The 57,671-nt window shown below is 67.9% G+C and carries 45 protein-coding genes and 1 riboswitch (1 of these 46 running past the window's edge); of the genes, 28 read left to right on the top strand and 17 right to left on the bottom strand.

The genetic code is table 11. The features are described from left to right. Positions 1–7: 7 nt before the first annotated feature. Both AC1RVY_RS22565 and norR read right to left on the bottom strand, forming a co-directional pair. The gene (locus AC1RVY_RS22565) at positions 8–1,231 is read right to left on the bottom strand and encodes a threonine ammonia-lyase (RefSeq protein ID WP_218296527.1); all 1,224 of its coding nucleotides are present in this window, start codon (positions 1,229–1,231) and stop codon (positions 8–10) included. 112 nt (positions 1,232–1,343) lie between these two features. Next, positions 1,344–2,909, bottom strand: coding sequence for a nitric oxide reductase transcriptional regulator NorR (gene norR / locus AC1RVY_RS22560; RefSeq protein WP_492808259.1), 1,566 nt, complete (start codon positions 2,907–2,909; stop codon positions 1,344–1,346). Between the two features lie 238 nt (positions 2,910–3,147). On the opposite strand from norR, the gene AC1RVY_RS22555 reads away from it, so the two are divergent. From AC1RVY_RS22555 to ipdC, 6 genes are all read left to right on the top strand, one after another. Next, the gene (locus tag AC1RVY_RS22555) at positions 3,148–5,433 is read left to right on the top strand and encodes a nitric-oxide reductase large subunit (RefSeq protein WP_492808257.1); all 2,286 of its coding nucleotides are present in this window, start codon (positions 3,148–3,150) and stop codon (positions 5,431–5,433) included. A gap of 71 nt (positions 5,434–5,504) precedes the next feature. Then, entirely contained in the window at positions 5,505–5,933 is a 429-nt protein-coding gene (locus tag AC1RVY_RS22550; protein ID WP_218296530.1) for a hemerythrin domain-containing protein, read from the top strand. A gap of 295 nt (positions 5,934–6,228) precedes the next feature. Beyond that, on the top strand, positions 6,229–8,247 hold the full coding sequence (locus AC1RVY_RS22545) for a ribonucleoside triphosphate reductase (RefSeq protein WP_492808255.1): 2,019 nt from the start codon (positions 6,229–6,231) through the stop codon (positions 8,245–8,247). Between the two features lie 95 nt (positions 8,248–8,342). Beyond that, positions 8,343–8,543, top strand: coding sequence for an anaerobic ribonucleoside-triphosphate reductase (gene nrdD, locus AC1RVY_RS22540; protein ID WP_369641049.1), 201 nt, complete (start codon positions 8,343–8,345; stop codon positions 8,541–8,543). A 34-nt stretch (positions 8,544–8,577) separates the two neighbouring features. Continuing rightward, positions 8,578–9,225: an anaerobic ribonucleoside-triphosphate reductase activating protein gene (locus AC1RVY_RS22535; RefSeq protein ID WP_492808272.1), complete on the top strand. Its 648-nt coding sequence runs from the start codon at positions 8,578–8,580 to the stop codon at positions 9,223–9,225. Positions 9,226–9,391: 166 nt separating this feature from the next. Beyond that, positions 9,392–11,038, top strand: a complete 1,647-nt coding sequence (ipdC, locus tag AC1RVY_RS22530; RefSeq protein WP_492808253.1) for an indolepyruvate/phenylpyruvate decarboxylase — start codon at positions 9,392–9,394, stop codon at positions 11,036–11,038. A 68-nt stretch (positions 11,039–11,106) separates the two neighbouring features. Here the strand turns inward: ipdC and recQ are convergent, their stop codons facing one another. The 3 genes from recQ to AC1RVY_RS22515 all read right to left on the bottom strand — a co-directional run bounded on the left by recQ (position 11,107) and on the right by AC1RVY_RS22515 (position 13,776). Then, positions 11,107–12,963 (bottom strand): DNA helicase RecQ, encoded by a 1,857-nt coding sequence (gene recQ, locus AC1RVY_RS22525; RefSeq protein ID WP_492808271.1) that lies wholly within the window; start codon positions 12,961–12,963, stop codon positions 11,107–11,109. Between the two features lie 126 nt (positions 12,964–13,089). Continuing rightward, positions 13,090–13,524, bottom strand: coding sequence for a type II toxin-antitoxin system VapC family toxin (locus tag AC1RVY_RS22520; RefSeq protein ID WP_492244791.1), 435 nt, complete (start codon positions 13,522–13,524; stop codon positions 13,090–13,092). A 6-nt stretch (positions 13,525–13,530) separates the two neighbouring features. Continuing rightward, positions 13,531–13,776 (bottom strand): type II toxin-antitoxin system Phd/YefM family antitoxin, encoded by a 246-nt coding sequence (locus AC1RVY_RS22515; RefSeq protein WP_008904540.1) that lies wholly within the window; start codon positions 13,774–13,776, stop codon positions 13,531–13,533. A gap of 251 nt (positions 13,777–14,027) precedes the next feature. Here AC1RVY_RS22515 and AC1RVY_RS22510 point away from each other — a divergent pair, with 251 nt between their 5' ends. The 5 genes from AC1RVY_RS22510 to AC1RVY_RS22490 all read left to right on the top strand — a co-directional run bounded on the left by AC1RVY_RS22510 (position 14,028) and on the right by AC1RVY_RS22490 (position 19,663). Next, positions 14,028–14,561: a hypothetical protein gene (locus tag AC1RVY_RS22510; RefSeq protein ID WP_492808251.1), complete on the top strand. Its 534-nt coding sequence runs from the start codon at positions 14,028–14,030 to the stop codon at positions 14,559–14,561. Positions 14,562–14,607: 46 nt separating this feature from the next. Further along, positions 14,608–15,672, top strand: coding sequence for a homocysteine S-methyltransferase family protein (locus tag AC1RVY_RS22505; protein ID WP_218296535.1), 1,065 nt, complete (start codon positions 14,608–14,610; stop codon positions 15,670–15,672). Between the two features lie 181 nt (positions 15,673–15,853). Further along, positions 15,854–16,783: a tRNA 2-thiocytidine(32) synthetase TtcA gene (gene ttcA / locus AC1RVY_RS22500; protein WP_492808249.1), complete on the top strand. Its 930-nt coding sequence runs from the start codon at positions 15,854–15,856 to the stop codon at positions 16,781–16,783. A gap of 36 nt (positions 16,784–16,819) precedes the next feature. Continuing rightward, positions 16,820–18,262 (top strand): prephenate-dependent tRNA uridine(34) hydroxylase TrhP, encoded by a 1,443-nt coding sequence (gene trhP, locus AC1RVY_RS22495; RefSeq protein ID WP_492808248.1) that lies wholly within the window; start codon positions 16,820–16,822, stop codon positions 18,260–18,262. 15 nt (positions 18,263–18,277) lie between these two features. After that, positions 18,278–19,663 carry an SH3 domain-containing protein gene (locus AC1RVY_RS22490; RefSeq protein ID WP_492808247.1) on the top strand — a complete coding sequence of 462 codons (1,386 nt, stop codon included), beginning with the start codon at positions 18,278–18,280 and terminating at the stop codon, positions 19,661–19,663. A 197-nt stretch (positions 19,664–19,860) separates the two neighbouring features. On the opposite strand, the gene AC1RVY_RS22485 is transcribed toward AC1RVY_RS22490, so the two are convergent. After that, a complete protein-coding gene (locus AC1RVY_RS22485; protein WP_492808245.1) occupies positions 19,861–20,343 on the bottom strand; it encodes a hypothetical protein in 483 nt (160 codons plus the stop codon). Between the two features lie 170 nt (positions 20,344–20,513). Further along, the gene (locus AC1RVY_RS22480) at positions 20,514–21,161 is read right to left on the bottom strand and encodes a DUF8692 domain-containing protein (RefSeq protein WP_492808244.1); all 648 of its coding nucleotides are present in this window, start codon (positions 21,159–21,161) and stop codon (positions 20,514–20,516) included. Between the two features lie 208 nt (positions 21,162–21,369). Here AC1RVY_RS22480 and AC1RVY_RS22475 point away from each other — a divergent pair, with 208 nt between their 5' ends. Then, the gene (locus AC1RVY_RS22475; RefSeq protein ID WP_369641058.1) at positions 21,370–22,491 is read left to right on the top strand and encodes a hypothetical protein; all 1,122 of its coding nucleotides are present in this window, start codon (positions 21,370–21,372) and stop codon (positions 22,489–22,491) included. A 56-nt stretch (positions 22,492–22,547) separates the two neighbouring features. On the opposite strand, the gene AC1RVY_RS22470 is transcribed toward AC1RVY_RS22475, so the two are convergent. The 6 genes from AC1RVY_RS22470 to AC1RVY_RS22445 form a co-directional block, all read right to left on the bottom strand. Continuing rightward, positions 22,548–23,930: an MFS transporter gene (locus AC1RVY_RS22470; protein ID WP_369641059.1), complete on the bottom strand. Its 1,383-nt coding sequence runs from the start codon at positions 23,928–23,930 to the stop codon at positions 22,548–22,550. Further along, on the bottom strand, positions 23,930–25,591 hold the full coding sequence (locus AC1RVY_RS22465) for a class I adenylate-forming enzyme family protein (protein ID WP_218339201.1): 1,662 nt from the start codon (positions 25,589–25,591) through the stop codon (positions 23,930–23,932). The genes AC1RVY_RS22470 and AC1RVY_RS22465 overlap by 1 nt, the downstream gene beginning before the upstream one ends. Before the next feature lie 377 nt (positions 25,592–25,968). Further along, positions 25,969–27,288, bottom strand: coding sequence for a Glu/Leu/Phe/Val family dehydrogenase (locus AC1RVY_RS22460; RefSeq protein WP_492808241.1), 1,320 nt, complete (start codon positions 27,286–27,288; stop codon positions 25,969–25,971). 182 nt (positions 27,289–27,470) lie between these two features. Next, positions 27,471–28,364 (bottom strand): PPK2 family polyphosphate kinase, encoded by an 894-nt coding sequence (locus tag AC1RVY_RS22455; protein ID WP_492808239.1) that lies wholly within the window; start codon positions 28,362–28,364, stop codon positions 27,471–27,473. 40 nt (positions 28,365–28,404) lie between these two features. Continuing rightward, the gene (locus AC1RVY_RS22450; protein WP_218296545.1) at positions 28,405–28,806 is read right to left on the bottom strand and encodes a GFA family protein; all 402 of its coding nucleotides are present in this window, start codon (positions 28,804–28,806) and stop codon (positions 28,405–28,407) included. A gap of 108 nt (positions 28,807–28,914) precedes the next feature. Next, positions 28,915–29,931 (bottom strand): helix-turn-helix domain-containing protein, encoded by a 1,017-nt coding sequence (locus AC1RVY_RS22445; protein WP_492808238.1) that lies wholly within the window; start codon positions 29,929–29,931, stop codon positions 28,915–28,917. A gap of 119 nt (positions 29,932–30,050) precedes the next feature. On the opposite strand from AC1RVY_RS22445, the gene AC1RVY_RS22440 reads away from it, so the two are divergent. Beyond that, positions 30,051–30,887: an MBL fold metallo-hydrolase gene (locus AC1RVY_RS22440; protein WP_218339197.1), complete on the top strand. Its 837-nt coding sequence runs from the start codon at positions 30,051–30,053 to the stop codon at positions 30,885–30,887. Between the two features lie 3 nt (positions 30,888–30,890). Here the strand turns inward: AC1RVY_RS22440 and AC1RVY_RS22435 are convergent, their stop codons facing one another. Next, the gene (locus AC1RVY_RS22435; RefSeq protein WP_218296548.1) at positions 30,891–31,862 is read right to left on the bottom strand and encodes a LysR family transcriptional regulator; all 972 of its coding nucleotides are present in this window, start codon (positions 31,860–31,862) and stop codon (positions 30,891–30,893) included. Positions 31,863–31,938: 76 nt separating this feature from the next. On the opposite strand from AC1RVY_RS22435, the gene AC1RVY_RS22430 reads away from it, so the two are divergent. After that, positions 31,939–32,400, top strand: a complete 462-nt coding sequence (locus tag AC1RVY_RS22430) for a PACE efflux transporter (protein WP_218296549.1) — start codon at positions 31,939–31,941, stop codon at positions 32,398–32,400. A 216-nt stretch (positions 32,401–32,616) separates the two neighbouring features. Here the strand turns inward: AC1RVY_RS22430 and AC1RVY_RS22425 are convergent, their stop codons facing one another. Together AC1RVY_RS22425 and AC1RVY_RS22420 are read right to left on the bottom strand one after the other, a co-directional pair. Next, on the bottom strand, positions 32,617–33,528 hold the full coding sequence (locus AC1RVY_RS22425) for a response regulator transcription factor (RefSeq protein WP_218339195.1): 912 nt from the start codon (positions 33,526–33,528) through the stop codon (positions 32,617–32,619). Beyond that, positions 33,525–36,965, bottom strand: coding sequence for a hybrid sensor histidine kinase/response regulator (locus AC1RVY_RS22420; protein ID WP_218296551.1), 3,441 nt, complete (start codon positions 36,963–36,965; stop codon positions 33,525–33,527). The genes AC1RVY_RS22425 and AC1RVY_RS22420 overlap by 4 nt, the downstream gene beginning before the upstream one ends. Positions 36,966–37,199: 234 nt before the next feature. On the opposite strand from AC1RVY_RS22420, the gene urtA reads away from it, so the two are divergent. From urtA to AC1RVY_RS22360, 12 genes are all read left to right on the top strand, one after another. After that, complete coding sequence (gene urtA / locus AC1RVY_RS22415) at positions 37,200–38,465, top strand: urea ABC transporter substrate-binding protein (protein WP_218296552.1); 1,266 nt, start codon at positions 37,200–37,202, stop codon at positions 38,463–38,465. A 158-nt stretch (positions 38,466–38,623) separates the two neighbouring features. Then, a complete protein-coding gene (urtB, locus tag AC1RVY_RS22410; RefSeq protein WP_218296553.1) occupies positions 38,624–39,538 on the top strand; it encodes an urea ABC transporter permease subunit UrtB in 915 nt (304 codons plus the stop codon). A 46-nt stretch (positions 39,539–39,584) separates the two neighbouring features. Further along, positions 39,585–40,796 carry an urea ABC transporter permease subunit UrtC gene (urtC, locus tag AC1RVY_RS22405; protein ID WP_218339193.1) on the top strand — a complete coding sequence of 404 codons (1,212 nt, stop codon included), beginning with the start codon at positions 39,585–39,587 and terminating at the stop codon, positions 40,794–40,796. Positions 40,797–40,815: 19 nt separating this feature from the next. Then, on the top strand, positions 40,816–41,559 hold the full coding sequence (gene urtD, locus AC1RVY_RS22400; RefSeq protein ID WP_121507918.1) for an urea ABC transporter ATP-binding protein UrtD: 744 nt from the start codon (positions 40,816–40,818) through the stop codon (positions 41,557–41,559). Positions 41,560–41,598: 39 nt separating this feature from the next. Beyond that, on the top strand, positions 41,599–42,288 hold the full coding sequence (gene urtE / locus AC1RVY_RS22395; protein WP_492808234.1) for an urea ABC transporter ATP-binding subunit UrtE: 690 nt from the start codon (positions 41,599–41,601) through the stop codon (positions 42,286–42,288). 76 nt (positions 42,289–42,364) lie between these two features. Further along, on the top strand, positions 42,365–43,591 hold the full coding sequence (gene fmdA, locus AC1RVY_RS22390; RefSeq protein ID WP_218339192.1) for a formamidase: 1,227 nt from the start codon (positions 42,365–42,367) through the stop codon (positions 43,589–43,591). A 33-nt stretch (positions 43,592–43,624) separates the two neighbouring features. Next, positions 43,625–43,969, top strand: a complete 345-nt coding sequence (locus AC1RVY_RS22385; protein WP_492808232.1) for an FmdB family zinc ribbon protein — start codon at positions 43,625–43,627, stop codon at positions 43,967–43,969. A 16-nt stretch (positions 43,970–43,985) separates the two neighbouring features. Beyond that, on the top strand, positions 43,986–45,026 hold the full coding sequence (locus tag AC1RVY_RS22380; RefSeq protein WP_492808230.1) for an aliphatic amidase: 1,041 nt from the start codon (positions 43,986–43,988) through the stop codon (positions 45,024–45,026). 146 nt (positions 45,027–45,172) lie between these two features. Then, the gene (locus AC1RVY_RS22375; RefSeq protein WP_370627742.1) at positions 45,173–45,886 is read left to right on the top strand and encodes a hypothetical protein; all 714 of its coding nucleotides are present in this window, start codon (positions 45,173–45,175) and stop codon (positions 45,884–45,886) included. A gap of 123 nt (positions 45,887–46,009) precedes the next feature. Beyond that, positions 46,010–47,713 (top strand): IPTL-CTERM sorting domain-containing protein, encoded by a 1,704-nt coding sequence (locus AC1RVY_RS22370; protein ID WP_369641066.1) that lies wholly within the window; start codon positions 46,010–46,012, stop codon positions 47,711–47,713. A gap of 29 nt (positions 47,714–47,742) precedes the next feature. Further along, positions 47,743–47,849: riboswitch (S-adenosyl-L-homocysteine riboswitch) on the top strand. A gap of 51 nt (positions 47,850–47,900) precedes the next feature. Continuing rightward, on the top strand, positions 47,901–50,615 hold the full coding sequence (metH, locus tag AC1RVY_RS22365; RefSeq protein ID WP_492244773.1) for a methionine synthase: 2,715 nt from the start codon (positions 47,901–47,903) through the stop codon (positions 50,613–50,615). A 357-nt stretch (positions 50,616–50,972) separates the two neighbouring features. Further along, positions 50,973–54,491 carry a putative Ig domain-containing protein gene (locus AC1RVY_RS22360; protein ID WP_492808228.1) on the top strand — a complete coding sequence of 1,173 codons (3,519 nt, stop codon included), beginning with the start codon at positions 50,973–50,975 and terminating at the stop codon, positions 54,489–54,491. 99 nt (positions 54,492–54,590) lie between these two features. Here the strand turns inward: AC1RVY_RS22360 and AC1RVY_RS22355 are convergent, their stop codons facing one another. Continuing rightward, on the bottom strand, positions 54,591–54,995 hold the full coding sequence (locus tag AC1RVY_RS22355) for a RidA family protein (protein ID WP_492808226.1): 405 nt from the start codon (positions 54,993–54,995) through the stop codon (positions 54,591–54,593). A gap of 214 nt (positions 54,996–55,209) precedes the next feature. Here AC1RVY_RS22355 and AC1RVY_RS22350 point away from each other — a divergent pair, with 214 nt between their 5' ends. Next, positions 55,210–56,136 carry a LysR family transcriptional regulator gene (locus tag AC1RVY_RS22350; RefSeq protein WP_492808224.1) on the top strand — a complete coding sequence of 309 codons (927 nt, stop codon included), beginning with the start codon at positions 55,210–55,212 and terminating at the stop codon, positions 56,134–56,136. 219 nt (positions 56,137–56,355) lie between these two features. After that, positions 56,356–57,671, top strand: the start of a protein-coding gene (locus AC1RVY_RS22345) for a hypothetical protein (RefSeq protein ID WP_492808222.1). 2,269 nt of this gene lie beyond the right edge of the window; 1,316 of the gene's 3,585 nt are visible here — the first part of the coding sequence; its start codon is at positions 56,356–56,358; its stop codon lies beyond the right edge, outside the window.

The raw sequence follows: 57,671 nt of genomic DNA, 5'->3' as shown, positions 1-57,671 counted from the left end.
CCGGGGGTCAGATCAGGTCGGCCTCCATGCCCGCGGAACGCAGCTTGCCCAGCACCTCGTCCACGTGCGCCTTGCTCCTTGTCTGCAGGACCAGCTCGATCTCCACGTTCTGCGCGGCCAGCATGGTGAATGCGCGCTGGTGGTGCACTTCCTCGATGTTCGCGCCCGCGTCGGCCACGGTGGCGGTGATGCGCGCGAGCACGCCCGGCACGTCGCGCGCGCTGACCTTGATGCGCGCCAGCCGGCCCGAGCGCACCATGCCGCGCTCGATGATGGCGGCCAGCAGCAGCGGATCGATGTTGCCCCCCGAGAGCACCAGCCCCACGCGCTTGCCCCTGAAGCGGGCGGGGTGGCGCACCAGCGCCGCCAGGGCTGCGGCGCCCGCGCCCTCGACCAGGGTCTTTTCGATCTCCAGCAGCATCAGCACGGCCTGCTCGATATCGCCTTCGTCCACCAGCACCAGGTCGTCTACCAGGCGCTGCACCACCTCCTGGGTGATCTTGCCCGGGGTGCCCACGGCAATGCCCTCGGCGATGGTCGAGGTGCCCATGGGGTGCTGCGTGTGCCGCACGGCGTTGACCATCGACGGAAAGCGCGCCGCCTGCACGCCCACGATCTCGATGCCGGGCTTGAGCGCCTTGGCCGCCGTGGCCATGCCGGCGATCAGCCCGCCCCCGCCGATGGCGACGACCAGCATGTCCAGATCGGGCTGGGCGGCGAGCATCTCCAGCGCGACCGTGCCCTGGCCCGCGGCAATGGCTTCGTCGTCGTAGGGGTGCACGAACGTCAGCCCCTGCGCATCGGCCAGCCCGTAGGCGTGGGCCCGGGCTTCTTCGAGCGTGTCGCCGTGCAGCACCACCTCGGCGCCGAAGCCGCGGGTGCGCTCCACCTTCACGCCGGGCGTGAAGCGCGGCATCACGATCACCGCGCGCAGGCCCAGGCGCTGCGCGTGGTAGGCCACGCCCTGGGCATGGTTGCCCGCGCTCATGGCCACCACACCCGGCGTCGTTCCGGGCGCCGCGCCGCGGGCACGTTCCGCGTCGACCAGCAAGGTGAGCCGGTTGCAGGCGCCCCGCTCCTTGAACGAGGCCGTGAACTGCAGGTTCTCGAACTTGAGGAATACCTGCGCGCCCACGATCTGCGAGAGCGTCTTGGATTCCACACAGGGGGTGTCCAGCACTTGGCCCTGCAGGCGGGTGGCGGCGTCTCGGATGTCTTGGAGGGTCAGCATGGCGCCATTGTGGCGCAGGCCCGCGTGCCGCAGGCCCCCCGGCATGGACATGGGAAGAAAATGGCCGCCAGCGCTTGAGGGATAAGCGCTGAATGCTATCAAAATGGAAGCTCTACTTGATGCTCAGCCTGCGCGCCAGCTTGTGCAGGTTGCTCGCGTCCACCTCCAGCGCACGCGCCGCCTGGGCCCAGTTGCCCTGGTGGCGCGCCAGGGCCTGCGTGATGGCGTGCCGCTGGCAGGCATCCACGGCGTCGCGCAGCGGGCCTTCGGCGGTGGTGGGGGTGGGCGGCGTGGTGGCCACAGCGGGGGCACCGGCATCCAGGGGGGCGTGGGCCACGCTGGCGGCGTTGGCGTCCAGGTCGAGCAGCGCGGGCTCCAGCGTCACGATGTCCGCGCGGCTCACGCCCCGGCTCAGGGCCTTGAGCGCCGCGCGGCTGACCACGTGCTCCAGCTCGCGGATGTTGCCGGGCCAGGGGTAGCGGCGCAGGGCGTCCTGTGCGCTGGCCGACAGCCGCAGGCTGCGCAGGCCCAGGCGCGCGCGGTTCAGTTCCAGAAAGCGGCCCGCCAGCAGCAGCACATCGTTGCCCCGTTCGCGCAGCGGCGGGATGGGCACGGGGTACACCGACAGCCGGTGGTACAGGTCGGCGCGGAACGCGCCGTCGCGCACCTGCTCGCGCAGGTTGCGGTTGGTGGCGGCGATCACGCGCACGTCCACGCGGCGCGGGCGGTCGGCGCCCAGGCGCTGGATCTCGCCGTTCTGCAGCGTGCGCAGCAGCTTGGCCTGCACGGCCAGCGGCAGCTCGCCCACCTCATCCAGGAACAGCGTGCCGCCCTCGGCGGCCTCAAAGCGTCCCGGCCGGTCGGCCACCGCGCCCGAGAACGCGCCGCGCACATGCCCAAACAGCTCGCTCTCGGCCAGCGATTCGGGCAGCGCCGCGCAGTTCACGTGCACCAGCGGACGGGTAGCGCGGGTGGACTGGCGGTGCAGCAGGCGCGCGAACAGCTCCTTGCCCACGCCGGTCTCACCCAGCAGCAACACGGGGAGGTCCGAGCCCGCCACCACCTCCAGCTCGTGCAGCAGGCGCAGCAGGGGCTCGCTCTGGCCGACGATCTCCATGTCGCCATCGCCCGCGCGGGTGGTGCGCTCGTCGTCGGCGCTGCGTGTGTGGGGGGCGCTGCGCAGCGCCTGCACCTCGCGCTCCAGCCGCGAGATGCGCACGGCCGCCTCCACCAGCACCTTGCAGTCGGCCAGCGCAGCGCGTGCGGCCTCGCCAAAGGTGCCGGTCTGCAGCGCGTCGAGCGTCAGCACCCCCCAGGGCTGGCCGTCCACCCACAGGCTCACGCCCATGCAGTCGTGCACGGGCAGGGGCTCGCCCACCAGGGTGTCGAGCAGGCCGTCGTAGGGGTCGGGCAGGGTGCTGTCGTGGTCAAAGCAGGTCACCTCGCGCCGCGCCAGGATGGCCGCGAGCCGGGGGTGCTGGCTGACCACGAAGCGCCGGCCCAGCGCCTCGCGCACCAAGCCCTCCACGGCCACGGGGCGCAGGTGGTCTTCCTCCAGCTGCAACAGCGCCACGGCCCCGCAGTGAAAGCGCGTGCGCAGGTGGTCCGCCAGCCGCTGCAGGCGCACGGCCTGGGGCAGATCGGTGGCCAGGTCGGCGAGCAGGGGGCTATGGTCCATGGTGACATTTACCTTTAATGGGTGAATTAAACCCTATCCATGGATGGTCAGAAAGACCATGACCGCTGCAAGTGGTTGATTTGATGGGCCTGCAGCCCTGGCCCGGCGCTTGCGATGTGGACAGTGACACCGATTCACTCGTTCCAAAAAGCCATGACCACAAGACCCCGACCCCATGCCGCCAGCGCACGCTGGCGCCGCCCCGTTGTTGTTGTTCTGTTGAAGCAGGAGGCCCGCCATGGGTAACTACCGCAAGCTCTGGTTCACGCTGATCGGCGTGCTCATCGTCACCTTCAGCCTGCTGGGCTACTACGGCGCCGAGGTCTACCGCACCGCGCCGCCCATCCCCGCCAGGATCGCCACGGCCGGGGGTGAAGTGCTTTTCACCCACGACAGCATCCTCGACGGCCAGACCGCCTGGCAGTCGGTGGGCGGCATGCAGCTGGGTTCCATCTGGGGCCACGGCGCCTACCAGGCACCCGACTGGACGGCCGACTGGCTGCACCGCGAGCTGCTCAACTGGCTGGAAGTGGCGTCCGAGCGCGCCCATGGCAAGCCGTTTGCAGACATCGACGCCGCCGCCCAGGCCGTGCTGCGCGACCGCATGAAGACCGAGTACCGCACCAACACCTACAGCCCCGAGACGGGCGTGGCCACGGTGTCTTCGGTGCGTGCGGATGCCATTGCGATGACCGCGCTGTACTACGACCAGCTTTTCAGCGACGTGCCCGCGCTGCACAAGACCCGCGAGCACTTCGCCATGAAGGAGAACACCCTGCCCAGCGCCGAGCGGCGCGCGCAGATGACGGGTTTCTTCTTCTGGACGGCCTGGGCCGCCGCCACCGAGCGCCCCGGCACCACGGCAACGTACACCAACAACTGGCCCCACGAGCCGCTGATCGGCAACAAGCCCACGGCCGAGAACATGGTCTGGTCGGTGATGAGCGTGGTCGTGATGATGGCGGGCGTGGGCTTCCTCGTGTGGGGCTGGTCCTTCCTGCGCAAGCACGACGAGGTGGAGCCCACGCCACCCCAGCATGACCCGCTCTCGCGCGTGCCGCTCACGCCGTCGCAGCGCGGGCTGGGCAAGTATTTGTTCCTCATCGTGGCGCTGTTCAGCTTCCAGGTGCTGCTGGGCGGCTTCACGGCCCACTACACGGTGGAAGGCCAGCAGTTCTACGGCATCAACGTGTCGCAGTGGTTCCCGTATTCGCTGGTGCGCACCTGGCACATCCAGAGCGCGCTGTTCTGGATCGCCACGGGCTTCCTGGCAGCCGGTCTGTTCCTCGCGCCGCTCATCAATGGGGGCAAGGACCCGGCTTACCAGAAGCTGGGCGTGGACATCCTGTTCTGGGCGCTGGTCGTGGTGGTGGTGGGCTCGTTCACGGGCAACTACCTGGCCATCGCGCAGATCATGCCGCCCGAGTGGAACTTCTGGCTGGGCCACCAGGGCTATGAATACGTGGACCTGGGCCGCCTGTGGCAGATCGGCAAGTTCACCGGCATCGCCTTCTGGCTGGTGCTCATGCTGCGCGGCATCGTGCCGGCGCTGCGCACCCCCGGTGGCGACAAGAACCTGCTGGCGCTGCTGACGGCGTCGGTGGTGGCCATCGGCCTGTTCTACGGCGCGGGCTTCTTCTACGGCGAACGCACCCACCTGTCGGTGATGGAGTACTGGCGCTGGTGGGTGGTGCACCTGTGGGTTGAGGGCTTCTTCGAAGTCTTCGCCACCACGGCGCTCGCCTTCATCTTCTCGACGCTGGGGCTCGTGTCGGTGCGCATGGCCACCACGGCCAGCCTGGCCTCGGCCTCGCTGTTCATGCTGGGCGGCGTGCCCGGCACCTTCCACCACCTGTACTTCGCGGGCACGACCACCCCGGTGATGGCGGTGGGCGCGGCCTTCAGCGCGCTCGAAGTGGTGCCGCTGGTCGTGCTGGGCCACGAGGCCTGGGAACACTGGCGCCTGCAGCACCGCACGCCCTGGATGGCCCGTCTGCGCTGGCCGCTGATGTGCTTCGTGGCCGTGGCCTTCTGGAACATGCTGGGCGCGGGTGTCTTCGGCTTCATGATCAACCCGCCCATCTCGCTGTACTACGTGCAGGGCCTGAACACCACGCCGGTGCATGCCCACGCCGCGCTGTTCGGGGTGTATGGCTTCCTGGCGCTGGGCTTCACGCTGCTGGTGCTGCGCTACATCCGGCCGCAGCTGGTGTTCAGCGAGCGGCTCATGAAGACGGGCTTCTGGTGGCTCAACGCCGGCCTGGTGCTGATGATCGCCACCAGCCTGTTCCCCATCGCCCTGTTCCAGTTCCACGCGAGCGTGAGCGAAGGCCTGTGGTACGCCCGGGGCGAGGCCTTCATGCAGCAGCCCTTCATCCAGACGCTGCGCTGGGTGCGCACCTTCGGCGACGTGGTCTTCATCGTCGGCGCGCTGGCCATGGCCTGGCAGGTGGTGAGCGGTGTGTTCGGTTCGCGGGCCCCGGCCGCTTCCACGGGGGCCTACCTGGCGCAGGCCCGTCGCTGAAATGCACCGTGCGCGGCGGCTGCCACAAGCGGCCACCGCGCTCACACACCGTTTGCCCACAAGGACTGACCATGAACCTCGACAAATTCAAGCACCAGCACACCGACATCCTGCGCAGCATCGCCACCTTGCGCGCCCTGGCCCACGCGGGCGTGCAGGCCAATGCCACGGCCATCGCGCAGGGCATCGTGGCGATGAGCGGCACCATCAAGCTGCATCTGGCCGTGGAAGACCAGGTGCTGTACCCCGCACTGCAGCGCGGTGGCAACGCCGAACTGGCGCGCCTGGGCCGCCAGTACCAGAGCGAGATGGCCTCGATTGCCAGCGCCTACGACGCCTTTGCGCGCCGCTGGAACACGGCCGAGGCCGTGCGCCGCGATGCGCAGGGCTTTCGGGACGAGGCCAACGTGGTGCTGCGGCGGGTGTTCGAGCGCATGCAGCGCGAAGACCATGACTTCTATCCCCGCATCGAGGAGGAAGAAACCGCCGCCTGCCATTGAGCGCCCACGCGAGCGCAGCCCGGCCGCAGCGGTGGAGCCCCAGCAGCCCCTAGCCCCCAACAAAAACACCCACCTTTTCCACGCACACCTCTTGTGCTCCAGCGTGCCATCACACGCACCCCCATCCATCGGTAGGGCCTGACGGCACCTTCCTTTCGCCGGCCTTTGTGCCGGCATTTTTTTTACCCCTGCTTACCGCCTCGATTGTGTTGGGTCAAACTACCTATAGTGTTTGGTGGGTATCGTGGACACCATAGGTAGTGTTTTTAACCCGTTCCACAGATTGGTCGAACCCATGGCGTCCACCCTTTCCACCTTGCCCCGCGAAGTCGTTTTGCGCAGCGGCCAGCGCGTTCCTTTTGACGCCGAACGCATCCGCGCCGCGCTGGCCAGCGCCGGGCAGGCCTCGGGTGAATATGGCGCCGACGAAGCGGCGTTGCTCACCGCCCAGGTCACCAAGGTGCTCATCCACCGCTTCCATGGCGAGGCACCCACCATCGAGCAGATCCAGGACGTGGCCGAGCAGACGCTGATCGCCGCCAACCACCTGGCCACCGCGCGCGCCTACATCGTCTACCGCGAGCAGCACGCCACGCTGCGCGCCGACCGGCAGACGCTGGTCGATGTGGAAAGCTCCATCAACGAATACCTCACGCGCGCCGACTGGCGCGTGAACGCCAACGCCAACCAGGGCTATTCGCTCGGCGGGCTGATCCTGAACGTGGCGGGCAAGGTCACGGCCAACTACTGGCTGTCGCACGTCTACACGCCGGAGATCGGCGAGGCGCACAGGAGCGGCGACCTCCACATCCACGACCTCGACATGCTCAGCGGCTACTGCGCGGGCTGGTCGCTGCGCACGCTGCTGCACGAGGGGCTCAACGGCGTGCCGGGCAAGGTGGAGGCGGGGCCCCCGAAGCACATGAGCTCCGCCGTGGGGCAGATCGTGAACTTCCTGGGCACGCTGCAAAACGAGTGGGCGGGCGCGCAGGCGTTCTCGTCATTCGACACCTACATGGCGCCCTTCGTCCGCATTGATGCCATGGACTACGCCGCCGTGCGCCAGTGCATCCAGGAGCTGGTCTACAACCTCAACGTGCCCTCGCGCTGGGGCACGCAGACGCCGTTCACCAACCTCACCTTCGACTGGACCTGCCCCGAGGACCTGCGCGAGCAGGTGCCCGTGATCGCTGGCGTGGAAATGCCGTTCAGCTACGGCGAGCTGCAAGCCGAGATGGACCTCATCAACCGCGCCTACATCGACGTGATGACCACGGGCGATGCCAAGGGCCGGGTGTTCACCTTCCCCATCCCCACGTACAACATCACCAAGGATTTTCCGTGGGAGAGCGAGAACGCGCAGCTGCTGTTCGAGATGACGGCCAAGTACGGTCTGCCGTACTTCCAGAACTTCATCAACTCCGAGCTGGAGCCGAACATGGTGCGCTCCATGTGCTGCCGCCTGCAACTCGATCTGCGTGAACTGCTCAAGCGCGGCAACGGCCTGTTCGGCAGCGCCGAGCAGACGGGCAGCCTGGGCGTGGTCACCATCAACTGCGCGCGGCTGGGGTACTTGCATGCGGGCGATGAGGCGGGGCTGCTCGCCGCGCTCGACCGCCTGATGGAGCTGGGAAAACAAAGCCTGGAGACCAAGCGCAAGCTCATCCAGCGCCTGATGGACCAGGGCCTGTTCCCCTACACCAAGCGCTACCTGGGCACCTTGCGCAACCACTTCAGCACGCTGGGCGTGAACGGCATCAACGAGATGGTGCGCAACTTCACGGCGGACCAGCACGACATCACCAGCGAATGGGGCCATGCGTTTGCCGTGCGCCTGCTCGACCACGTGCGCGAGCGCATGACCGCCTTCCAGGAAGAAACCGGCCACCTCTACAACCTGGAGGCCACGCCCGCCGAAGGCACGACCTATCGCTTCGCCAAGGAAGACAAAAAGCGCTGGCCCGGCATCCTGCAGGCCGGCACGGAGCAGCAGCCCTACTACACCAACTCCTCGCAGCTGCCCGTGGGCTTCACCGACGACCCGTTCGAGGCCCTGATGCGGCAGGAGGCGCTGCAGTCCAAATACACCGGCGGCACCGTGCTGCACCTGTACATGGGCGAGCGCTTGTCCAGCGGCGCGGCCTGCCGCGATCTGGTGCGGCGCGCGCTCACGCGCTTTCGCCTGCCCTACATCACCGTCACGCCCACGTTCTCCATCTGCCCCACACACGGCTACCTGGCGGGCGAGCACCCGTTCTGCCCGCGCTGCGACGAAGAGCGGCTGGACGCCAAGCGGCGGCGGCTGGCGGCCTGACCTCGAATTTCAAACCAAATTGACCTGTAGAGCTTATCAATAAAGAGCTGGCAGCTATCAATACAGAAGCATTTTTTAACCATGAAGGAGATCACATGAGCCATTTCTCTACCCCCGAACAGGCCGCCCTGGCCGCCGTGCAGCTCACCGACGGCGAGCGCCAGCCCTGCGAGGTCTGGACCCGCGTCATGGGCTACCACCGCCCCGTGGCCAGCTTCAACACGGGCAAGCAGGGCGAGCACGCCGAGCGCCGTTTCTTTTCAGAGCAGGCGCGTGGTGGAAGCAACGCCTGCTGAGGCGCCGCCAGCGTCCGCGCTGCGGCTGGGCGGCATGACGCCGCTCACCACCATCGACTTCCCCGGCCGCCTCGCGGCCGTTTTCTATTGCCAGGGTTGCCCCTGGCGCTGCGGCTACTGCCACAACCCCGGGCTGCTCGACGCCGCCGCGCCCCCGGCGTTGCCGTGGGACCAGGCGCTGCAGTTCCTGCACAGCCGCCGGGGCCTGCTCGACGGCGTGGTGTTTTCGGGCGGTGAGCCGACGCTGCAAGCCGCGCTGCCCGCTGCGGTGGATGCCGTGCGCGCACTGGGCCTGCAGGCTGCGTTGCACACCGGCGGCATGTACCCCGGGCGGCTGGCGGCGCTGCTGTCGCGCCTCCACTGGGTGGGGCTGGACATCAAGGCCCTGCCGCAGCGCTACGACGCCATCACCGCCACCCCCGGCAGCGGCGCGCGCGCCTGGACCGCGCTCGATGCCATGCTGGCCCATGGCATCGACCACGAATGCCGCACCACCTGGCACGCGGGCCTGTTTGGTGTGGGCGAATTGCTGGAACTGGCCCAGGCCCTGGCCGCGCGCGGGGTGCGGCATTGGGCGCTGCAGGAATGCCGCGTGCTCGGCGCTCCGGCCTGGGCGCTGGCGCCCGCGCACCGGCAGCAACTGGCCGCGCTGTTTTCCGGATTCACCTTGCGCCGGGTGTGAGTGCCGGGCGCAGATTTCCTGCGTTGCAAGGGCCTGCATGAAATAAGCATGCAAATACGGCCGCTGTTGCACACGCCTTGATGCGCGTCAGAAGTGCTTTGCGCGGCCCGCGCGGATCATTCGCGCCACCGCCGCACAACGGCACCACCTTGTCAGGAAATCCTCCATGAACCCCCTCGGCCTCCAGCTGCTGCACGCGCTCAAGCACCACGGCGCGCGCGAGATCTTCGGCATCCCCGGTGATTTCATCCTGCCCTTGTTCGCGCAGATCGAGGAAAGCGGCATCCTGCCGCTGGTCACGCTCAGCCACGAACCCTCGCTGGGTTTTGCCGCCGATGCCGCCGCGCGCATGCACTGCGGGCTGGGCGTGGTGGCCGTCACTTACGGCGCGGGTGCGCTCAACGTGGTCAATGCGGTGGCGGGGGCCTATGCCGAGCGCTCGCCGCTGGTGGTGCTGGCCGGCTGCCCCGGCGAGGTCGAGGCGCACTCCGGCCTGGTGCTGCACCACCAGGTGCGCCATGTCGATTCGCAGTGGCGGATCTTCCGCGAGATCACCTGCGACCAGGTGCGCCTGTCCGACCCCGCCACCGCGCCCGCCGACCTCGCCCGCGTGCTGCGCAGCTGCCGCGAATACTCGCAGCCCGTGCTCATCGAGGTGCCGCGCGACATGACGCTGCACCCCATGGCCGAGGTGCCGGTGCTGCCCCCCAGCCCGTTCAACGCAGCCGCCGTGGCCGAATGCGCCGATGAATGGATGGCCCGCATCCAGGCTGCCCGGCGCCCCGTGCTAGTGGTGGACGTGGAGGTGCGCCGCTTTGGCCTGGAAGCCCGCGTGGCCGAACTCGCGCGCCGCCTGCAGCTGCCCGTGCTCACCACCTTCATGGGCCGGGGCCTGCTGGCCGAGGACGCGGGGCATGCCGGCGTGCCCTTCCACGGCACCTACCTGGGCGTGGCGGGCGCACCGGAGACCAGCGCGCTGCTGGACGACTCCGACCTGCCCGTGATGCTGGGCGCCATCCTGTCGGACAGCAACTTCGGCGTGAGCGCCCAGCGCATGGACTTCCGCCGCGCGCTCATCGCCGCGCACCGCGAGGCGCGCGTGGGCCACCACCTGTACCCGGACATCCCCCTGGCCGCGCTGGTGGAGGCGCTGCTGGACCGTGCCCCGGCAGCGGGCGTTGCGATGGCACGCGCGCTGCCACCCCCGCCCATCTGCCCCGAAGGCCTGGTGGCCGACGATGCGCCCGTGTGCGCGGCCGACCTCTCCCGCGCGCTCAACGACCGCATCCGCGCGCACGGCCCCATGAACATCGTCTCGGACATCGGCGACTGCCTGTTCGCCGCCATGGAGCTGCTGCCCACGCCGCTGGTGGCACCGGGCTACTACGCGTCGATGGGGTTCGGGGTGCCGGCCGGCATCGGCGCCCAGGTGGCCACGGGCCAGCGCAGCCTCATCCTGGTGGGCGACGGTGCCTTCCAGATGACGGGCTGGGAGCTGGGCAACTGCCCGCGCCTGGGGCTGGACCCCATCGCCATCGTGCTCAACAACCAGACCTGGGAAATGATCCGCGCGTTCCAGACCACGTCGCGCTGCGCCGCGCTCGGCGACTGGCACCTGGCCGATGCCGCCGACGCCCTGGGCGGGCGCGGCCACCGGGTGCACGCGCGCGCCCAGTTCAAGGCGGCGCTCGATGCCGCGTTTGCCGAACGCGGGCGCTTCCAGCTCATCGAGCTGATGGTGCCGCCGGGCGACAGCACGCCCACGCTGCGGCGTTTTTCAGAGGGCATTCGCGCGCTGCGCGCGGGAAGGTAGCCCTCCCCGCCACACGCACGCGCGCGCCAGCCTGGCAGGGGGTGGGGCGATGCCGGTGGCCGGGCGGCTCAGCCGCCCACCACCCGCAGCACGTCGGCGCCGTAGGCTTCGAGCTTCTTCGCCCCCATGCCGCTGATGCCCTGCAGGTCGTCCAGCGTGCCCGGGTTGCGTTCGGCAATCGCCGCGAGCGTGGCGTCGTGGAAGATCACATACGCGGGCAGGTTGTGCTCGCGCGCCACCTCGGCGCGCCAGGCCTTGAGGTTGATGAAGCGCACCTGCGCGTCCGGGCCCAGGTTGGCGGCGGCGGCGGGCGGGGCGCTGCCCTTGCGCGTGCGCTTGGCCGGTGCGGACGACACCGATTCGCGCAGCTGCACCGGCACCTCGCCCTTGAGCACGGCGCGCGAGCCCTCGGTGAGGCACAGCGTGTCGAAGCTGTGGCCGCTGTCCAGCATCACCTTCTGAAGGCCTAAAGCGCCCGTGGCGATCAGCTGGCGCAGCACGCCGCGCAGTTGCGGTTCCGAGAGGTCCGCGCCAATGCCGAAGGTGGAGATTTTTTCGTGCCCGAACTGCGCGACCTTCTCGGTCTTCTTGCCGCGCAGGATGTCCATGATGTGCCCCGTGCCAAAGCTGATGCCGCTGGCCTGGTTCACGCGGTAGATGGTGGACAGCAGCTTGCGCGCCGCATCGGTCGCATCCCACACGGCGGGCGGGCTGATGCAGTTGTCGCAGTTGCCGCAGGGCGTGGAGGCTTCGCCAAAGTAGGCCAGCAGCCGCACGCGGCGGCAGTCGGTGGCCTCGGCCAGGGCCAGCAGCGCGTCGAGCTTGCCGCGCAGTGCCTGCTTGAACTCCTCGCCCGCCGGGCTCTCGTCGATCATGCGGCGCTGGTTGACCACGTCGTTCAGGCCATAGGCCATCCAGGCATCGGCGTTGAGGCCGTCGCGGCCCGCGCGGCCGGTCTCCTGGTAGTAGCCCTCGATGTTCTTGGGCATGTCCACGTGCGCCACGAAGCGCACGTCGGGCTTGTCGATGCCCATGCCGAAGGCGATGGTGGCCACCATCACGATGCCTTCCTCGCGCAGGAAGCGGTCCTGGTTGCGCTGGCGCACCTTGGTGTCGAGCCCCGCGTGGTAGGGCAGGGCCGTGAGGCCGGCGTCGCTCAGCGTGGCCGCCAGCTCCTCCACGCGTTTCCTGGACTGGCAGTACACCACGCCCGCCTCGCCCGCGTGCTCGCGCTCGATGAAGCGCAGCAGCTGCGTGGTGGCGTCCTTCTTCTCGACGATGGTGTAGCGGATGTTGGGCCGGTCGAAGCTGCTGATGAACAGCCGCGCGTCTTCCAGCTGCAGGCGCTCGATGATGTCGGCGCGCGTGAGGTCGTCGGCCGTGGCCGTGAGCGCGATGCGCGGCACCCCCGCATAGCGCTCGTGGAGCACCGTGAGCGCGCGGTACTCGGGGCGAAAGTCGTGGCCCCACTGGCTCACGCAATGCGCCTCGTCGATGGCGAAGAGCGACAGGTGGCCCTCGTGGTACAGGCTGTCGAGCAGGCCCAGGAAGCGCGGCGTGTTCAGCCGCTCGGGCGCCGCATACAGCAGCGTGATGTCGCCGGTCTGCAGGCGCAGCTCCACGTCCTGCGCCTCGTCAAAGCTCAGCGTGGAGTTCAAGAAGGCCGCATCCACCCCCGCCTCGTGCAGCGCGCCCACCTGGTCGTGCATCAGCGCGATCAGGGGCGAGATCACGATGGTCACGCCGCGCCCCTGCTGCTGGCGCACGATGGCCGGCACCTGGTAGCACAGCGACTTGCCGCCGCCCGTGGGCATCAACACCAGGGCATCGCTGCCCGCGATCACGTGTTCAACGATGGCCTGCTGGGGGCCGCGGAATTGCTCGTAGCCGAAGACGTCCTGCAGGACGGTATGGGCGGGGGACAAGGCGGGAGACAGGCGGGAGGACAAGCGGATACTCTGAAATTAATAGCTGGTAGCGCTTGTATGTCAAGCGCTAGAGGCCAATTTGACCAATACTTTCGCGGCGAGTGTGCCCGCTCGCGAAGGGGCTTATTGTGCGCCGGGTGCTATGTCCCAAGGATTGATCAGCACCACGGGTGCGCTGGCAAAGTCGCTCACGTTGCGCGTGACCACGGCCAGGCCATGCTCCAGCGCCGTCGCGGCAATCAGCGAGTCGAAAGCCGCCATCGGCTTGCCCGCTGCCTCGGCCTGCGCGCACAGGCGCGCCCAATACCCGGCCGTATCCCGTGTGAAGGCCAGAGTCCGCTGCCCAAACCCCGCCTGCACACTGGCGAGCCAAGTGGCCAGTTCGCTCTGGCGGCGCGAAGGAGGCAGTCGCACAATGCCTCGCTCCAGCTCGGCCAGTGTCAGAGCGGAGACAAACAGGTCGGCAGACGTGCGCGCGCCCATCCACTCCAGCACTGCGGGATTGGGCGCGGGCCGCACCAATTCAGACAGCAGGCAAGTGTCCAGCAGGTACTTCACTTCAGATCACTCCAGCGCCAACGTGCGAATGGGTTCGGCTGACCGTGCCGTATCCAGCGGCTCCCCGCGTGGCGCCTGCAACAGCAGGGACACCAGCGCATCCTCACCCGCCAGCCGCCGGTACTCGGGCGCGGCCATCAGCACCACGGCGTCGTTGCCACGCCGGGTAACCAGTTGGGGTCCTTCGTTCAGTGCGCATTCCACCAGTTCGCTAAAGCGGCTTTTGGCGTCTTGTAGTTGCCAAGCATGCATAAAGGCTCCTTTTGCTGGTTTGACTAGACTGACTAGTATGGTTGGGTGGCGTGATGCTGTCAAATCAAGAGGCCTTGCCAATCACCGGCTTACAACTTCGTACGGTGCCCACCCTGCTTGCACACGAGCAAAAAAAGGCTCTCTTCTTCCTCTTCATTGATTTCATGCGGCCTCTATTCATAGAGTGCGCTGCCGTGGCTTAAACGTGTGCACTTTCCCGGCGTTGCGCGCTCGCTGAAGAAAGGTTTCACATGAACAACATCGCTTCGTTTGCGCGTCAGGCGCAAACCCACCTTCAAACGATTGCAGGCGCCGACCGTGCCAACGTCAAGCGGTCTCACGTCTATGAACTGCTGGCCGCTGCGCTGGGGCTCGGCTCCCACGCCGCACTGAAGGCCCACGGCCTGCTATGCCCCCTGCCATCGCAGCCGCTCCTGGCGCACTACGGCAACTTGCATCCTGGGCCATGCGCGGCGCGGGCCGAGGCGCTGGGCATGCCCCGTGAGCGCTGCGGGCCATTGGCGAAGCTGATGGAATCGTGGCACGCGGACGATCCGCTCAAGGTATGGACCTGGTTTCACTACGCCAAGTTGCTGGGTAAGGATCTCACCCAAGGCGACTACCGGGCTATTCACGAGGATGGCTCCAGCTACGACGACGATGTGGGTGGCCCCATGTTCGTGGACGGGGTAGATGGCATCGAACTCCCCACGGCGGATGAATCCGTGCGCCAAGAAGCTCTGCGGGCGGCGCAATCCTTGTTCGCACGCATGAAGGCAGATTAGTCCAGGGTAGAAAGCCGTTTAGCCCGGCTTTCTACAATAGCGGCCTATGCAAGCCCTTCACTACACCCGCGCCGCGCAGCTGCCCGACATCCTCGCCCAACGCATCGTCATCCTCGACGGCGCCATGGGCACCATGATCCAGCGCTTCAAGCTGGGCGAGGCGCAGTACCGGGGCGAGGGCTACACGGGCCCCGACGGTGTGGGCGACCGGTTCAAGGACTTCCCGCGCGACGTGAAGGGCAACAACGAGTTGCTCAGCCTCACCCGGCCCGACGTGATCCGCGACATCCACGAGCGCTACCTGGCCGCGGGCGCCGACCTCATCGAGACCAACACCTTCGGCGCGACGACCATCGCGCAGGAGGACTACAAGATGGCCGACCTGGCGCGCGAGATGAATCTCAAGTCCGCCCGGCTGGCCCGCGCCGCCTGCGACAAATACTCCACGCCCGACAAGCCGCGCTTCGTCGCCGGCGCCCTGGGCCCCACGCCCAAGACGGCCAGCATCAGCCCCGACGTGAACGACCCCGGCGCGCGCAATGTCGATTTCGAGCAATTGCGCGCCGCGTACTACGAGCAGACCGAGGCGCTGGTCGAGGGGGGCTCCGACGTGCTGCTGGTCGAGACCATCTTCGACACCCTCAACGCCAAGGCCGCGCTGTTCGCCATCGATGAGTTCTTTGAAAAAAGCGGCGAGCGCCTGCCCCTCATCATCAGCGGCACCGTCACCGACGCCTCGGGCCGCATCTTGAGCGGACAGACCGTGACCGCCTTCTGGCACAGCGTGCGCCACTCGCGCCCGCTGGCCATCGGCCTCAACTGCGCGCTGGGCGCCACGCTGATGCGCCCCTACATCCAGGAGCTGAACCGGGTGGCCGAGGACACCTTCATCAGCTGCTACCCCAACGCGGGCCTGCCCAACCCCATGAGCGACACCGGGTTTGACGAAACCCCCGAGATCACCAGCCGCCTGGTGCACGAGTTCGCGGCCGAGGGGCTGGTCAACATCCTGGGCGGCTGCTGCGGCACCACGCCGGACCACATCGGCGCCATCGCCAAGGCGGTGGAAAACGTGCCCACGCGCAAGATGTTCTACCCCGCTGAAGCCTGAATTTGGAGACAAATTGGCCTCTGGCGCTGATCCAGAAAGCGCTGATAGCTATAAAAAACGCAGCACTCAGATCGTCACTGCGCTGCGGTGGCGCATTGCCGGGCGCATGACTCTGCGGCACCCTTGCGCCTTCGGTTGAACTTTCGCCCGCACCCTTTGCCAGAACCCCGGCCCGCTCCCCATGTCCGTTACCGCCACCCTGCCCGACACCCCTGTTGCTGAGGCCTCTGACAAAGCCGTTGCCCACGCCGCGCTCAAGCTCGAAAAGCGCCTGGTGCGCCAGGTGGCCCAGGCCATTGCCGACTTTGGCCTCATCGAAGACGGCGACAAGGTGATGGTCTGCGTCTCGGGCGGCAAGGACAGCTACGCCATGCTCGACGTGCTGCGTTTGCTGCAGCAGCGCAACGGCCACAAGTTCGAGCTGATCGCCGTCAACCTCGACCAGAAGCAGCCCGGCTTTCCGGCCCACGTGCTGCCGGAATATCTGACGCAGGTCGGCGTGCCCTTTCACATCGAGACGCAGGACACCTACAGCGTCGTCAAGGAGCACATCCCCGAGGGCAAGACCATGTGCAGCCTGTGCAGCCGCCTGCGCCGGGGCATCCTGTACCGCGTGGCCGACGAGCTGGGCTGCACCAAAATTGCACTCGGCCACCACCGTGACGACATGCTGCAGACCTTCTTTTTGAACATGTTCTTCGGCGGCAAGCTCAAGGGCATGCCGCCCAAGGTACAGAGCGACCGGGGCGACCACCTCATCATCCGCCCGCTGGCCTATGTGGCCGAGGATGACCTCACGCGTTGGGCCGAGATCCGCAACTTCCCCATCATCCCCTGCACCCTGTGCGGCAGCCAGGAGAACCTGCAGCGCAAGCAGATCGGCCAGATGCTGCGCGACTGGCAGCAGCTGTACCCCGGCCGCATTGAGAACATGGCCGTGGCGCTGCGCAACCTGGTGCCCTCGCACTTCATGGACCCGCGCCAGTTCGACTTCAAGGGGTTGGTACCCAACGGTGTGGCCGACGCCGATGGTGACAAGGCCTTTGACGCCGAAGAACTGCCTGCGCAGGCCGTGGGCATGCTCGCGGGCCTGCCCCTGATGCCCCGCTGAACCCGACCCCCGACGATTTCTAGATTGGGCCATCCCATGACCACCCTCCTCAAAGCCCCCGAACTCCTGCTGCCCGCCGGCTCGCTCGACAAGATGCGCGCCGCCTACGACTTTGGCGCCGACGCGGTGTACGCCGGCCAGCCGCGCTATTCCTTGCGCGCGCGTAACAACGAGTTCAAGCTCGAGCAGATCCGCCAAGGCATCACCGAGGCCCATGCACGCGGCAAGAAGTTCTTTGTGACCAGCAACCTGATTGCGCACAACGACAAGATCCGCACCTACCTGCGCGACATCGAGCCCGTGATCGACTGCCAACCCGACGCGTTGATCATGGCCGACGCGGGCTTGATCATGATGGTCAAGGAAAAGTGGCCCGAGCAGGTGGTGCACCTCTCGGTGCAGGCCAACACCACCAACTGGGCGGCGGTGAAGTTCTGGCAGAAGATGGGCGTGGAGCGCGTCATCCTCTCGCGCGAATTGAGCCTGGACGAGATCGAGAAAATCCGCCAGGAATGCCCCGACATGGAGCTGGAAGTGTTCGTGCACGGCGCGCTGTGCATCGCGTACTCGGGCCGCTGCCTGCTCAGCGGCTACTTCAACCACCGCGACCCCAACCAGGGCACCTGCACCAACGCCTGCCGCTGGAACTACGCCACGCACGACGCCGACATCGACGCCACCACGGGCGAAGCCATTGCGCAGAAGATGGAAGGCGACTTCAACTTCGAGGCCGCGCAGCAGAAGGCCGAACAGTCCTTCGCCTCCACCACTGGCAACGGCGAGCGCCACCCCAAGGCCGACAAGGTCTACCTGATTGAAGAAGCAGGCCGCCCCGGCCAGCTCATGCCCATCATGGAAGACGAGCACGGCACCTACATCATGAACAGCAAGGACCTGCGCGCGGTGGAGCACGTGGCGCGCCTGGCGCAGATCGGCGTCGACTCGCTCAAGATCGAGGGCCGCACCAAGAGCCTGTACTACGTGGCCCGCACCGCCCAGGTCTACCGCCGCGCGATTGACGACGCTGTGGCCGGGCGCCCTTTCAACCCCGAGCTGCTCATCGAGCTGGAAGGCCTGTCCAACCGCGGCTACACCGGCGGCCTGCTGGAGCGCCGCCCCAGCAACGACTACCAGAACTACATCAACGGCCACTCGGTCACGCAGCGCAGCCAGTATGTGGGCGAGGTGCTGGGTGATGAAGGGCAAGCCGAAGTGGGTTTGGCGGGCGACTGGGTGCAGGTGGAGACCAAGAACCACTTCGCGGTGGGCGACCTGATTGAGGTGGTGCACCCGGGCGGGAATGTCACCGTGCGGCTGGAGCAGATGCGTGACGTGGTCGGACAGCCCGTGCAGATTGCCCAGGGCAACCCGGTGCGCGTGTGGATTCCGCTGCCTGCGCGCTATACCGGCGCGCTGCTGGCCCGCGTGGTGGAGGCACCGCCTGCGGCCACGGCGGCCGAACCTGCCGCCATGGCCTGAGCGGGGCGCACCACCATGTGGACACACCATCGCAGCCGAGCGCCTGCTTGGGCACTGTCGGTTGTGGCCGCGCTTGCCAGCGCCAGCGCCCTGGCGCAGGGCTCCACTGCAGGCGCGCCGCAGTTGGCGCCCGCCAAGGTGCGCTATGTACAGGGCTCCTGGGTCAACCTGCGCGAGTCGGCCCAGGCCCAAGCCAGCGTGCTGGCCCAGGTGCCGGCCAACACTGCGCTGGAGCAGCTCGCTGAACGCGACGGCTGGTGCGCCGTGCTCTATCGAGGCGATGTGCGCCTCGGCCCCGCATTGGCGGCACCGTTGCAAGCCCATGTGTCCTGCAATCTGCTGTCTGACCAGCCCCTGACCCTGGCCCAGGTGGGCAAGGACGCAGCCCGCGCCTTCTGGGTGGCACCATCGCCCAACCGGCTGCGTGCCTATGGCAACGCCTTGCCCCGGCCCGCCGCGCTGCAGCTCAATGCCCTGGTCAAGACCCACGCGCCTGAGGCCCCCGTGCAGTACCCGGTGCGCCCGGAGTTTGAAGCGGCCAAGAAGCTGTTGCGCGCAGGCGTGCCGCTGCGGCCCGAGCAGGAGATTGACCGGGGCGAGCCCGTCGACCCGCTCGCCGACCTGAAGCTGGCCACCCGCGCGGTAGACCACATCCCCGCCGTGGCCCCCCTCGCCACCCGGCCCGTTCTGCCCGCGCTGGCCCCGTCGTACTTCCGCACCCACGCCAGCGTGGCGCTGCTGCACGAAACGGATGCCGATGGCCTGGCGGCGGTGGCGGGAACCCGCATCAGCGTGGTTCCCACCGGCGCGCCGCATGGCAGCTTCAACCGCCACATGGGGCCCGAGATCGAGTTCGTGACCGGCTTCTGGGACGTGGGGTCTGCCGACCTGGCCTTTGCCCCCGCGCTCACCCTGTATGCCATCACCCACCAGGGGCTGGTCGGCGCACGGGCCCTGCGCCAGCGCTACTGGGACATCAGCAACGCCGACCACTACTGCGGCGGCCACTACCCCGGCAAGGGCTTCGGCGACCCGCGCGAGGACGAAACGGTTCCCGTGCGCGGCTACGCCAGACTGTCCGACACCGCCGAGGTGCTGGTCCGCCTGGCCGTGCCCGGCAAGCTGCCGCCCGATGCCGTGAAGGTGAAGATCCGCCGCTACGCCACGAGCTGGATGCAACCCGCCGACCCGCCCATCCGCGACAAGCCCCAGCGCAAGCACACGGCGGTGATGGTGCACGAGATCGACGTGGACCGCGACGGTGTGGCGGACATCCTGCGCATCGACACCCCTGCGCCGGGTGGCATGAGCTTTGAGCCGGTTTTTGACTGGCGCTGGTACCTGAACATCAACGGCCAGTGGTTCCGGGCGGGGTACTGGGCGGATCAGGAGTGCACGTGAGTGGACTCCTTGCGCGGCAGTTCGGGGCGGGGAAGGGCCGGGTTTTCAGATGCTTGGGGTGGGGAGCTCAGAAGTGTTCAGGGGAAGCTTCCGGCCAGGAGCAGTCGGTGGCGGCTAGCGAAAGCGGACGCTCAACGGGCAAGGTAAGCGGCCCGCAGAATGCGGGTCTGCTTGAGCGACGGGTTAGCGCATGTGATTTAACCACCCGGCGAGAACACTAGGTTGATGCTGACCACTGCCGCCGCGACAACCAATCCTAAAGCAAGTAGATAGCCAAGACGAAGCCACGAGAAGCGCTTGCTTTGCGTGCGCCGCTCAACGGCGCGCGCTATTTGATTGCGATGCAGAGACTCACCCACGACTTCGCCTGCCAGAGCGAGGGGAACAACCAATACAAACAAGCCGAGCCAACCGAGCCACGAGCTAGGCCGCGCAGGAAATGACGAGACGAGCACAACAGCCCCGAGCGCCGCAGAAAGCACAAAGTAGATGGCAACGAAACGCAAAACCGATTTCATGTGCGCTAACGTGATGTATCCCGCAAAACCTGCGGGATAAATTGGACAGTGCGGGATATTCTGGGCACTGATTCCTCCTGAAAATGGCTTGCAGTTTGGGCTTGCGGTCAGTGCGCTGTTCAAAAGCACAGGTATAAAATTTCCGGCAAACCCAGCAGGCATCAACTCAGCAAACTATAGCTTGCCAGTAGGCAGGCACAGGGCACTGAGACAGCGCGGTTTGGACGTCAAGCCAGTGGGTAGTGAGTCAACGGCAGCTTTGCGGTAGTTTCGTCCACCGGCTGCTTAGGGCCCAAAGTGACCGCTCAATCAGCCCGTAGTGATACCCACACTCACCGCGAACCCGGCTGCCGCAACAACGCCCCCAGCACCAGCGCCTCCGCCATCACCTCCAGCGCCTCTTCCAGCGTAGCCAGCAACTCCGGCAGCCCTGGCAACCAGGGCCAGTGCGGCTGCACCTCGGGCCATTGGTCCACGGCCATCGCCGCCAGCCCCACGGCGAACCCGGTCCACAGCAGGGCCTGGGTGCTGCGGTGCGACAGTGCCCGGTGCAGCCACGCCAGCGTGGCCAGGCCCACCACGGCCACCGCCAGCATGGGCGCCTCGCGCACGGCGCCCCAGCGGCAGGCATCGGTCCATTCGTGGCAGCGGAACTTCCACAGCTCGTGCAGCATGAACTGCTCGTCCAGCGCCAGCGCGCCGAAGGCCAGCACCAGCCACACGCCCAGCCGCCCGGGCAGGCAGCGCTCGGCCGTCAGGCGCAGCGCGGTGATGCACAGCGTGAGCAGCAGCGCACTCGACAGCCACGATGCGGGCGAGTTGTCGGAGCGGAACGCGCGCTCCCAGCCCGGCGCAAAGATCCACGCGCTGAACAGCAGAAACCCCGCCACCGCGCCCAGCAGGGCGGGTGCGACCCCCGGGTGGGGCGCCCGCGTAGGGCCGGGCGTGTGGTGGGATGGTGGGGCAGGGCGTTGGCGCATGGCGAGCTTGGAACCACGGGGCATCGGCGCCGGGTGGTGCCAGCGGACCGACGCAATTTTGAATCAGATAGGCCACTGGCGCTGGAATTTAGAGCATTTTCAGCTATGCATTTGGTAGCTTGTTGATGGTTTTGCACGCTGCGGGCGGCGTGCCCTGTTCACGCCCGTGGAATCGCTTCAGAATCGGAAACTCCCACGCTTGTCCGGTATGGCCCTCCCCATCGACCCCTCCCGCAGCGCGCTGCCGCCCGTGGCCCAGTTCCTGGCCGAAGCGGCCCTGCAGCGGCAGGCCGCGCTGCTGGGGCTGGACAAGCCCGGCCCCGCGACCGCGCCGCTGCCCACGGCCGACCCGAGCGCGCCTCCGCCCACACCGACCTCTCCCAGCCCGCCCGCCGGACCTCTGCCCGCCCCGGCGGCCGACAAGGCCAGCATCTCGGCGCAGGCGCGCGAGCAGCTCGGCGCAGGTTTTGAACCACGGCGCGGCGTGGCGGGCAACGCGGCCGCCGCTGCGGCCCCCGGCGCCAGGGCCGGCGCCGCGCCGCGGGGGGCGCTGGCACCGCCGCCGCTGCCCGTGGGCGCGCCTGTGCCAGCCTCCTCCACGGCATCCGTGTCGGGCGCCGACTGGCCCGCCACGGGGCTGGGTGCGCCGCTGCTGCGCATGGTGGGTGCGCTGGTGGCGCAGCTCACGGCGGGCAGTGTGGCGCCCCAGCGGGTCACGGCCGCCCAGCCCTGGCCCATCGGGCTGGCGCAGGCGCTGGAAAGCGGCGCGGTGGACGCGGAGACGCCGCCGCTTCAGACCTGGCTGGTGCGCCAGGGCAGCGTGCAGACGCCCGAAGGCCCGCGCGGCTTTGCGCTGACCCTGCGCGTGCCGGTGCCGTGGCTGGCGTCGCAGGCGCCTTCGGCTGCCGCATCCGCAGCGGCGGCGGCGACCGCCACGCCCTCCACGGCGGCGCCGCTGCAGGTGCCGTTCACGGGCAGTGCGCAGTCGCTGCAGTCCGGGGTGTTCGCGCTGGTGCTGCAAGGGCTGGAGGCCTCGGCACCCCGCACCAGCGCCTTGCTGGTGATGGATTTCCAGCCGCAGATGCCCGCTGCCGTGTATGGCCGCGACCTGCTGGCGCAGCTGCGCATGGACCCGTGGACGCAGATGGCCGTGCTGCAGGCCAGCGGCCAGGTGCCGCGCGAGGAGGACCGCGCCCGCAACGGCGCCTCCGGTTTGTGCGAGACCGTGGGCTGCCCTTATGCGGCCCGCGCGGAGTGCGCCCAGCCTTTCTGCCTGGCGCAGCGCGGGGTGCGGCCACCGGAGCCGGTGGGCCCCGCGCCCGGCGCCTAGAACCTGTTCGTCCCGGACTTTTCGCGGATCGCGCTGGCGGGGCGCGGCCTCGCGGGTCAGCGGGTCTTGTGCAGGATGTCCGCGTGGCGCGACCGCGTGATGGGGTAGGCCACCAGCAGCGGAACGGCCAGCACCAGGCACAGCGCCGGCAGCACGCCGGTCATCAGGGTGATGCCCTGCAGCGCGCTGGCCGACTGCGCCACGTTGGGCACGTAGCCCGTCACGTCCAGCATGCCGGCCACCATCACCGTGGCCAGCGTGCGTGCCAGCTTGTCCATCAGGCCGTACAGGCCGTAGTACATGCCCGTCTTGCGCTCGCCGGCCTGCATGTGGCCGTGGTCGATGGTGTCGGGAACCATGGCGAAGGGCACGATCCAGTGCGCGCCCATGCCGATGCCGATGACGACCAGGATGCCCATGACCAGGCGCTGGTCGCCCGGCCCCACCCAGTACAGCGCCACCAGGCCGCCCGCGCACAGCACCAGGCCCAGGACGTACGCCCAGTTCTTTTCCCAGCGGTCGACCACGACCTTCCACACGAACAGCGACAGGCCCACCACGCCGAGCAGCGTGCCCATGTAGCGCGGCAGGTCGCCCTTGTCGCCCTGCAGCTGGTAGATCACGAAGTACGCGAGCGAGGCCTGCACCAGCGTGAGGCCCAGGCGCACCAGGGTCGCAGCGCTCATCAGCAGCAGGAAAGGGCGGTTGCGCAGCGTGGTGCGCAGGGTCTCGCGCACGCTGTCCCACATGGGTTGGCGGTCGCTGGCGTCGGCGGCGGGCTCGGCGCCGCCCTGGGGCTCGCGCACGCGCCAGGCCACCACGGCCACGGCCGCGCCGGCGATCAGGCCGAAGCACGAGCCCGCGAGTGCATAGCCGGTGCGGGCGTCGGGCGCGGCCCGCACCAGCACCGGCATGAACACGCTGCCCGCGAAGAAGCCCAGCAGCGCACCCATGGAGGCATGGGCCGTGAGGCTGGTGCGCTCGTCGTAGTCGGTGGTCATGTTCGCGGCCATCGCCTGGTAGGGCAGCTGCACCAGCGTCATGAGCGTGTCGAACACGGTGTACGTGATGGCGATCCACAGGAACGCGGCCACGGGCGAGAGCCCCGGCGGCACCATCCACACCGCGGCGGCGGCGATGCCGAGCGGGACCGCGCCGTAGACGAGGTAGACGCGGTGGCGGCCCCAGCGCGAGCGCGTGCGGTCGGTCATCCAGCCGAACAGCGGGTCGTTGACGGTGTCCCACACCTTGCCCACCAGCAGCGCCGCGCCGGCCACGGCGGGCGCGACCAGGGCCACGTCGGTGTAGAAGATCATGAGCATGAAATTCATCGCCGCGACCAGCATCTGCAGGCCGACGTTGCCGACCGCGTAGCTGAGCTTGGTGCCGAGGGTCAGGGGCGATGGCGTGGTGCTGCCCGGCGCGTGACTGTGGTGCATCACGGTGCCACCGCCGGGACGGACGAAGGCACCGCGGCGAGCGTGGGCGCACTGGAGGCTGCGGCGCGCGGCGGCGCGGCTTCGAGCATCAGCCGCACTTCGCGGCGCAGCATCTTGTTCAGGAAGCTGCGCGGAATCTCCTCGACGATGCGGACATCGTCGGGGCACAGGGTGGCGGGCAGCTGCTGCGCCAGGTACTGCGCGATCTCACCCTCCAGCGTGCCCCAGTCCTGCCCCTTGCGCCAGCTCCGGCGCAGGCTCAGCACCAGCACGGCCTGCGCGCCATGCTGCACCAGGCAGGCCTCCTTGACCGAGGGGTGGGTGTGGGCCACCTCCTCCACTTCGCGCGGGTTCAGCAACTGCCCATCGCGCGAGACGCGGTCGGCGCTGCGCCCCAGCACGTGCAGGTAGCCTGCCGTGTCGAAATAGCCCAGGTCGCCCATCACCACCCAGCCGTCGCGCAGGGTCTCGCCGGTCTTTTCGGGGTCGAGCCAGTAGCCGTCGAAGCGCACGGGCGTCAGCACGGTGATCAGGCCCATCTCGCCCTGCGGCAGCGGCGTGAAGTCGTCGCCGCGGATGACCACCTGCACGCCGGGCATGACCCGGCCCACGGTGGAGAGCACCTCCAGGCCGAGCGGGTTGCCCTGGGCATCCACGTGTTCGTGCGGCAGCAGCCAGGTGATGGGCGGCAGGGCCTCCAGGCAGCCGTAGCCCTGCTGGAAGATCGGCCCGAAGCGGCGGATGGCCTCGGCGATCTTGGGCGCGGGCATCATCTCCGAACCATAGGGCACGTGGGTCAGCGACGACAGGTCGTACTGGTCCAGCGTGGGCTCGTCCAGCAGGTCGATGATGGCCGAGGGCGAGAGGAAGGCGCGCGACACGCGGTGCTTCTGGATCAGCCCCGCGAGCGTGCTGGCGCGGAAGTCCTCAGGCATCACCAGCGCCGCGCCCGAGAGCAGCGTGGGCAGCACCAGGCCCGAGCCCGGCCCGGTGAGCGGCAGGCCCAGCATGTTCACGTCGGGGCCGTGGGCGGGTGGCCTGAAGTCGATGGCGCGCGAGATCAGGCGCACGCTGTCCAGGTACTTGCGGTTGCTGTAGCCGATGGACTTGGGCAGGCCCGTGGTGCCCGAGGTCATGTGCAGCGCGAACACGTCGTCCTCGTGCACCTCGGCGGTGCCCGCGGCGGGGGTGGCCTGCGCCAGCGCCTGTTCGTACTCATCCCCCAGCGCCAGCAGGCGCAGGCCGGGCAGCTGTTCGCGCACGGCCTGCAGGATGGGAGCGCTCAGCAGCGGGTCGTGGATGAACACCGTGGGCTTGACGCGGCCCATGGTGGTGAGCGCCGCATCGGCCGGCAGGTGCTTGTGGAAGCTCGCGAAGATGGTGCCGTTCTCGAACGTGGCCAGGCGGGTTTCGTACTGCTCGCCGGTCTCGGGCAGCCAGGTGAACACGACGTCGCCCTTCTTCACGCCCTGCGCCTGCATCCAGGCCTGCAGGCGCAACACGCGCTCGTGCAGCTGCGCATAGGTGAGCGTGCCGCGCCGGTCGATGAGCGCGGGCTTGTGGGGGTGCAGGCGGTACGCCAGGCGGGCGACGGCGCGGGCGGTGCGCAAGCGGTTCAGGAGAAAGCGCGCCACTAGGCTGCGCAGGGAAGGTAAGGCCACCGGAAGTCTCCCAGGAGGGGCGTGAAAGCAAGGTCAAGGAAGTTTTTCACGCGCACCCGTGGCAAAAGATGACCATTTGTACGTGCGCGTATCTTCTTGTTTCTGCTTCGGCTGTGCGGTCGCTTTGGCTCCGTGAACGGCGGTGCGCGCCGCGTGCCCGTCGCCGTGGCGCAACAAGCAGGCCGGCGCACCGTGCGCAGACAAAGAAAAAACCGCCAGGCCGGATCACGGCGTGGCGGTTGTTTGGCAAGGCCCGCCCCGCTAAGGGCGTGGCCAGGATGGCGGACTAGAAAGTGCCCCTGCGCAATCAGGCGGCGCCTTCACGCCAGGCCACCGGCGTGTCCCCTCGGGGGAAGCGGCGCAGCCGCTGCGGGCGCTTACGGATACAGGCCGCGCATTTCGCGGGCGTGCAGGATGCGCTGGCAGGCCACGATGAAGGTGGCGGTGCGCAGGCTCACCTTGTGCTCTTGCGCCACTTGCCAGATGCCCGCAAAGGCCTCTTGCATGATGCGCACCAGGCGGGCGTTGATCTCGTCCTCGCTCCAGAAGAAGCTGGAGAAATCCTGCACCCACTCGAAGTAGCTCACCGTCACGCCGCCGGCATTGGCGATCACGTCGGGCAGCACCAGCACGCCCTTGTCGTGCAGGATGTCGTCGGCCTCGGTGGTCGTGGGGCCGTTGGCGCCTTCGATCACGAGCTTGGCCTTGATCTGGCCCGCGTTGTCCTTGGTGATCTGGCCTTCGAGCGCGGCGGGGATCAGGATCTCGCAGTCCACGCCCCAGAACTCCTCGGGCTGCATCACATCGGCGCCGGCGAAGCCGCCCACGCCACCCCGGGTCTTCACGTGCGCCAGCAGCGCGGGCACGTCCAGGCCCTTGCCGTTGAAGATGGTGCCGGTATGGTCCTGCACGGCCACCACCTTGGCGCCCGCTTCGGCAAACAGCTTGGCCGCGATGCCGCCCACATTGCCAAAGCCCTGCACGGCCACGCGGGCGCCGTCGAGCGCCAGGCCGGTGAGCTTGGCGGCTTCCACGCCCACGGTGAACACGCCGCGGCCGGTGGCCTCCACACGGCCGAGCGAGCCGCCCAGGTCCACGGGCTTGCCGGTCACCACGCCGGTGGCGGTGGCGCCCACGTTCATGGAATACGTGTCCATCATCCAGGCCATGATCTGGCCGTTGGTGTTCACGTCGGGGGCGGGGATGTCCTTGGAGGGGCCGATCAGCAGGCCGATCTCGCTGGTGTAGCGGCGCGTCAGGCGCTCCAGCTCACCCATCGACAGCTTCTTGGGGTCCACGCGGATACCGCCCTTGGCACCGCCGTAGGGCACGTTCACGGCGGCGTTCTTGACCGACATCCAGGCCGACAGGGCCATCACTTCGGACAGTGTCACGTCCTGGTGGAAACGCACGCCGCCCTTGCCGGGGCCCCGGCTCAGGTTGTGCTGCACGCGGTAGCCCTCGTAGTGGGCGATGGTGCCGTTGTCCAGCTCGATCGGCACGTCCACGATCAGGATGCGCTTGGGGCGCTTGAGCGTTTCCACCCAGCGCGCCAGGCTGCCCAGGTAAGGGGTGACGCGGTCTACCTGCTGCAGGTAGTTGCCCCAGGGGCCGAGGTGGTCGGCCTGCAGGTACGAGGGCAGGGTGTGGACTGCGCCTGCGGGGTTGGAGGCGGGGGCGCCCGTGGATGAAGACATGGTGAATTCCTTGTGGGATCAGTTCAAGCCGCGAAGCTTATGCCTGCCGCCGCACGCTGTCTAAGGCCGTAGTGTTTGTGTGTTATGCATTTGTTGCATAACCACGCAAACGACCGCCCCATGCGGCACTGCACCATGGGCCGCGCCGTGCGCGGGCACCGGGCGGCCGCCCGCCACGCCGGTCATTCCACCGTGAAATGGGCCAGCGCCGGGTCGCCCGTCGGGTAGCGCAGGTCCAGGTTCTGCAGCACCTCGCGCAGCACGGTGGCGATCATCAGGTTGCGGTGGGTCTTGGAATTGGCGGGCACGATGGTCCACGGTGCCCAGGGCGTGTGGGTGGCGGCCAGCAGGGCGTCGTAGGCGCGCTGGTACTCCGCCCATTGCTTGCGCACCTCGATGTCGCCCATGCTGAACTTCCAGTGCTTGGCCGGATCGTCCAGGCGCTCCTGTAGGCGCTGTCGCTGCTCCTCGGGGCTGATGTGCAGCAGGAACTTGAGCACGATGGTGCCCGTTTCGCCGAGCATGCGCTCGAAGTCGTTGATGTGGGCCAGGCGCTGCTGGTGCTGTTCGGGCGTGATCCAGCCGTTGACCACGGGCACCAGCACGTCCTCGTAGTGGCTGCGGTTGAACACCGTGATGTCGCCGGCCTGTGGCACCTGCTGGTGGATGCGCCAGAGGTAGTCGCGGGCGCGCTCGGCCTCGGTCGGCGCCTTCCAGCCCACGGCATGCACGCCCAGGGCGCTCATGCGGCCGAACACGCCCCGGATCGTCCCGTCCTTGCCCGAGGTGTCGGTGCCCTGGAGCACCACCAGCAGCTTGTAGCGTTTGTCGGCATAGAACAGGTTCTGCAGCGCATCGAGTTCCTCGGCCAGCGCCTCGACGGCGGCCTTGTCCCGGGCTTTCTCGCCCTGCGAAAACGGCTTGGCGCCCGGGTCGTAGTCCTGCAGCGACACGCCGCGTGGCGGCTTGCCCCGGCTGCTGCCCTTGCCCTCGCCATCGGCGGGCTTGCCGGGTTGCCATTGCGACCAGAGCTCGGCGGCCTTGTTGCGGGACTTGGGAATCAGGGGTGACGGCATGGGGTTCCAGGGGCGGTGCGTTGGTGTGAAAGAGGTTAGCTCACAAGTGGCCTGCGTGGGCCGGCGGCTGCTGCCACTGGTCGTGCCGGCCGTCGATGCGCACGATGGCCAGCCGCGAGAGGTCTTCGTCCGTCAGCCCGTCGATGCAGCCCACGTTGACGCCGTACATCTCGCCCATCGGCGTCTCGGTGCCGTGGCCGAACACGCGCACGCCGCAGTGCCTGCAGAAGTAGTGCAGGTTCTTGCGCGTGTTGAACTGGTAGCGCGTGAGCTCGTCCTGCCCGCGCACGATGTGGAACTGGCCCGGCAGCGCCACGGCTGCCCAGAAGCGCGTGCGCCGGCAGATGGAGCAGTTGCAGCGGAAGGTGGGCTGGCTCAGGTCCAGGCCCGCCTGCACATGGACGGCGCCGCAATGGCAGGTGGCGGTGTAGGTCTGGGGCATGGGCGGGTCCTCGGAACGTGTGGCGATCTTGCAGGGCGAGGGCGGATGATCGCAAAAGCGCGGCTGCGGGGCTACCCCGCCAGCCTTCTGCCGGGGTTCTTTCAACCTTCAACCGCGCCCGTGCGCCATGCGGTAGGCCAGCGGCGTCTGCCCCGTGGCCTGCCGAAAGGCCCGGTGCAGGCCGGCTTCGCTGGCAAAACCCAGGTCTTCGGCGATGCGCTTCAAGGGCTGTGGCGTGTCGCACAGCGCCTCGCCCACCTGGCGCAGCTTGATGCGGCGCATCCAGTGCGCCGCCGGCAGCCCCGTGTGGGCCTGCACCCGGCGCGCCAGCGTGCGGGGCGACACGCCCAGCGCGTCCGCCAGCGCGGGCAGCCGCAGCTCTGCGGCGGGGCTGCGCTGCACCCAGAGCATGGCGCGGCGCAGGTCGGCGTCGGCCGTGGCCATGAGGTCGTGCCCCGCGAACGCCGGGTGGGTGGCGCGCGGGCGCGGCAGCATCAGCAGCGCCTGCAGGTCCGCCAGGGCCTCGGGCGCGATCCGCGCGCCCAGGGCGTGCAGCATCAGCGGCAGGTGGCCGTTGGCACCGGCCGCCGTGGTGGCGGCGCCGTCCTGCACCAGGGGTTCGTCGAAGCGCCAGCGCACGGCGCCGAACTGCTGCTCCAGCGCGGCGCGCAGCCACCAGGTGGCCGTGGCGCCACGCCCGCGCAGGCGGCCGCTGGCGGCGGCCAGCAGCACACCGGCGCAGTAGCTCCACACCTGCGTGCGGCGGGGCAGGGCGGCCAGGGCCCGCACCACCGGGGCCAGCTGCTGCAGTTGCGCGGCCAGGCCGTTCGTGGACGAAAGCCACAGGCCGGGGACCAGCACCGCATCCACATCGGCCCCGGCCAGGGCGGCGGTGGGCGCCAGCGCCGGCCCCTGCCACGTGGGCACGGGCTGCAGGTCGGCGCCCACCCACTGCGTCTGCACCACGGGCCGCTGCACCCGCAGGCCGGCCGCGCGGGCCATGTCGGCGGCAGCGAACAGGCCCGCCGGCATGCAGCCGGGGTACAGCAGCAGGCCCAGGCGCAGCGGGGCGGCGGGCGGCGGCACGGAGCGACGCGGGAGGGATGGCTCGACGGGTGTTGCCATGGGGGAAGAAGTGGTTGGCCGGAAATGGCAAGAAGTTGTCCGATCAGGCCATTCTCGCGCAGGCCGCGGCATCCCACAATCGGCCATCGACCCACCCCCCGGCCCTGTTGGAGACCCCCATGCACATCACCCATCTGCGCAATGCCACCGTCCTGCTGGAGTTCTCATCGGAAGGCCGCCCCGTGGGCCTGCTGGTGGACCCGATGCTCGCCCCGCGCGGCGCCCTGCCTGCGCTGCGCTACCTGGGCCAGGGGCGCGAGCGCAATCCCATCGTCGACCTGCCGCCGGGCACGGACGCGGCGCTGGAGCGCGTGACGCACGCCCTCATCACGCACTGCCAGCGCGGCCACTTCGACCACCTGGACCGCGCGGGCAAGCGTTTTCTGCGCGAGCGGCAGATTCCGGTGGTCTGCATGCCGCGCGATGCGGGCTACCTGGCGCAACGGGGCCTGGCGGCGTGGCCGCTGTCCGGCGCGCAGCGCCAGCCGTTCGCGCTGGGCGGCCATGTCACGCCGATCGCCTGCGTGCACGGCCGGGGCTGGATCGGCCGGTTCATGGAGCACGGCCATGGCTACCTGCTGGAGCTGCCGGGCGAACCCCGCGTGTACCTGGCGGGCGACACGCTGCTGACCCCCGCCGTGCGCGACTGCCTGGCGCGACTGAAGCCGGATGTGGCGGTGCTGCCCGCAGGGGGCGCGCGCTTCGACATCGGCGCGGAAATCCTCATGGACGCCGCCGACATGGCCGAGGCCGCCGCGCTGACGCCCGGCACCCTGGTGGTCAACCACCTGCAGGCCCTGGACCACTGCCCCACCACCCGCGCGGCAGTGCGTGCGCTGGCCGAGCAGGGCGGCTGGGCGCACCGCCTGTGGGTGCCCGAGGACGGCGAGGCGCGGCGGTTCCGGCGCACGGCTGGCGGCAAAAATGCTATTGAAATAATAGCTAATTGCGCATGATGGTCAGGCGCTGGAGCCCTTCTTGAGGGTGCAGTCGCCGGGGGCCGTGCGCACCCCCGTGCTCTCCCGCATCAGCGCCACGAAGCGCGCCGCGCCCAGGCCCAGCGGGCGCTCCTTGGACCACACCACGTCCACCCACAGCGCGGTGCCGTTGCTCAGGTTCTCGAAGGGCATTTCCACCAGGCGGCCGGCCTCGATGCGTGGCTGCACCAGCGCGCGGGGCTGCCAGCCCCAGCCCAGGCCCGCTTCGATCAGCCCCAGCGCGGCCAGGTGGTTGTCGGTGCGCCAGTGGTGCCGGGCAAACACAAAGCGGGGATCGGTCTGCGCCAGGTCGCGGCTGGCCACGACGATCTGGCGCGTGGTGGTCAGGTGCTCCTCGCGCAGCATGGCGCGCCCGGGGTCTTCGCCCCGCGCCTTCGCCGACGCCCGTGCGCCCTCCAGCACCGGATGCTCGGGGGCGATCACGGCGACCAGCGTCTCGGTGCCCACCTCCTGGAAACCCTCGCGCCCGTCGATGCTGGGGCGCTCGAACACCAGCGCCAGCTGGGCGCGGCCGCCGTGCAGCAGCTCCAGCGCATCCACCTGCGGCGCGGCCAGCACCTCGACCTGGAGCAGCGGGTACTCCTGCGCCAGCGCGGCCAGGGGCCCGGTCCAGCGCGCCGCGAGCAGCTCGGGGGCGATGGCCAGCGTCAGCCGCTCCTCCAGCCCCTGGGTCAGCGCGAGCGCCTGGGCGTTGAGCTGCTGCAGCTGGCCCGCGAGCAGCCGGGCCTGGGGCTCCAGCGCACGCGCCGCCGCGGTGGGCCGGGGCTCGCGCCCGCTGCGGTCGAAAAGCTGCACGTCCAGCTCGGCCTCCAGATGGGCCATCGTCATGCTCACCGCCGAGGGCACCCGCGAGAGCGCGCGTGCCGCCGCCGAGAACGAGCCGTGGTCCAGCGCGGCCAGAAAGACCTGCACGCTGTCGGAACTGAAGGCCATGGTGGTTCCTGATCTATCAATAAAACTGAAACAAGCTGACTTTATATGTCAGATTGTTGAATATAAAGTCCGGCCCATGGACAAGAAACCTACTCTTTTTGGTCTGCAGGGCCTCAAGCGCCGCCTGATCTATGTGACCTTGTACGAACTGATCGCCATCGTGGCGGCGACGGCGGGGCTGGCCCTGCTGACGGGTCAGGGCGCGGGCCATTCGAGCGTGGTGGCCGTAGCGGCCTCGGTGATTGCCATCCTCTGGAACATCATCTTCAACTGGGCCTTCGAGCGCTGGGAAGCACGCCAGCCCGTGCGCGGCCGCAGCGTGGCGCGGCGCGTGGCGCATGCCATCGGTTTCGAGGGCGGGCTGGTCTTCACGCTGGTGCCGCTGTTCGCGTGGTGGTTCGGCATCAGCCTGTGGCACGCGTTCGTGATGGACCTGGGGCTGATCGTGTTCTTCCTGTGCTACACCTTTGTCTTCAACTGGGTGTTCGACCATCTGTTCGGCCTGCCGGCCTCGGCCATGGAGCCCGTGGCTGCCTGAGGTTGCAAGGAATTTCGCTATTAAATTAATAGCTATTGGCGCTTGATGGATAAGCGCCAAAGGTCAATTTGACCTCAATTGACCTGATGGGTGCCTGCCTCGGATCAGCCGGTCGCCCTGGGCCCGTCGAAGGGCCGCTCGCAAGGAGCGCCCTGGCGTCGACAGGCTCCGCCCGGACGAATGGGGGCAGGCGTGGCCCGTCCGGAAAATCCGGACTCAGACCTGCAGCAACTGCCCCGCAATGGCCGCGGCGGCGGTGCGCGTTTCCACCCCCAGTTTTTCAAAAATGTGCTCCAGGTGCTTGTTCACCGTGCGCGGGCTCATGCCCAGGATGTCGGCGATGTCGCGGTTGGTCTTGCCCTTGCTCAGCCAGGACAGCACCTCGGTCTCGCGCGGGGTCAGCGCCACCTGCTGCAGGTGGCGCGGCGCGGCGGCCTCGGGCTGCGCGTGGCTGAGCAGCAGCATGGATTCGGCCAGGCCGCTGGCGCCCATGTGCCGGGCCAGCAGCTGCCGGCCATCGGCCAGGGGCAGGGTTTGCGCGCCCTCCCGGCGCGCCTGCACCAGCCAGGCGGCCGCGCGTTCGGCCGGTGCCTCTTCACGGGCGAAAGCCGTCTCCAGCCAGCGCGTGGCCTGCGGTGAGCGCCAGGCCACGCGGCCCTGGCCGTCGAGCACCACCACGCCGAGCCCGGCCACGTCCACCGCCTCGCGCGCCAGCCGCGTGGCCTGGGCGTTGCGCACATGCGTGGCCAGCCGGGCCAGCACCTCGGGGATGCGCAGGGGCTTGACCACGTAGTCCACGCCGCCGCTGGCAAAGCCCTGCAGGATCTGTTCGGTGTCCGACAAGCCCGTCATGAACACCACGGGCACATGCGACCAGGGCGGGGTGGCCTTGAGCTGGCGGCACAGCGCAAAGCCGTCCATGCCGGGCATCACCGCGTCCAGCAGCACGCCGTCGGGCACGGTGAGGTCAAAGCGCTGCAGGGCTTCTTCGGCATCGCGCGCGGCCAGCACGGCGTAGCCTTCGGCGGCCAGTGCATCGCACAGCATGCGCAGGGTGTCGAGCGCGTCGTCCACCACCAGGATCACGCGCTGGCTGATCTGCGGGGCGGCGTCGGGTTGGTCGTTCATGGGGTTCCCTCTTCGGGCTCGCGCAGGTGGCGTGCCAGGGTTTCGAAGTCAAAGCGGTCGGCGCTGGCCTGCAGCAGCGCCAGCGTGGCGGCGTGGCCCGGCAGGTCGCCGCGTGCGCGCCGCAGCCGCTCGCGCAGCGCGGCGGCCTGGCCGGAGCGTGCCAGGCGGGTGAGGTCTTCACGCAGCTCTTCGGGCAGGGTGGCCAGGGTGTCGTCCGGGTTGGCGGGGCCTGCGGCGGGATCCGGGCCGGGCGCCAGCGGGGTGTTGTCGCGCACCCATTCCAGCTGCAGCGCGTGCTCCAGCGCCTGCAGCAGTTCGGATTCGATCACGGGCTTGCCCACGAAGCCTTGGCACTGCTGGGCGGCCAGGCGCGTCGCTTCATGTTCAAACAGGTTGGCCGATACGAACACGACGGGCAGCTCGGCCGCGGGGCGCAGCGCGCGCAGCAGGGCAGCGGTCTGCCAGCCGTCCAGGTCGTCCATGGTGATATCGAGCAGCACCAGGTCGGGCGGTGTCTGGCGCACGATCTCCAGGCATTCGCGGCCGCTGGCGGCCTCGCGCACATCAAAGCCCAGGGGCACCAGCAGGCCGGCCAGCAGCTGGCGCTGCAGGGGCTGGTCGTCCACCACCAGCAGCGTGCGCCGGGGTGCCAGGTAGCCGATCACCGGGCGCAGCGTGGCGCGGCTGGGCGGGGTCCAGGCCGGGTCCACCGCAATGCCGGGCAGGTACAGCCGCACGGTGAAGGTGCTGCCCTGGCCCGGGGTGCTGGTCAGTGTGAGCTGGCCACCCATCAGCTCGGCAAGCAGGTGCGTGATGGTCAGCCCCAGGCCCGTGCCCGCCTCGCTGGCCCGGCGCCCCGCGCTGCCGCGTTCAAACGGCACAAAGATGCGCTCCAGGTCTTGCGGCTCGATGCCGATGCCGGTGTCGATCACTTCAATGCGCGAGACATGCTGGCGAAAGTCCATGCGCAGCCGCACTTCGCCGCGCTCGGTAAACCGCACCGCGTTGGACAGCAGGTTGATGAGGATCTGCCGCAGGCGCTTGGCGTCGGCCCGTATCCAGCCGGGCATGGTGCCCAGTGTCTCCACCACAAAGTGCAGGCCCTTGGCCTCGGCCTGCGGGCGCAGCATGGCTTCGATGTTCTCGATCAGGTCGGGCAGCGGCAGCGGGGCCATGTCCAGCCGCAGGCGCCCGGCCTCGATGCGCGCCAGCTCCAGCGACCCGTCAATGAGCGCGTGCATGTGCTGGCCGCTGTGCTGCATGGTGGACAGCGTCTCGCGCATCCAGCCTTCGGTGTGCGGGTTCTTGAGCAGGATCTGCGTGTAGCCCAGGATGCTGTTGAGGGGGGAACGCAGCTCGTGCGTCATGCCCGCCACGTAGCGTGTCTTGGCCTGGTTGGCCGACTCGGCCTGGTCCTTGGCGGCCTGCAGTTCGGCGTCGGTGCGCTTGTGGGCCTCGATCTCCTGCAGCAGCAGCTGCGTCTGCCGCTCTGATTCATCTTGCGCCATGCGCCGGCTGTCAGTGCTCAGCACCACCCACCACGCGCACACGGCCGCCAGCAGCGCCAGCAACGCAAACACCTTGAGGAATGGCATCCGCAGCACCTGCTCGGGCGCAGGGGTTTGCAGGCTCTCTTGCACATACACCACGCCCACCAGAAACGCCATCACCGCGCACAGCGACACCACGACCATCAGGTACTGTCCGAGGCGAAAGTTCACCTTGATGGCCCAGCGCTGCGGCAGCAGGGCCATCACCACGCCGCGCAACTGGTCGGCCGCGCGCGAGCCGGTCTTGCAACGGTCGTGGCAGCGCGACTCCAGCGAGCAGCACAGCGAACAAATGGGCGCGGCATAGGCCGGGCAGCGCGCCATGTCTTCGGACTCGAACTGGTTCTCGCACACGGCGCAGCGCACGATCTCGCCGGGGCGCCACTCGTTGCCCGGCGCGCGCGCCAGGTAGTAGCGGCCCTGCGTCAGCCAGGCCAGCAGCGGCGCCAGCGCCATCGACAGCACCAGCGCGATGAAGGGCGAAAACGCGGCCGCCTCTTCGCCCAGCAGCCCCGCATAGGCGCCGCAGGCCACCGTGGCCGCCAGCACCATGGCGCCCAGCCCCACGGGGTTGAAGTCGTACAGGTGCGCGCGCCGAAACTCGATGCCCTTGGGGGAGAGCCCGAGCGGCTTGTTGATGACGAGGTCGGCCACCAGCGCGCCCACCCAGGCGATGGCCACGTTGCTGTACACGGCCAGCACCTTCTCCAGCGCTCCAAACACCCCGAGCGTCATCAGCAGCGTGGCAATCAACACATTGAACACCAGCCACACCACACGCCCCGGGTGGCTGCGGGTGACGCGCGCGAAAAAGTTGGACCATGCCAGCGAGCCCGCGTACGCGTTGGTGAGGTTGATCTTGATCTGCGACACCACCACGAACACCACCGTCACCGCCACGGCCAGCCCTGGCAGGCCCAGCGCCTGCATGACCTGGTGAAAGCCTGCGAGGAACATCTGCGTGGGCTCGGCGGCGCGCTGGGCGCCCACCTCGAACTGCAGCGCGGCAAACGCCAGAAAGGCCCCGCCCGCCATCTTGAGCATGCCCATGACGATCCATCCGGGGCCTGCCACCAGCACCGCGCCCCACCAGCGCAGGCGGTTGGCGGGCGTGCGCTCGGGCAGAAAGCGCAGAAAGTCCACCTGCTCGCCAATCTGCACCACCAGCGAAAAGATCACCGCGGCCGCTGCACCAAACATGAGCGGATCGAACTGGCTGCTGCCGCTCTTGAGCCCCGAAAGCCCCGCAAAGTCGCGGTACAGCTGCGGCTGGGCCAGTGCAATCCACACAAAGGGCAGCAGCAGCAGGAACAGCCACAGCGGCTGCGTCCACGCCTGCAGGCGCGATATGAGGGTGATGCCGCGCATGGCCAGCGGCAGGACCACCAGCGACGACGCGATGTAGCACCACTCCAGCGGCCAGTCCACCACCATCTGCAGCGCCAGCGCCATGATGGCCGCCTCCAGCGCAAAGAAGATGAAGGTGAACACCGCGTAGATCAGCGACGTGATGGTGGAGCCCAGGTAGCCAAAGCCCGCACCGCGCGTGAGCAGGTCCATGTCCAGGCCGTAGCGCGCGGCGTAGTAGGCAATGGGCAGGCCCGTCAGAAAGATCAGGAGGCCCACGGTGAGGATCGCCCACATGGCGTTGCTGAAGCCGTAGTTCAGCGCAATCGCACCACCAATGGCCTCCAGCGCCAGGAACGACAGCGACCCAAATGCGGTGTTCGCCACGCGGAATTCGCTCCAGCGCCGAAAGCTCTTGGGCGTGTAGCGCAGCGCGTAGTCCTCCATGGTCTCGTCGGCCACCCACGCGTTGTATTCGCGCCGGAACCGGAAGATGGTCTGCGGCGCGCTCTGGGCGTTGGGTGGGAGCGGTGGGGCCATGCGCAGGCTTCAAGCAAGAAGCGTTCTAGGCGTGCACCGCGTTGGGGCGCTGCACGGGTGCGCGGGGCCATGCGCAGGGTGCGCACCGGGGTGCGTAGGCAGCCCTACGTTAATTGACGTATGGGCGCATGCAAGGGTTGTCCCTAACCTTCATTCCACAGCGCAAACAAACCGCTTTGGTCCCGTCCCTTCCTTCCTTCATTCATTCACACCGATCCCGCAAGGAGCGCCTTCATGAGCCACCCCTCCGACCCCCGCTTCAGTGACTCCGTCCAGGCCGAACCCGGCCGCCGTCGCATCCTGCAGGCGCTGGGCGCCGCGTCGGTAGCGGGCCTGCCCGCCTGGTCTTTTGGCCAGCCCACGGCGCAGGTCAACACCACCAAGCTGGCCATCACCGACACCGAAGTCACCGTGGGCCAGCTGCACTCGGCCACCGGCACCATGGCGATTTCCGAAACGGGCTCCATCCAGGCCGAGCAGCTGGCCATTGACCAGATCAACGCCATGGGCGGTGTGCTGGGCCGAAAGATCAAGGTCATCAAGGAAGACGGCGCCTCCGACTGGCCCACGTTTGCCGAGAAGTCCAAGAAGCTGCTCATCAACGACCGCTGCGCCGCCGTGTTTGGCTGCTGGACCAGTGCCTCGCGCAAGGCCGTGCTGCCGGTGTTCGAAAAGGAAAACGGCCTGCTCTACTACCCCACGTTCTATGAAGGCCTGGAGCAGTCCAAGAATGTGATCTACACCGGCCAGGAAGCCACGCAGCAGATCCTGTACAGCCTGGAATGGGCCAAGACCGAGAAGAAGGCCAAGAGCTTCTTCCTGATTGGCTCCGACTACATCTGGCCCCGCACCTCCATGAAGATTGCGCGCAAGCACATCGAGAACTTCCAGAAGGGCAAGGTCGTGGGCGAGGAGTACTACCCGCTGGGCAGCACCAACTTCGGCTCGCTCATGAACAAGATCAAGGTGCAAAAGCCCGACTGCCTGTTTGTGGCGGTGGTGGGTGGCTCCAACGTGGCGTTCTACAAGGCGCTCAAGGCCGCGGGCATCACGGGCGACAAGCAGCTGCTCGTCACGCTGTCGGTCACCGAGGACGAAATGACCGGGGTGGGCGGCGAGAACTTCGCGGGCTTCTATTCGTCGATGAAGTACTTCCAGTCGCTCGACAACGAGAACAACAAGAAGTTTGTGACCGCCTTCAAGGCCAAGTACGGCAAGGAGGCCGTGATTGGCGACGTGACCCAGGCGGGTTACCTGGGCCCCTGGCTGTGGAAGGCGGCGGTCGAAAAAGCCAAGAGCTTTGACGTGGACAAGGTGGTGGCCGCATCGCCCGGCATTGAACTGACCACCGCGCCGGAGGGCTATGTGAAGGTGGACGCCAACCACCACCTGTGGAGCAAGTCGCGCATCGCCATGGGAATGCCGGACGCGTCGTTCAAGGTGGTGTCCGAGTCGCCCGCGCTGATCAAGCCCGATCCATTTCCCAAAGGTTATCAATAAACACCCCCTGAGGCGCTTCGCGCCTTCCCCCTCTCTCGCTGCGCGGGAGGGGGACGACACCCTCGGTGCGGGGCGGCCCTTCCTCGGTGTCCCTCGCAAGAGGCCGCCCCATGGCACCGCTGTTCGTTTTCCAACGCTGCCCACGCAGGAGCTGCAACATGACCTTTTCCGAAATGATGAACATCGGCCTCATGCAGGGCTTTGCGGGCCTGAGCCTTTTTGCCGTGCTGCTGCTCATGGGGCTGGGCCTGGCCATCATCTTTGGGCAGATGGGCGTGATCAACATGGCCCATGGCGAGTTCATGACCATTGGCGCCTACACCATCTACCTGGGCTCCACCCTGGCGGCCAACCATGCGCCGCAGATGATTCCGTATTACTTTCCGCTGGCGATCGTGGCGGCGTTCGGATTTGCGTTTGCGGCGGGCTGGCTGGTGGAATGGGGGCTGATCCGCCACCTGTACAAGCGCCCGCTCGACACGCTGCTGGCCACCTGGGGCATCAGCCTGGCCCTGCAGCAATCGTTTCGCACCTTCATCGGCCCCAAGGAGGTCAGCCCGACCTTGCCCGACTGGCTGCTGGGCTCCTGGGCGCCCGCCGAGGGGCTGGACATCCCGATCAATGGCCTGTTCGTGCTGGCGCTGACGGCGGTGGTCACGGGCGGCGTGCTGCTGGCCCTGCACCGAAGCCGCTGGGGCCTGCGGGTGCGCGCCACGGTGAGCAACCGCGTCATGGCCAACGCCATTGGCATCGACACCCAGAAGACCGACCGCCTCACGTTCGCCATCGGCTGCGGCATTGCCGGCGTGGCGGGCGCAGCGTTCACCACCATCGGCTCCACCGGCCCCACATCGGGCTCGCTCTACATCGTGGACGCCTTCCTGGTGGTGACGTTTGGCGGCGCCGCCAGCCTGCTGGGCACCGTGGTGTCGGCCTTCGGCATTGCGCAGACGCAGTCCATCACCGAGTTCTTCATGGCGGGCTCCATGGCCAAGATGATCACGCTGTCGCTGATCGTGCTGATCCTGATGGTGCGGCCGCAGGGTTTGTTCGCCTCCAAAGTTCGCCGATGAAATTCGCTCAACTGTCCATTTCCTTCGAGCCCACCGGAGTCTCCGCATGAACGCCCTCAAAGCCTGGATCCTGCGCTACCAGCTCGCCAGCCTGGTACTGCTCACCGTGCTGCTGGCCGTGGTGCTGCCGCTGGCACTCGACATCTTTCGGCTGAACCTGGTGGGCAAGTACCTCACCTATGCGTTCGTCGCCATCGGCCTCGTGATGGTGTGGGGCTACGGCGGCGTGCTCAGCCTGGGGCAGGGCGTGTTCTTTGGCCTGGGGGGCTATGCCATGGCCATGTTCCTCAAGCTCGAAGCGTCGGACCCCATCAGCACCAAGATCCAGTCCACGCCCGGCATCCCGGACTTCATGGACTGGAACCAGATCACCGAGCTGCCCAGCTTCTGGATTCCCTTCAAGAGCCTGCCGTTTGCGCTGGCAGCGGTCATCGTGGTGCCCACGGTGCTGGCCTGGGTCATCAGCTTCGCGATGTTCAAGCGCCGCGTGGGCGGCGTGTACTTTGCCATCATCACGCAGGCCGTGGCGCTGATCCTGACCGTGCTCATCATCGGCCAGCAGGGCTACACCGGGGGCGTGAACGGCATGACGGACCTCAAGACCCTGTGGGGCTGGGACACGCGCACCGACAGCGCCAAGTACATCCTGTATTACGTGTGCGTGGCGCTGCTCATAGGCTCCATCGTCCTGTGCCGCTGGATACAGACCGGCAAGGTGGGCACGCTGCTGCTGGCCATGCGCGACAAGGAAGACCGCGTGCGCTTTTCGGGGTACGACGTGGCCAATTTCAAGGTCTTCACCTTCTGCCTGGCCGCCGCGCTGTCGGGCATCGGTGGGGCGATGTTCTCGTTGCAGGTGGGCTTCATGTCGCCCAGCTTCGTGGGCATCGTGCCGTCCATCGAGATGGTGATCTACGCCGCCGTGGGCGGGCGCATGAGCCTGGTGGGTGCCGTGTATGGCACCTTGCTGGTGAACGCGGGCAAGACGTATTTCTCGGAGAGCTTTCCCGAGTTGTGGCTGTTCCTCATGGCCGGGCTTTTCATCGGCGTGACCATGGCCTTCCCCATGGGCCTGGCGGGCCTGTGGGAGAGCCATGTGGTGCCCTGGTGGAAGGGCCGCCGCGAAGCGTTGCGCCAGGCGTCCGCCCAAGGCCGGGCACCCGCAGCCCGCCCACCCGCCGATGCTGGGCCAGCGGCGGCATCGTCGCCCGTACCGTCTGCCACGCTGCCTGACGGCGTGAGCCGCCAGGGCGTCTGAAACCACCGGAGCACCCCTCATGAGCAACACCGACTTCGCGCTGGCCATTGAAGACCTGACCGTGTCGTTCGACGGCTTCAAGGCCATCGACGACCTCACGCTGTACATCGACAAGAACGAGCTGCGCGTGATCATCGGTCCCAACGGAGCGGGCAAGACGACGCTGCTGGACCTGATCTGCGGCAAGACGCGCGCCACGGGGGGCAGCATCAAGTTCAAGAACGAAGAACTCACCCGCATGGCCGAGCACAAGCGCGTGCGGCTGGGCATCGGGCGCAAGTTCCAGACACCCTCCATCTACGAGAACCTGTCGGTCTTCCAGAACCTGGAGGTGTCCTACCCCGCGGGCCGCTCGGTGCTGGGCGCGCTGGCGTTCAAGTGCACCGACGAAGTCAAGGCGCGTGTGCAGGTGGTGGCCGAAGACATCGGCCTGGGCGACAAGCTCGACACCGAGGCGGGCCTGCTCAGCCACGGGCAAAAGCAGTGGCTGGAGATCGGCATGCTGCTGATGCAGGAGCCCGAGCTGCTGATGCTGGACGAGCCCATCGCCGGCATGAGCGCCCGCGAGCGTGAGCTGACGGCCGAGCTGCTGCAGCGCATCTGCAAGAACCGCGCGGTGATCGTCATTGAGCACGACATGGAGTTCGTCAAGCGCATTGCCCACAAAGTCACCGTGATGCACCAGGGAAAGATCCTGGCCGAAGGCCCCATGGAGAAGGTGCAGGCGGACCCCAAGGTCATCGACGTGTACCTCGGTCATTGACCTCGCCACCCGCCCACCGAACCCCCACAGGAGCGCAGCATGCTGGAAGTCAAGGATCTGTTTGTGGCCTACGGCCAGAGCGAGGCACTGCACGGCATCTCGTTCGAGGGCCGGGAGAACGAAACCGTGGCCATCATGGGCCGCAATGGCATGGGCAAAACCACGCTGTTCAAGAGCCTCATGGGCGTGATGCCCGTCAAGAGCGGCCAGATCACCGTGGCAGGCCAGGACGTGACCAAAGACGAGAGCTTTCGCCGCGTGGCCAAGGGCATCGCCTATGTGCCGCAAGGCCGCATGATCTTCCCGACCCTCACTGTGCAAGAGAACATCGAGACCGGGCTGGAAAACTCCAAGACGCGACAGATTCCCGAAGACATCTACGCGCTGTTCCCCGTGCTGTGGGACATGCGCCGCCGCAAGGGCGGCAACCTGTCGGGCGGGCAGCAGCAGCAGCTGGCCATTGCCCGCGCGCTGGTCACCGACCCCAAGGTGCTGCTGCTCGACGAGCCCACCGAGGGCATCCAGCCCTCGATCATCAAGGACATCGCCAAGGCGCTCAACGAGATCCGCAAGCTGCGCCAGATCACCATCGTGGTGAGCGAGCAGGTGCTGTCATTCGCCATGGACGTGGCCGACCGGCTGTTCGTCATCGAAGGCGGCCGTCTGGTGCATGAGACGGCACGCGCTGACACCGACCAGCAGCGCATCAAAGCCTATCTGTCTGTTTGACGAAGTTCGCAGCTGCGTCAGCGCAACGTCCTGCCTTCAACCCCTTTCATCACCCACCCCTTCCAAGGAGCACGCCATGGCTGAAACCCTGATCAAGGTCGATCTGAGCAAGTCGCCCACCGAGAACGAGAACATCCACAACCGCTGGCACCCCGACATCCCCATGGCCTGCTGGGTCAACCCTGGCGATGAGTTCGTGCTGGAGACGTTCGACTGGACCGGCGGTTTCATCAAGAACAATGACAGCGCCGACGACGTGCGCGACATCGACCTGACCACGGTGCACTACCTCAGCGGCCCCGTAGGCGTGAAGGGCGCCGAGCCGGGCGACCTGCTGGTGGTGGACCTGCTGGACATTGGCGCCAAGCAGGACAGCCTGTGGGGCTTCAACGGTTTCTTCAGCAAGAAAAATGGCGGCGGTTTTCTGACCGAGCACTTTCCCCAGGCGCAAAAGTCCATCTGGGACTTTCATGGGATGTTCACCAGCTCGCGCCATGTGCCGGGTGTGAAGTACGCCGGCCTCATCCACCCCGGCCTGATCGGCTGCCTGCCCGACCGCAAGATGCTGGAACAGTGGAACGCCCGTGAGCAGACCCTGATCGACTCGGACCCCACGGCCGGGCTGGCCAACCCACCCTCGGCGGGCACCGCGCACATGGGTCGCCTGACTGGAGAGGCCAAGGCCAAGGCGGCTGCCGAAGGCGCCCGCACGGTGCCCCCGCGCGAGCATGGGGGCAACTGCGACATCAAGGACTTGTCGCGCGGCGCCAAGGTGTTCTTCCCGGTGTATGTGGACGGTGCCGGGCTGTCGGTGGGCGACCTGCACTTCAGCCAGGGCGATGGCGAAATCACCTTCTGCGGCGCCATCGAGATGGCGGGCTGGGTGCACATGAAGGTCACGCTCATCAAGGGCGGCATGGCCAAGTACGGCATCAAGAACCCCATCTTCAAGCCCAGCCCCATCACGCCCACCTACAACGACTACCTGATCTTTGAAGGCATCAGCGTGGACGAAAGCGGCAAGCAGTACTACCTGGATGTGAACGTGGCCTACCGCCAGGCCTGCCTGAACGCCATCGAGTACCTCAAGAAGTTCGGCTACTCGGGCGCGCAGGCCTATTCCATTCTGGGCACGGCGCCCGTGCAGGGCCATATCAGCGGTGTGGTGGATGTGCCCAACGCCTGCGCCACGCTGTGGCTGCCCACGCAGATCTTTGACTTTGACATCAACCCCAGCGCCGCAGGGCCGGTCCAGCACCTGGATGGCTCGGTGGCCATGCCGCTGTCGCCCGATCTGGCCTGACCCACGGGGCGCCTTCGCCAGAAAGAACCCGCCATGCCCACCTACGACTACGCCTGTGCCCAGTGTGGCGGTTTTGATGCCTTCCGCCTGCTGGCCGACCGCAACGAACCCGCCGCCTGCCCGGACTGCGGCGCCGCATCGCCGCGCGTGTTTGCCACCGCACCGCGCCTGGCGCTCATGAGTGCGTCCGCACGCAGCGCCATCGCCACCAACGAGCGCGCGCGGCACGAGCCGCAGCGCTCGGGCGACTACGCCCGCCTCAAGCACCCCGCAGGCTGTGGTTGCTGTTCGTCGTCGCAAAGCCGCAAGGCCACGGTCACGGCGCCCAGCGGCGCCAAGGCGTTTCCGGGCAAACGGCCCTGGATGATTTCTCATTGATTGGGGATGCTTCACCATGATTCACGGCGATATCTCCAGCAGCAAGGACACCGTTGGCGTGGCGGTGGTCAACTACAAGATGCCACGCCTGCACAGCAAGGCCGAGGTGCTGGACAACGCGCGCAAGATCGCGGACATGCTGGTGGGCATGAAGACCGGCCTGCCCGGGATGGACCTGGTGATCTTCCCGGAGTACAGCACCCACGGCATCATGTACGACGCCCAGGAGATGATGGACACGGCGGCCACCATCCCCGGCGAGGAGACCGAGATCTTCGCCGCCGCCTGCCGCAAGGCCAAGGTGTGGGGCGTCTTCTCGCTCACCGGCGAGCGCCATGAGAAGCACCCGCACAAGGTGCCGTACAACACCTTGATCCTGATGAACGACCAGGGCGAGATCGTGCAGAAGTACCGCAAGATCATGCCCTGGACCCCCATCGAAGGCTGGTACCCGGGGGACACCACGTACGTGAGCGAAGGCCCCAAGGGCCTGAAGATCAGCCTCATCATCTGCGACGACGGCAACTACCCCGAGATCTGGCGCGACTGCGCCATGAAGGGCGCTGAGCTCATCGTGCGGTGCCAGGGCTACATGTACCCCGCCAAAGAGCAACAGATTCTGATGAGCAAGGCCATGGCCTTTGCCAACAACACCTACGTGGCCGTGGCCAATGCCGCCGGGTTCGACGGCGTGTACAGCTACTTTGGACACAGCGCGCTGATTGGCTTTGATGGCCGAACGCTCGGTGAATGCGGCGAGGAGGAATACGGGGTGCAGTACGCAGCGTTGTCAAAAAGCCTGATCCGCGACTTCCGCAGGAACGGGCAGTCAGAAAACCACCTCTTCAAGCTGCTGCACCGGGGCTACACCGGCATGATCAACTCCCGCGACGGGGACCAGGGCGTGGCCGCCTGCCCGTATGACTTCTACACCCGCTGGGTGAATGACCCCGAAGGCACCCGCAAGGCCGTGGAAGCCATCACGCGGCCCATGGTAGGCACCGAGGAATGCCCGATGGCGGGCATCCCCAACCCTGACAGCGCAGGCCGCAGCTGACGCCAACGGGGGGTGTGGCGCGGGTTCGCCCGTTCGATGCACTGCAGCGGCCTGAGATCTTCAAACAGTGTCAACCGACTGTGCGAGGCCCGCACTGCGCCCGATAATCGGCCCCCATGCGTGGGCCGTTCTTTTCTATCCTGTGGATGTCGTCCTGTGCGCTGCTGTGCGCCGTGCTCGCGGGCTGCGCGGGCAACGCGCCCACGCAGCGCGGCGAGGTCAAGGGCGCATCCGCCGCGCCCGGTGAGCTGGCCCAGTCCGACATGAACCGCCTGGCCACGCTGGCCATGCAGGAGAACCTGGAGGGCTTGTTCCGCCTCATGGACAAGCTCTACCGCCGCAACCCCGCCGAATGGCGCAAGACCAGCACCACCAGCCGCGAGCACGCCGCCGAGCAGGTGCGCACGGCCATCCTGCAGCGCCAGCCCTGGGCGCCACTGCAGGGGCGTCGTGACATCGCCGCGATGGGCTTTGCGCTGGCGCCGGAGTTTGCGGGAGACCGCGTGGCGGCGTTCATCCATGCGACGGCCGACATGATCATCACGGCCCATGGCGGCAAGACCGAGTTCTTCTTGCTCGACGGTGTGGATGCCCAGCACCTCTACAACGCCGCGCGCAATGTGGAAAGCGCCGTGTGGCTGCTGGCCCAGCGCCGCAATGCCCAGGGCCAGCCGCTGCTGCTGGCCGACGAAATCGGGCCCCAGGGCCGCAACCTGAGCTTCGAGCGCGAGTTCGGCAAGGTCATCGCGCGGCTCGACCTGCTGGCCGCCCTGACCACCGAAAAGTACCGCCGCGCTGCCATCAGCTACGTGCAGGGCATCGTGGGCGGGACTTTCCTGCAGTTTCTGCCGGTGCGTTAAGGGCGATTCGACCGCGTCCAGCGCGGGACGCGCCGTCAGCGCGCGCCGACGCGCATGAACGTTCCAGATGGAAACGTGGCGTTACACTTTGGCCACCCTTCCACTCCAAATCGGGACTTCACCATGCGCCAACGTGCATTGCTGTGGCTCACTGCGTTCTTGTTGGCCATGGTGGCCGCGACCGCAGCGCATGCCCAAGACGCGGACCTTTCCATCACAAAGACCGATGGAGTGACCACGGCCACGCCGGGCGGATCGGTGACCTACACCATCACCGCCAGCAATGCAGGGCCGGACCCCGCCGTCGGTGCCACGGTGGCGGACACTTTTCCGGCCGTGCTCACCGGCACCTGGACCTGCGTGGGCGCGGGCGGCGGAACCTGCACGGCGGCGGGCAGCGGCAACATCAACGATGGCGTCAATCTGCCCGCGGGCGGCTCGGTGACTTACACGGTGAGCGCCGTGATCAATGCGTCTGCGACGGGCACGCTGACCAACACCGCGACGGTGACGTCTGCCGTGAACGACCCCAACCCAGCCAACAACAGCGCCACCGACTCCGACACGCTCACGCCACAGGCGGATCTGTCCATCACCAAGACCGATGGCGTGACCACGGCCGTTCCGGGCGGATCGGTGACGTACACCATCACCGCCAGCAACGCGGGGCCGTCCAATGCGTCGGGGGCCGCGGTGCTCGATACCTTCCCTGCCGCGCTCACCGGCACCTGGACCTGCGTCGGCGCGGGCGGAGGCACCTGCACGGCGGCGGGCAGCGGCAACATCAACGACATCGTCAACCTGCCCGCGGGGGGATCGGTCACCTACACGGTGAGCGCCACGATCAGCGGTTCGGCGACCGGAACGCTGGTCAACACGGCGACGGTGACAGCGCCGGGCGGGGTGACCGATCCCAACCCCGCCAACAACAGCGCCACCGACACCGACACCCTCGCGTCGCAAGCCGACCTGGCCATCACCAAGACGGATGGTGTGACCACGGCCGTTCCGGGCGGCTCGGTCACCTACACCATCACCGCCAGCAACGCCGGCCCATCGAACGCCGCAGGCGCGGGCGTGGTGGACACCTTCCCCGCCGCCCTCACGGGCACCTGGACCTGCGTCGGCGCGGGCGGAGGCACCTGCACGGCGGCGGGCAGCGGCAATATCAGCGACACCGTCAACCTGCCCGCGGGCGGCTCGGTGACCTACACCGTCAGCGCGACGGTGAGTGCGGCGGCCACGGGAACGCTGGTCAACACGGCGACGGTGACGGCGCCGGGCGGGGTGACCGACCCCAACCCGGCCAACAACAGCGCCACCGACACCGACACCGTCACGCCGCAGGCGGATCTGGCCATCACCAAGACGGACGGCGTGACCACGGCCACCCCGGGCGGCTCGGTGACCTACACCATCACCGCGAGCAATGCCGGGCCCTCCGGCGTCGCTGGGGCAACGGTGGCGGACACCCTGCCCGCGGTGCTGACCGGCACCTGGACCTGCGTGGGCGCGGGCGGCGGCACCTGCACGGCGGCGGGCAGTGGCAGCATCAACGACACCGTCAACCTGCCCGCGGGCGGATCGGTGACCTACACCGTCAGCGCCACGGTAGGCGCGTCGGCGACGGGGACACTGGTCAACACCGCGACCGTCGCGGCACCAGGTGGCGTGACCGACCCCAACCCCGGCAACAACAGCGCCACCGACACCGACACCATCGCGGCGGCCCCGAGCGCGATTCCGTCCCTGTCGGAATGGGCGCTGTGGCTGCTCGCCGGCCTGGTGCTGCTGGCCGCGCTGGGCCAGCGCCGCCAGATGCGCTGACCGCGGGCGGGCCAACTACAATCGGCCCCTGGTCCAAGGAGCGTTGCAGCGGCTTGCCGTGCCCTGGTGGGGCATGGCGGCTCGTCAGGCTTGGGCCGCGCATCCCTCAGTACATTGACAACGACGCTCACCTGAACCCCCTTGTGCCGCGCAGGTGAGCCTTATGTCAGATTTGTCCGTCCCCCCCATGAAGTTGTCCGGCCTGGAGCCTGTCTCCATTGGCGAGGGCACGCTGTTCGTCAACATCGGCGAGCGCACCAACGTCACCGGCTCCAAGGCGTTCGCGCGCATGATTTTGAACGGCCAGTACGAAGAGGCCCTGGCCGTGGCGCGCCAGCAGGTGGAGAACGGCGCCCAGGTCATCGACATCAACATGGACGAGGCCATGCTCGACAGCAAGGCCGCCATGGTGCGCTTTCTGCAGCTCATCGCGTCCGAGCCCGACATCGCGCGCGTGCCCATCATGGTGGACAGCTCCAAGTGGGAGGTGATCGAAGCCGGCCTGCGTTGCGTGCAAGGCAAGGGCATCGTCAACTCCATCTCCATGAAGGAGGGCGTGGACAAGTTCAAGCACGAGGCGCGCCTGGTGCGCCGCTACGGCGCCGCTGCGGTGGTCATGGCGTTTGACGAAAAAGGCCAGGCCGACACCTACGAACGCAAGATCGAAATCTGCGAACGCGCCTACCGCATCCTGGTCGATGAAGTGGGCTTCCCGCCCGAAGACATCATCTTCGACCCCAACATCTTCGCCGTGGCCACCGGCATCGAAGAGCACAACAACTACGCCGTCGATTTCATCGAGGCCGTGCGCTGGATCAAGCAGAACCTGCCGGGCGCCAAGGTCTCGGGCGGCGTGTCGAACGTGTCGTTCAGCTTCCGGGGCAACGACCCCGTGCGCGAGGCCATCCACACCGTGTTCCTGTACCACGCCATCAAGGCGGGCATGGACATGGGCATCGTCAATGCCGGCATGGTGGGTGTGTATGACGACCTCGAGCCCGTGCTGCGCGAGCGCGTGGAAGACGTGGTGCTCAACCGCCGCCCCGACGCCGGCGAGCGCCTGGTCGAGATCGCCGAAACCGCCAAGAGCGGCGCCAAGGACGAGAGCAAGAAACTCGAATGGCGCGGCACGCCCGAGCACCCCAAGACCGTGGGCGAGCGCCTGTCGCATGCGCTGGTGCACGGCATCACCGACTTCATCACCGAGGACACCGAAGAGGCCTACCGCGAGATCCTGGCCAGGGGCGGCCGTCCGCTGCACGTGATCGAGGGCCCGCTCATGGACGGCATGAACGTGGTGGGCGATTTGTTCGGCGCCGGCAAGATGTTCCTGCCCCAGGTGGTGAAAAGCGCGCGCGTGATGAAGTCCGCCGTGGCCCACCTGATTCCGTACATCGAGGAAGAAAAGCGCCAGGACGAACTGGCAGGGCGCGACGTGCGCAGCAAGGGCAAGATCGTCATCGCCACCGTCAAGGGCGACGTGCACGACATCGGCAAGAACATCGTCACCGTCGTGCTCCAGTGCAACAACTTCGAGGTGGTGAACATGGGCGTGATGGTGCCCTGCCACGAGATCCTGGCGCGCGCCAAGGTCGAGGGCGCCGACATCGTGGGCCTGTCGGGCCTGATCACCCCCAGCCTGGAAGAAATGCAGTACGTCGCGGGCGAGATGCAGAAGGACGAGCACTTCCGCATCAAGAAGATCCCGCTGCTCATCGGCGGCGCCACCACCAGCCGCGTGCACACCGCCGTGAAGATCGCGCCGCACTACGAAGGCCCCGTGGTCTACGTTCCCGATGCCTCGCGCAGCGTCAGCGTGGCGCAGAGCCTGCTGGGCGACGGCGTGCAGAACTACGTGGACGAGCTGAATGCCGACTACGACAAGGTGCGCATCCAGCACGCCAACAAGAAGGCCACGCCCCTGTGGCCCCTGGCCAAGATCCGCGCGAACAAGACACCCGTGGACTGGTCCGCCTACCAGCCCGCCGTGCCACGTGCGCTGGGCCGCCGCGTGTTCAAGAACTTCGACCTGGCCGAGCTGGCCAGGTACATCGACTGGGGCCCGTTCTTCCAGACCTGGGACCTGGCCGGCCCGTACCCCGCCATCCTCACCGATGAGGTGGTGGGCGTGGAGGCCACGCGCGTGTTTGCCGATGGCCAGGCCATGCTGAAAAAGATCATCGAAGGCCGGTGGCTCACGGCCAGCGGCGTGATGGCGCTGCTGCCCGCCAACAGCGTGAACGACGACGACATCGAGTTCTACACCGACGACACCCGCACCGAGGTCGCCATGACCTGGTACGGCCTGCGCCAGCAAGCGGAAAAGCACACCATCGACGGCGTGACCCGCCCCAGCCGCTGCCTGGCCGACTTCGTGGCGCCCAAGGAAAGCGGCATTGCCGACTACGCCGGCATGTTCGCCGTGACGGCGGGCCTGGGGATCGAGAAGAAGGAAAAGGCCTTCATCGATGCGCTGGACGACTACTCCGCCATCCTGTTCAAGAGCCTGGCCGACCGCCTGGCCGAAGCCTTTGCCGAAGCCCTGCACCACCGCGTGCGCACCGACCTGTGGGGCTATGCCGCCGGCGAGGCGCTGAGCAACGACGACATGATCGCCGAGAAGTACCGCGGCATCCGCCCCGCGCCCGGCTACCCCGCCTGCCCCGACCACAGCGCCAAGAGCGAGCTGTTCCGTGTGCTGCAGTGCGAAGACATCGGCATGACCCTCACCGAAAGCCTGGCCATGATGCCGGCGGCCAGCGTGAGCGGCTTCTACATCGGTCATCCGGATGCCGTGTACTTCAACGTCGGCAAGATCGGTGAAGACCAGTTGCACGACATGGCGCAGCGCCGCAGGATGGATGAGAAGGTGCTGGAGCGGTTGCTGGCGCCGAATCTGTGATGCTATTGATTTTATAGCCTCTGGCGCTTGATGGATAAGCGCCAGGGGCTGATTTGATCGAATGGACAGAAAGGCCCCGCACGCGGGGCCTTTCTGTTGGTGGCTTTGCCGGAAAGCGCTTCGCAAGCCATGGGCCTGCCTCCAGACCGGCGCGCCTGCGCCATGCCTGGCGCGTGTTTTCGGCAGTGGGAACCCTACTTCAGGAGGGATGCTATTTGCCAGGGCGCAGCATGTAATCAGCCACGATTGGGACAAGCTCGGTGCGGCGCTGCCGCTGCACTTTTCACAGGACAGTGGCTCCCGCCGTGGGCCGCGCAGGGCCCGCCCAAGCACAAGACAAAGAACTGTGTAGGGGCGATGCCAATGCTGCGTTTCCATGGATTTCCGGAGGGGCTCCATCATGCGGCCCTGCGCCTGCTGGCTTGCGCGGCGCTGCTGGCGGGTTTGCTGCAGCCTGGCATGGCCAGCGCCGCGCACACCTCGCTCATCTGCCCGGCCAAGGGTGGTGGGGTCACGCAAGGCGGCACGGTCACCATCGACGTGACCGACTGCACGCCAGGTATTGGCTGGGCGGGCACCGGTCCGGTGGACGGGCCGGCGTTGCCTGTGCATGGCAGTGCCAACCTGCGCATCACCGGACCGAACTGGGTCCTGGACTACAGCCACAATGGCAACAGCGCCACCAGCGACTACTTCGAGTTCACCGACGCATCGGGCAACGCCACTGCGCAAAGCGTCGTGGGCGTGACGGTCACCATCCATCCCTCGTCGTCTCCCATTGCGGTCGCACCCGCAACATTGCCCGCCCTGACGGCGGGCACGCCGTTTTCGCAGGCCCTCAGCGCCAGCGGCGGCACGGCGCCATACACCTACACGCTGCAAGGCGGCGCGCTGCCCCCGGGCCTCGGCCTGGCCGGTTCGGGCGCCATCACCGGCACGCCCACCCGGCGCGGGGGCTACACCTTCAGCGTGCGCTCCACCGACCATGGCGGCCTGTTCGTGGACAAGGGCTACACCGGCACGGTGGGCAACCCGAGCCTGGCGCTGGCCACCCCCACGGGAACGGCGGTGCAGGGCCAGCCCTTCTCGCAAGCACTGGCCACCACGGGCGGTGTGTCGCCCTACAGCTATCTGCTGGAGACGGGCAGCTTCCCGGCGGGCATCAGCATCTCCGGCGCGGGCGTGGTCAGCGGCACCACGGCGGCGTCCCTGGGCAGCTACCCGGTGACCTTGCGGGTCACGGACGCCAGCACGGGGCCTGGGAGCTATTTCGAGCTGGAGAACTACACGCTGGTGGTCAGCCAGCAGCCCGTGCTGTCCATCAACGACGTGGCGGCCAGCGAAGGCAATGCGGGCATGGCCCATTTCAGTTTCACGGTCAGTCTCAGCGCGCCCGCCGGGCCGGGCGGCGTCACCTTCGACATCGCCACGGCCAATGGCACGGCCACCGCGGGGGCCGACTACGTGGCGCACAGCCTCGCGGGCCAGGCCATACCCGCAGGCAGCAGCACCTACCCCTTCGTGGTGCAGGTGCCGGGCAATGCGCTCTTCCAGCCGGACAGAACGTTTTGGGTGAATGTGACCAATCTGGTGAATGCCGTGGCGGGCGACGCGCAGGGCCAGGGCACTATCGTCAACGACGACGCGGCCCCCAGCCTGTCGATCAACGATGTGACCGTGGTGGAGGGCCACGGCGGTACCACCGGCGCCGTCTTCACCGTGTCCCTGAGCGCGCCGAGTGGCTTCACCACCAGCGTCAACTACGCCACGGCCAACGGCACGGCCACGCAGCCCGGCGACTACACCGCCACCAGCGGCACGCTGACTTTCACGCCAGGGCAAACCTTGCTCACCGTCACGGTGCCCGTGGTCGGCGACACCACGCCCGAGGCCCACGAGACCTTCTTCGTCCACCTGAGCGGCGCCGTCAACGCCACCATCGCCGACAACCAGGGCCTGGGCACCATCACCAACGACGATGTGCCTGTGGCCGTCGGCCCCGGCACCCTGCCAGTCGGCACGGTGGCGGCGGCCTACAGCCAGACCCTGGCGGGGAGCGGTGGCGCAGGCCCTTATGCATTCGCGGTGACGGCGGGCGCGCTGCCCACGGGGCTGGCCTTGTCCACCGGCGGGCTGCTCGGCGGCATGCCCACGGCGGGCGGTGCGTTCAATTTCACGGTCACCGCCACCGACAGCAGCGCCTTTCCGGGGCCGTATGCGGGCTCGCAGGCCTATACCCTGGCCATTGCCAGCCCCACGGTGTCGCTGGCCCCCGCCACCGTGCCGGGCGGCACGCGCACCGTGGCCTACAGCACTCCGCTCGCGGCATCGGGCGGCACGGCGCCGTACACCCATGCCGTCACGGCCGGGGCGTTGCCAGGCGGGCTGCTGCTCAGCGCGGGTGGCGTGCTGTCGGGCACGCCCACGGCCACGGGGTCCTTCAACTTCAGCGTGACCGCCACCGACAGCAGCACCGGCACCGGCCCCTACACCGCCACGCGCGCCTACACGCTGGTGGTGGCCGATGCGGCGCCGGTGGCCAGCCACTCGGCGCACACGGTGGCCTATGGCTCCAGCGGCAACGCCGTGCCGCTGAGCCTCTCCGGCGGGGCGGCCACATCGCTGGCCCTCACCACACCGGCCGCGCACGGCACGGCGATGGTCAGTGGCACCACCCTCCAGTACACGCCCACGCCGGGCTATGCGGGCAGTGACAGTCTTGCCTATACCGCCACCAACACCTCCGGCACATCGTCGCCCGCCACCGTCACGCTGACCGTGAGCCCGCCCACCCTGGTGGTCAGCCCCAACAGCGCGCAGACCGCCACGGTGGGCAGCGCCTACACCCGCACCTTCACCTGGAGCGGCGGCGCCGCGCCCTACACGGGCCTGCAGGTGCAGAACCTGCCCGCGGGCCTGTCGGTCACGGCCACCACGGCCGACAGCGCCACGGTGTCGGGCACGCCCTCGGTGGCCGGTGCGTTCAACCTCCACCTCACCGCCACCGACAGCAGCACCGGCGCCGGCCCGTTCAACGGCGCGCAGGCCGTGGCGCTCACGGTGGGAGCCCCCACCGTCACCCTGGCGCCCGCCACGCTGCCCGCTGCCGGCGCGTACAGCGCCTACAGCCAGGCCCTCGCGGCGGCCGGTGGGCTGGCCCCGCACAGCTATGCCGTGAGCACCGGCGCCTTGCCCCCGGGCCTGGCGCTGAGCACGGCTGGCGTGCTGGCCGGTACCGTGGGCGCACCGGGCACCTACCATTTCACCGTCACGGCCACCGACGCCAGCGGGGCGGCCTATACAGGCAGCCAGGCCTACACGCTGCAGGTGGCGCTGGCGCAGACCTACAGCGGCCCGTCCCCCACGGGCTCGGGCACCATCACGGCCAGCTTTGGCGGCGGCGGTGCGGGGTGCGTGTTCGCCAGCGCGCAGTTCATCCCGCCGTCGGGCCACGCGTCCAGCCCGCCCGCCCACAGCGCCCCGGCGGGGGTGCAGTTTCCGCACGGGCTGTTTGACTTCGCCACCACGGGCTGCACGCCGGGCAGCACGCTGCAGTTCACCATCACCTACCCCGGCGCGCTGCCGGCCCACACCCAGTACTGGAAGTACGGCCCCACGCCGGCCAGCCCGCCCAACGCGGCGCCACGCTGGTACACCCTGCCCGCCAGGGTGGCGGGCGCGGTGGCGACCTTCTCCATCACCGACGGCGCCCTGGGGGATGATGACCTGGCCGCAAACGGCGCCATCGTGGACGCGGGTGGCGCGGGCTTCGGGCTGGCCGCCACGGCCGTGCCGCTGGGCGACGGGCTGATCTGGTGGCTGGCCCTGGGTCTGCTGGCCGTGGCCGCAGGCCAGCGCCGCCGGGGCGCGGGGTAATGTGCGGTTGATATGAAAATCATAGCTGCCAGCGCTTTCGGGATAAGCGCTGGGGCCCCATTTCATTCAAAGATTGCAGCCATCCGCTCCCTGCAAGATTCAGCCGCCCTGGCCTTGCGGCAGCCGGGCAATCACCTTGATCTCGAACTGAAACCCATACAGCCAGGTCACGCCAATGCCCGTCAGCGTGGGGTGGGGCGCCACGCCCCAGAACTCGGGCACGATGCTCCACACCGCTTCAAAGTTCGCCTCGGGGTTGACGACAAACATCGTCACGTCCACCACATCGTCAAAGGTGCAGCCCGCCGCCTGCAGCACCGCGTCCAGGTTGGTGAACGCCCGCCGCACCTGCGCCTTCAGGTCGGGCTCGGGCGAGCCATCCTCGCGGCTGCCCACCTGGCCCGACACGAACAGAAAACCGTTGGACCGCACCGCCGGCGAATAGCGGTTGCGCTCGTACAGCGCCTGGCGACCGGCCGGAAACACCACATCACGTTGGGCCATGAAAAAACTCCTTCGGTAGGGCCGGCAAGCCGCCCCGTGTTGACGATGAAGGCACTGTAGAAGCGCGGGGCCGGCCGATAAACAGGCAAGCCTGTCCATCACTGTTCTTAGAATCCAAACAATCGCGGGCCGCACCAGGCCCATTGCAGCGCGGCACGGGCTCGGCCCGCGCACCCCACGGGCCCCCCTGAGGCGGCCGCACCGGAGCATCCCCATGGACCGTTTTGACGCAATGCAGGCCTTCGCGCGGGTGGTGGAAACCGGCAGCTTCACCAAGGCGGCGGCAACCCTGCACATGAGCAAGACCACGGTGACCCAGCTGGTGCAGCAACTGGAGGCACGCCTGCGGGTCCGGCTGTTCAACCGCACCACGCGCAAGGTCCATGTCACCGCCGATGGCGCCGCCTACTACGAGCGCGTGGTGCGCCTGCTGGCCGACCTGGACGACGCCGAGACCAGCCTCTCCACCGCCGCCGCCGCGCCCCGGGGCCGCCTGCGGGTGGATGTGCCCAGCCCCCTGGCCCGGCTCGTCCTCGTCCCCGCGCTGCCCGCGTTCCACGCGCGGTATCCCGACATCCAGCTCGACATGGGCGTGAGCGACCGCCGCGTGGACATGCTGGGCGAGAACGTGGACTGCGTGGTGCGCGGCGGCACCCTCACCGACCAGTCCCTCATCGCCCGCCAGGTGGGCGAGCTCGCACTGCGCGTGTTTGCCGCTCCCAGCTACCTGCGGCACGCGGGCGTGCCCGCGCACCCGGGGGAGCTGGAGGACTCGCACCACCGCATCGTGGGTTTCCTGTGGGCGCGCACCGGCAAGCCGATTCCCTATGCCATGCGCCGCGGCGGCGAGAGCATCCACGTGCAGGGCCGCTACGTGTGCGCGATGGACGACGGCAATGCCTATCTGGCCGCAGGGCTGGCCGGCATGGGGGTGCTGTGGCTGCCCAGCTACATGGCGCGGCCGCACGCGGCCAGCGGCGAGCTGGTGCCATTGTTTGAAGGCTGGACGATGGACCCCATGCCCCTGTACGTGGCCTACCCGCCCAACCGCCATGTGAGCGCCAAGGTCCGGGTGTTCATTGACTGGGTGGTGGAGCTGATGGCGCTGCATGCACCGCTGAGGGCTGCGCGGCAGGGCTGAAAGGCGCCGGGGCGGTGTAGGCTCGCGGCCTGCCGCCGCCCTTCATGCGCGGTGCCCGGAATATCCGGGCCCGGCGTGCTGGCGGCCCGGCATGATTCGCGGCGGCGGATTTTGGGGCTATGCTATATTCAATTGGTAACTATTTGTGCCGCCAATGGATTCCGATTTCGACTGGTAATGTCTTGCCGGCGCAAAGGGAGCTCAATATTGCCTGGGTATATGATTTTCCTGATCTCCCTGCTGTTGATTATCTGGTCTTCCCTGCGCTGGGCCTCATGCCTTGCCCGTTCTCCGGCCGACGGTTTCTGGATTTGCATTGCCAGCGCGATGCTTCAGGTGGGTGCCCTAGCGAGCCTGACTTCATTGCTGCACCAGTTGAATCCCATGGGCTGGATACTGGTTCAGGTCGTTATGTGCGCGGCCACCCTGCAGCTGACGAAGGGCGTGGGCCGGCCCACGTTTCGTGGTTTCCTGGAAGCCTGGAAGGGGTTGGGCGACAGGCTGAAGGCATTTTCCGCTGAGCTTTCATCGTGGGGTGTGATCGCCCTGGTGGCCATTTGCGGAATCATTTTCATGTCGCTGGTAATGCAGGCCCTGGCGCCGATCCAGAATTTCGACGACAGGATGTACCACGCTTCGCGGGTCATTTACTGGATTCAGCACCAGACGGTATTCCCGTTCGAGACGCACAATATCCGGCAGACCATGATTCCGTTCGGGAGCGAGCTGTTTTTCTTGTGGCCGGTGCTGTTGACCAAAACCGAGGCGTGGGGCCGCGTTGTCTTCTGGCTCGCGTTTCCATTGGCGGCGGTGGGCCAGTATTTTCTATTGCGTGCGCTGAAGCTGGGCCAGACAGTGGCCTTGGTGGGTGTGCTGATCCTGGTCTCGACGCCGCTCGTGGCATCCAGTGCGGTGGGCCTCAAGCCGGAAATCTGGTCCATCGTCACCCTGTTGGGGCTGGCCTACTGGGTGGTGTGCCTTTGCTCCCGGCCCGATGGATCGAGGGTCCCTTACTTCTTTCTGGGGGTGTTCACGGTATTGAGCATCAACGTCCGGTCGTTTCCCGTGGCGATGATTCCCAGCTTGCTGCTGATCGTGTGGTGGACGCCCGGCCAGATTGCGCGCCCCGCGCGATTCAAGGCGCTGGCAGGGGGATGGGTGTGCGCGGGCCTGCTCAGTGCGGTGCTCGTCCCCCTCGCATTCAACACGGCCCTCTACCACCACCCGTTGGGGCCGCAGGAAGTCCGGCGCGTCGTCCAGGCGGATGTCACGCCCCAGGTGATCTATACGCACGCCGTCCGTTTCGTGTTCCTGCTGCTGGAGTTGCCGGACGTGCCGGCCTCGGGTGAAGTGCGGACCCGCCTTGGCAGCGCGGCCAACCAGGTCATTCATGCCATCGGGGCTGGCGCGCCCCTGGCCAGCGAAAGCAGCGGCCCCTGGCCGGGCAAGTACGTGTATGCGCTGCCGGAGCATTCCACGCGGTTTTCACTGTGGGGGCTGCTATGGATTCCCGTGCTGCTGGTGGCCGTGCCGCG

The sequence above is a fragment of the Acidovorax sp. GW821-FHT11A03 genome (assembly GCF_058809075.1).
The sequence above is the reverse complement of the archived record's forward strand: the minus strand, read 5'-3'. Positions and strand labels throughout refer to the sequence as shown.

Coding starts and splice junctions, on each gene's coding strand:
- AC1RVY_RS22565 (WP_218296527.1), bottom strand. CDS start 1,231: ATGCTGACCCTCCAAGACATCCGAGACGCCGCCACCCGCCTGCAGGGC.
- norR (WP_492808259.1), bottom strand. CDS start 2,909: ATGGACCATAGCCCCCTGCTCGCCGACCTGGCCACCGATCTGCCCCAG.
- AC1RVY_RS22555 (WP_492808257.1), top strand. CDS start 3,148: ATGGGTAACTACCGCAAGCTCTGGTTCACGCTGATCGGCGTGCTCATC.
- AC1RVY_RS22550 (WP_218296530.1), top strand. CDS start 5,505: ATGAACCTCGACAAATTCAAGCACCAGCACACCGACATCCTGCGCAGC.
- AC1RVY_RS22545 (WP_492808255.1), top strand. CDS start 6,229: ATGGCGTCCACCCTTTCCACCTTGCCCCGCGAAGTCGTTTTGCGCAGC.
- nrdD (WP_369641049.1), top strand. CDS start 8,343: ATGAGCCATTTCTCTACCCCCGAACAGGCCGCCCTGGCCGCCGTGCAG.
- AC1RVY_RS22535 (WP_492808272.1), top strand. CDS start 8,578: ATGACGCCGCTCACCACCATCGACTTCCCCGGCCGCCTCGCGGCCGTT.
- ipdC (WP_492808253.1), top strand. CDS start 9,392: ATGAACCCCCTCGGCCTCCAGCTGCTGCACGCGCTCAAGCACCACGGC.
- AC1RVY_RS22515 (WP_008904540.1), bottom strand. CDS start 13,776: ATGCATGCTTGGCAACTACAAGACGCCAAAAGCCGCTTTAGCGAACTG.
- AC1RVY_RS22510 (WP_492808251.1), top strand. CDS start 14,028: ATGAACAACATCGCTTCGTTTGCGCGTCAGGCGCAAACCCACCTTCAA.
- AC1RVY_RS22505 (WP_218296535.1), top strand. CDS start 14,608: ATGCAAGCCCTTCACTACACCCGCGCCGCGCAGCTGCCCGACATCCTC.
- ttcA (WP_492808249.1), top strand. CDS start 15,854: ATGTCCGTTACCGCCACCCTGCCCGACACCCCTGTTGCTGAGGCCTCT.
- trhP (WP_492808248.1), top strand. CDS start 16,820: ATGACCACCCTCCTCAAAGCCCCCGAACTCCTGCTGCCCGCCGGCTCG.
- AC1RVY_RS22490 (WP_492808247.1), top strand. CDS start 18,278: ATGTGGACACACCATCGCAGCCGAGCGCCTGCTTGGGCACTGTCGGTT.
- AC1RVY_RS22485 (WP_492808245.1), bottom strand. CDS start 20,343: ATGCCTGCTGGGTTTGCCGGAAATTTTATACCTGTGCTTTTGAACAGC.
- AC1RVY_RS22480 (WP_492808244.1), bottom strand. CDS start 21,161: ATGCGCCAACGCCCTGCCCCACCATCCCACCACACGCCCGGCCCTACG.
- AC1RVY_RS22475 (WP_369641058.1), top strand. CDS start 21,370: ATGGCCCTCCCCATCGACCCCTCCCGCAGCGCGCTGCCGCCCGTGGCC.
- AC1RVY_RS22470 (WP_369641059.1), bottom strand. CDS start 23,930: ATGCACCACAGTCACGCGCCGGGCAGCACCACGCCATCGCCCCTGACC.
- AC1RVY_RS22460 (WP_492808241.1), bottom strand. CDS start 27,288: ATGTCTTCATCCACGGGCGCCCCCGCCTCCAACCCCGCAGGCGCAGTC.
- AC1RVY_RS22455 (WP_492808239.1), bottom strand. CDS start 28,364: ATGCCGTCACCCCTGATTCCCAAGTCCCGCAACAAGGCCGCCGAGCTC.
- AC1RVY_RS22450 (WP_218296545.1), bottom strand. CDS start 28,806: ATGCCCCAGACCTACACCGCCACCTGCCATTGCGGCGCCGTCCATGTG.
- AC1RVY_RS22445 (WP_492808238.1), bottom strand. CDS start 29,931: ATGGCAACACCCGTCGAGCCATCCCTCCCGCGTCGCTCCGTGCCGCCG.
- AC1RVY_RS22440 (WP_218339197.1), top strand. CDS start 30,051: ATGCACATCACCCATCTGCGCAATGCCACCGTCCTGCTGGAGTTCTCA.
- AC1RVY_RS22435 (WP_218296548.1), bottom strand. CDS start 31,862: ATGGCCTTCAGTTCCGACAGCGTGCAGGTCTTTCTGGCCGCGCTGGAC.
- AC1RVY_RS22430 (WP_218296549.1), top strand. CDS start 31,939: ATGGACAAGAAACCTACTCTTTTTGGTCTGCAGGGCCTCAAGCGCCGC.
- AC1RVY_RS22425 (WP_218339195.1), bottom strand. CDS start 33,528: ATGAACGACCAACCCGACGCCGCCCCGCAGATCAGCCAGCGCGTGATC.
- AC1RVY_RS22420 (WP_218296551.1), bottom strand. CDS start 36,965: ATGGCCCCACCGCTCCCACCCAACGCCCAGAGCGCGCCGCAGACCATC.
- urtA (WP_218296552.1), top strand. CDS start 37,200: ATGAGCCACCCCTCCGACCCCCGCTTCAGTGACTCCGTCCAGGCCGAA.
- urtB (WP_218296553.1), top strand. CDS start 38,624: ATGACCTTTTCCGAAATGATGAACATCGGCCTCATGCAGGGCTTTGCG.
- urtC (WP_218339193.1), top strand. CDS start 39,585: ATGAACGCCCTCAAAGCCTGGATCCTGCGCTACCAGCTCGCCAGCCTG.
- urtD (WP_121507918.1), top strand. CDS start 40,816: ATGAGCAACACCGACTTCGCGCTGGCCATTGAAGACCTGACCGTGTCG.
- urtE (WP_492808234.1), top strand. CDS start 41,599: ATGCTGGAAGTCAAGGATCTGTTTGTGGCCTACGGCCAGAGCGAGGCA.
- fmdA (WP_218339192.1), top strand. CDS start 42,365: ATGGCTGAAACCCTGATCAAGGTCGATCTGAGCAAGTCGCCCACCGAG.
- AC1RVY_RS22385 (WP_492808232.1), top strand. CDS start 43,625: ATGCCCACCTACGACTACGCCTGTGCCCAGTGTGGCGGTTTTGATGCC.
- AC1RVY_RS22380 (WP_492808230.1), top strand. CDS start 43,986: ATGATTCACGGCGATATCTCCAGCAGCAAGGACACCGTTGGCGTGGCG.
- AC1RVY_RS22375 (WP_370627742.1), top strand. CDS start 45,173: ATGTCGTCCTGTGCGCTGCTGTGCGCCGTGCTCGCGGGCTGCGCGGGC.
- AC1RVY_RS22370 (WP_369641066.1), top strand. CDS start 46,010: ATGCGCCAACGTGCATTGCTGTGGCTCACTGCGTTCTTGTTGGCCATG.
- metH (WP_492244773.1), top strand. CDS start 47,901: ATGAAGTTGTCCGGCCTGGAGCCTGTCTCCATTGGCGAGGGCACGCTG.
- AC1RVY_RS22360 (WP_492808228.1), top strand. CDS start 50,973: ATGCCAATGCTGCGTTTCCATGGATTTCCGGAGGGGCTCCATCATGCG.
- AC1RVY_RS22355 (WP_492808226.1), bottom strand. CDS start 54,995: ATGGCCCAACGTGATGTGGTGTTTCCGGCCGGTCGCCAGGCGCTGTAC.
- AC1RVY_RS22350 (WP_492808224.1), top strand. CDS start 55,210: ATGGACCGTTTTGACGCAATGCAGGCCTTCGCGCGGGTGGTGGAAACC.